The organism is Pseudoalteromonas phenolica (assembly GCF_005876835.1).
In the GTDB taxonomy this organism is placed as follows: domain Bacteria; phylum Pseudomonadota; class Gammaproteobacteria; order Enterobacterales; family Alteromonadaceae; genus Pseudoalteromonas; species Pseudoalteromonas phenolica_B.
On the sequence record NZ_PPSW01000021.1, the window covers coordinates 1 to 57,671 of the forward strand.

Consider the following 57,671-nt stretch of genomic DNA (forward strand, 5'->3'; position numbering starts at 1 on the left):
GCCGCTGACATAGGTCGCATTCTTTGTGGTACTGCCCACGGTAATGGCAATGCTTGGTGTGCCACTGGTGGTATTGACCGTCACATTTTCACTGGTATTAACGGTGAATTCTAGATTTTCTCCGGCAACATATGTGTCATTACTTGGCACTCCTACGCTAGAGACGGTTGGTGCAGTCGTATCAACGCCAGTACCATTAAGGTTTATTGTGTAAGTGCCTTCGTCACTATCTGTATTGTTAATTGTAGCAGTGCCTGATTTACTTCCAGTGCTCACTGGGGAAAAAGCAACTACAAATGTACAACTGCTCGTATTGTTTTTGTTTAAGGTTTGACTAGGTGATGAACATCCTCTTGAAGATAGAGTGAAACCATCACTAGATGTCACTGCAATAGAATTAATCGTTAAATCTGCCCCGCCCGTCTCTTCTATGGTGAAAGTTTTAGTTGAAGAAGCGCCAACTTCAATATTACCAAAGTTAATAGTCCCGCTATTACTAACATCGCTACCGCCCTCTTTTATATTAATCTCAGGATTGCTTTGACTAGGACATGTTGCCGCATTGTAATACTGACCGTTGAACGTCGAAGTACACTCAGTACGAGATATAGATGTAGTACACTGATTATTATCTCCACGGCGACATGATCCGAGAGCAAACCGCTTATTGGTGCCCTTGGCTAGAATCGTCTCAGTTTTTTGAACCGACTTATTGGTTAGCAACCCCTGTTGTTGTAAAAACTTTAGCGTGTCTTGTTTTGTTTTTTGTCTGACGAGGTGGTTAAAGTCAACGTCAACCTTTTGATCTGGTTTTTTAGGTATTTTTACTGTCACCAGTGAAGCTGCAATACTATTTGTTTTTTCTGCGGCTGTAGGTTTTTTTATACTCTCAGAGGAGCTTTGTTGAATCGCACTTTCAACATTTGCATACGTAGGTGCGCCCACAATAACCGCAGGGATAACCGTTGCGAGTAGCGTTTTATTAACGGGTATATCAAAGAGCATGAGCTAATTCCTCAGAGAAATAAAATAAATGGCTAGCGATGGCTTGAGCGCTTTCAACTAAATACGGTGAGCCATAGGGGATCACCGCAATGTCATAAATTTGTGTCACTTCACCATCAAAATGTAGGTGGGCTATCTGTTCACCAGTGGCCTTGTTTAAAATCCAGATCCCACAAATAGAATTTTCAGCGCCAATACTTTTATCGATGGGCAACTGATAGTCTGTTGCAGGTAACTGACGTTTTACCTCAGATTTTCTGATTGCACTGGTTCCAACTATGAGTAAATCATCTAGCACTTTTATGGCTCGTGTAAAACCAGGTAGCGTGGCTATCACTTCATTATTTCTTGTTTGCAAATTAAAACGATTAATACTGCCGTGACCCGAATCGCAGAAGTAAACATAACCGTCGTCATATTTTGGCGAATGGGGTAACGTGAGCTGGTCGAGTAGAATTTCATTACTCTTAGTATCTATCAAAGTACCAGTTGCACCATCACGCCATGACTCTTTCGAATCATCTTTACCAAAGGTTGTGACAAACCGAGGGACACCATCTTTCATTGCCATACCATTTAAATGGCAACGATTTTCTGGGGCTATTTTACTTATGAACTCAGGTTTCCAACGAGCGACAAAGCCAAAGGTCGCATCAATCGTTGATAAGCAAGAAAAAGAAGAGTTAACAGCCCAAAGGCCCTGATTACCCCAAGCAATATCATGAACATTTATGACCCCAGTTACCAAACTGAACCGCTCACAATATAAGGCGTCGCTTCGTTTAATTCCCTGTACTTGAGCAATGACATCTTGCTGTAATGCATCATCTATTTGCATTTTTTTAGGCAAGCGCTTTGTTGAGTCTAAATAACCGTTGTCAATGCTATTTTTTGCAGGCTCATTGAGAATAAAATCATGTACACCATTGTAGCTAGAAAGTGTGATCCTTTGAGCATCGGCATAGAGCCCCATAGGTTTATTAACTGACTTCACTTCGCAGTGTAATTGCCCATTACTACCGGAGAGAAGAAAGACTGCATTACTCTGATAGCTACTCACTAAAAGAGAAATATTGAGTGCAGACAAAATGCCCGCAAAATTGTCTGATGCTTTACTAGAGTAGTCTAGATACAAATCATTTTCAGATAATTTATTCTCATTTACTGCCATTGAAAATACATCCTTATTTTGAGCGCTCTATTTAGTTTATGTGATTATTAATAAGTTGCTGTCGTAACTCTGACTTTTGTAAACCGCATTGCAGGCTTTTTGCTAAAAAGCCTGTAAAAAATGCTGCCGAGGCTGAAGTGCTAGATGCTGTAATGTATCCAGTTTCATGAATCGACATATGACTAGAAGGAACAAATAAATCTACACAGGGGCCGTAGTTACTGAAAGTACTTAGTTTTTTTTCGCTATTAATGGACCCTATTGTCAGTACTTCAGGTATAAGACTTAGCTTATTAGCTAAACACGCATCTTTAGACCCGTTACCAGCAGCTGTTACAATAAAGACAGTGTTTTCTTGAGCGTGCCAATCTTTTATAAAAGATACGAGTAAGTCACTTTTAAACTCCATTAACCAACTACAATTTACAATGTCTGCATGCATCATTCTGGCGACTGAAAAGCCTAAAATCACAGAAGAAAGTTTACTGCTTGCTTGTTCTATGGCGATAATTTCACTTGCAGGCGCGATACCTTCTTCGCCAGTTGAAAAATTTTTAGCAAGGATCACTCCGGCCATTGCCGTACCATGCCCTATGCGTTTATTTGGAATATCACGAATTTCAATCAAGTTATCAGCATCATAATGCAGTAAAACATGTGTATCTCTAAAAGCTACATGTCTAAAGTCAAAACCATTATCTATCAGAGCGACTCTTACGGAATGAAGTGGCTCTTGGCACTGATTTGGAGAAGGTAAATCGAGCATTGGTAAAGCATTATTTTGTGTGCTTGATGCTGGCTTGTTAACTTGGCCGAATTCCTTTTTTATGTAATGGTCAGGCTGGACTTGGTCGACGCCTTCAATCGCTTCAAGTTGATTGATCATTTCCTGTAAATTATTAGAAGATGTCTTGATTAAAACTATCTCATTATTGCTCATTGTGGCAATTGTATTGAATGAGTCAACACCTATAACTTGGCTCAGCTGTGTCTTAGCAAAAGGCTTAACAAGAGCAAGCAAGTCACCTGTTACAATAAACTGAAGACCTAAATTGCTTGAATAGTGATTTGGCTGCCCTTCTAAAGCAGAAAGTTGGACTTTATGATTTGAATTCTTGAAAGTTATCGCCTGTTGCTTTTCATTTTCGACTAGCTGGCAAGCAGACAAAAAAATCACTACAAGGCAGCAAATAAGTAAACGCATGTATTACCCAAACCCAAAAAGGAAAAATAAAATATTCATATCTAACTATGTTATATCAAGACGATTAGTGTAAAAACGACTTAAATCAAATAACTGTAAAAAGCTCCTATCACCATAATAGGAGCTTATTACAGTTAGTTTCGAGATGGATAAATACCAGACAACGCAATGCAAAAGTTAAGTGTCAAGTATGGTTGTGTATTATTATGAGGCATACTTGAACCTGTACTCGAAATAGCATGTTCACTCATTGAAAAATTCGCTGGTGTCGAAGGAGTTGAACTAAATACATTTTGCCTACTTATTGTCCCATCACCATCTGAGTCACTCCTGTAAAGGCCGCCAAGCGTTTGCGCAGACCCATCAGCAGAGTCACCAGGTGCAGAAACGTATACTTGACCATGACTGTGACTAGGTAGTTGGTCAACTGTTAATGACACTTCACTCGAGCCTTCTCTCTCTCCAATGTAGTGATAACTTAACCCTGGGCCACTCTCTTGACCTCCCCCTACATGAAGTGGTGCTCTGCCTGATAGGTTTGGAACCGCAAAAGTACTTCTTCCGTCTCCACCATGATAATTTGAAAGAATACTGTAGAGCGCTTGATATTGGTAAATCTGTAATAGTGCTCCAGTACAACGCGCCCATTCTCTCGGTGCAAAATAAAACCCAAAGCCTTGAATTTGTCCTATAAAAGGATTCGCCATAGTCTTTTCCTTAATAAGGGTTGAATATTAATTAATTGATTAATTTCTAGATGGATAAATACCAGTCAAGCAAATTTGAAAGTTCACAGCTGAATAAGGCATCATATTTGGGTGAGATTCATTTTTTCCAGTTGACCCCACCTGACCACTGGCCATGGCAAAAACATTATTAAATGGCTGTGTCTCATAAAAGGTACCGTTCTCGTTAGATACATTCGCAAGTATAGAGTTAACTGGAGAGATACTATTAGCTTGACCACTTGAAGCCTGAAGACGATGAGTATGTACGGGCATATCGACTTCTCTCAACGGGACAGACTCTGAGCCTATTTGCATTCCTATTTGTCGACTTGATAGACCGGGTCCTTGACCTCTTCCCATAGGAATACGTCCCCTCATCTCTGGCAACGCAAAAGTATTGATACCATTCCCTCCATAAGTAGTACCAAGGAGAGAAAAGAGAGCTTGCTGGTCCGCAATTCCTATAATTTGCCCGTTACATAACGCCCAATTATGAATTGAGAAAGTCCCACCAAACATAATAATTTCACCAGTAAAGTTTTCAGACATAGTTATTCTCCTTAATTTCTAGCTGGATACTCGCCAATTAATGCTATGGCAAAATTAATAACCATACTTGGCTGAATATTAGTATGAGCTTGATTACCACCTGATGATGTTGGTAACCCATTTTCGTTAAGCATTCTCAATTCATTAGTCGATAGATTAGATCTATATAGTGGTGAAGCAGCTTCTGATAAATTTCTAGATTTAATCTGAGCGAAAGTATTGTTATCTCCACGAGGTTTGTCTGCGTCCAAATTGTCACAACCTAACGTATGACTATGAGACGGCATTTGCTGAATAGTAAGAACAACACTTTCGTGGCCTCCAAACTGACCCATTTGGAAATTTGTTTGACCATAAGGGTAGAGAAGTTCGCCTTGTGAAACTGGCACTCTACCCCTAAGATCAGGTACATTAAACTGTTCGTTACCGTCACCGCCAAATTGAACGCCTAACAATGAAAATAATGCATTGTTGCTATTAATTGGAAGAACCTGTCCATCACATAATGCATAGTTAACGGGTGCCCAGCCAAAGCCAAATTGAACTATTTGACCTAAAAATGGGTTTGCCATATGTATTTTCCTTATAAAAATTGCATCTTAAATTAAGAAGTTTTCAATGCTTTCTCTTCAGCTCTTAACTTTTTATCAAAGTTAAAGCAAAATTCGAGCTCTGTTTCACTATTAGGACTGCTAAATAGATCATAAATACCCAGCTCGTTTAAATTAACTCTGTAATAACCTTGAGTTAAAACAACATCTTGTTTGGGACAAACATCTAAGTAAATTACAAATGACTCCCAACGCTTGCCCTCTGTTTTACCAATAACAACCTCATCAATTTGTGCTTTAAATGACTGATTGTTTGTCAACGACGTGATTTCAATCGTATTCCCTTCCATTGGCTTAAGTGACTCTAAACTTAACTTAATTAAGCTTTGTGCGAAGTTGATATCACCAATTTCTTGCTGTTCGTTTTCAGGCATGATTTGTCCTTAATTTAATTTTAAATTTTTAAGCGCTTTAACAACCATTCGAAAGCGTTTCGATATTATGATTTAAGCTTGCACACCAATTTAACAATTACAAATATATAATTGCAGATTAGTTAGAAAACTTGAATATTTAATACATTACACCGCATTACACGACATTCCATACAATCACCATTTTCAGAGTCTGCATTTAACAAAAACACAAATGAGGGAGTGAAGAAGAAAATAAAACTAAATCACTGATTTTAATTAACTAAACAAAAATAAAACTAGTAAAAACCCGTTGTTTTTTAGACTCTATTTATAAGCTTAAAAAGTAATTTAAGGGCCTTTTTTTAGCAAAATCCTATGTATTGCTATTACCTGAAAAGCAGACTAGCATATAAAAACTTCAATAATTAACCGGTCTTAAAGTGAATAGTTAAGGAAAATATTTATGCTCAATAACGCCATGCAAGGTGGGTTAGTTATCCGCCCATCTAATGATAGAGACAAGCCTTTTCTAATGAATTTGTATAATAGTACCCGTGACGACCTTAAACATGTGGACGCGAGTCACGATTTCATTGAAGAATTAATTGAGATGCAATTTAAAGCGCAATTCGAAGGCTACGGGGAGCAATTTCCTAATGCATTTTACTTTGTCATTGAGAAGCAACAAGAAAAGATTGGCAGAATAGCGGTTGATTTCGGCAACAATGAAGTTCGGATCATAGATATCTCATTTATCAAAGTAGCCCAAAATAAAGGCTACGGCAGCATCGTCATTAATGCGTTAAAATCAGCTGCAGAACAAAACAAAGTACCGCTCACTTTAACCGTGCTTCATTCGAATATTTCTGCAATAAACCTATACCAGAAACTGGGTTTTAAGATTGTTGATAATAAATTACCACACGCGTTGATGATGTGGTTGCCTGAGTCAAAAACTGCCAGAGTTACGGTAAATTCATCACATTTCGAATTATCAAACTGATGTAAAAATACTAAAAGGAATATATTCATGACAGTATCAAGTAGACGACAATTCCTAAAAGCAGCTGCAGCAGCAAGCGCTTTAACAACACTTTCTCATGCAAGCGCAAATACTATTATTTCGCCAACGACCCGTTTTGTAAGCCAAGAAAACGATTACCATACTCCTCCGAAAGGCAAGCGCATCATCCCTGTCATTATTTTTGCTCGTTTCACTCCTGAAACTACAAACCCAACCTTTGGACATGCACGTAAAAGCGAAATCACCTGGCAATTTTCTACTGAAAATGATTTTAGCGAAGTTGTTTCTGAAGGCACTATGATTCATTTAGGTGAAAAATCATTCTCACTAGATGTTAGTTTAGAGGAGGTCCCTTCTGGAACAACAATTTATGCAAGATTTTTATATAAAGGATGCTTTTTAGAGTCTCAAACTGAACTACAAAGTACCGATTATAGCTACTCTTTAAAACCAAATAAAATCATCAAGACCTCACTGATAAACCTCAGAAAGAAAAAGACTGACGTCATCTTAGAAACTAATTTAAAAGCACAATCAATGGCTTAAACCTATCGTGAGCTTTAAAAAGAAAGCCCTAATTTATAGGTGCTTTCTTTGAGTTTAAAGATTTTCACCTCGATATTCTTACTTATAAGTTTATTAATTAAAGGTTTGCTATGCCTGCTATTTCGTATGCCTTCTTAGGAATAAAGTTTAATCCTACAAAATTAAAACAAGACCTTACTAAGCTGTTAGATGAACAGTTTTGGGTCGAACATGTCAATTTAAACGCTCATAAAGGCGGCTGGCAAGTCAGGCCATTAAGGTGCAAATCTGAATTAATTAACACATCACCAGTACTTCAAGCCTTTAGTATTGAGGGCTCTGAGGCATATCAAAACTTGCCAGTTTTGGATTCAGCAGTTGAGTTCAAAAGAGCATTATCTAAACTCAAATGCAAAATTAAGTCTGTCAGGCTTATGCGTTTAGACCCTGGCTGCCACATAACACCACATAGGGATAAAGGCTTGAGCTTAGAGCAAGGCGAGGCTCGTATTCATATTCCAATTCATACTTCTGAAAATCTAAAGTTCCTTGTTGACGGACAAATTGTTCCAATGTCTGCTGGTGAGTATTGGTATATTAATGCTGATCAGATCCACGAAGTACAAAATTTAGGGTCCGAGAGTCGAATTAACCTTGTTGTTGACTGCGAGGTATCTGACTGGTTAAGAGATAAAGTATATAAACACAGCTTCGAAAATATCAACGAAAAATTAGATTTTAAAACCCAAACAGAACTGCTCATTCAAAAAGTACTTAAAGTTGAGAGAAACGGACTGTATCAATATGCTTCTGAAATTCAGTCTTGGGTTAAGCAAATAAGCGCTTTAACTGGATTGGGAGAGCCTGTTGAATCTGGTTGTGCTCAAGGTACTCTCACTAAATACGGTAAAGCTTGTTCAACCATTACTGCTATGCGATGTGCGCAAGAGTTTATGCGCACAATGCAATTTTGGCGCGGAACATATGAAGCTATTAGCTATCAACTTCAAAACCATAAGACAATAAACATACTATATGCAGGTACAGGCCCATTTGGCACGATTTTATTGCCGATTTTACATTTATTTCCTGACAGTAGGGTAAGGGTGCACTTACTGGATATTCATCTAGAATCTATTTCATATCTCAAAAAAGTAATTGAATACCTTAATCTCGGCAAATTCATTGAGGCTATAGAATGCGTAGATGCAACGAAATGGTCATCAACATTAAAGTTTGATGTATTAATATCCGAGACAATGAAAGCAATGCTAGAACAAGAGCCACAGGTAGAAATATTTACTCACCTGGAGCCATTATTAAATCATGAAGGTAGTTTAATCCCTCAAGAAATCGTACTTAGTGCCTCATTGACCCAAAGTAAAAATTTTAGTGAAAATTATTATTTAGGTGAAATCGCCACCTTGAGTAGAGAGTCAGTAAAAAGAATCCAGTCAGAAGGTATGGATGCTTTATCTCGCAGAATAAAAATGCCCGAGACAAGTGAACGCTTTAAAGCTCTTGAGCTGAATACCGTCGTGAAGATATTCGGGAAACATAGCTTGGATAAAAATGAATGCAGCCTAAATTTACCTAAACTTCATTATCTAAAAGCCAGAGCAAACTCGTTCATGACTTTTAAATATCATAAAATAGCCTATCCAAAATTCGATTTTGAATATGTAGCAGTGCAATGTGATTCTGAACTACCTCTTATTAGTAGAGAAGATTCTAGGGTAATGGATACACCAGGTTTGGCAAGATATTGGCACAAGAATTTTAAGGCTTGTTCAGGAAAGACGCTCAAAGAACTTGAAACTGAATTTGATGCAGATAGACAATTATTCGAACAGCTAGGTATAAATATTTTCTCTGCGCTCGCTTTTATCCAGGGTAACAAAGCGAGTTTAGAAGAGTTTGAAAACTGGTTAGATGAACAAATTGCTGTGAATAATTAAAACCACCTAGCTATCAAACTCGGTTGTTTTATCTATTCTTTAGGCACCAAATCAAAATGCAGATAAGCCGCATTTGACGCAATACGCCCTCTTGGTGTGCGCTGAATAAAACCTTGTTGAATCAAGAAAGGTTCGATGACATCTTCAATGGTTTCGCGCTCTTCACCAATGGCCGCAGCGATATTATCTAGTCCGACTGGGCCACCAGCAAATTTTTCAATGAGTGCAAGTAGATACTTTCTGTCCATATAGTCGAAGCCACATTTATCAACATCGACCATATCAAGGGCTTGTTTGGCAATATCTTGGCTGACTTTACCGTCGCCCTTTACTTGAGCAAAGTCTCTTACACGACGAAGTAAGCGGTTGGCGATACGCGGTGTGCCGCGTGAACGACGAGCTACTTCATCAGCTCCTTCTGGGCTGATGGCTAAGTCTAAATAATAGGCCGAGCGCGAAATAATGGTCGCCAAGTCTGCGGCTGAGTAAAACTCTAAGCGCTGTACAATACCAAAGCGGTCACGCAGTGGCGAGGTTAACGACCCTGCTCGGGTGGTGGCACCGATAAGTGTGAATGGTGGCAGATCTAGTTTAATCGAACGTGCAGCTGGGCCTTCGCCTATCATGATATCAAGCTGATAGTCTTCCATTGCTGGGTAAAGAATTTCTTCTACCTGTGGACTCAAACGGTGAATTTCGTCAATAAACAGCACATCGCCTTCTTCTAGATTGGTAAGCAATGCGGCCAAGTCACCGGCTTTTTCAAGTACAGGGCCCGAAGTCGTTTTAATATTCACTTCAAGCTCGTTTGCGACAATATTGGCAAGGGTTGTTTTACCAAGCCCTGGTGGGCCGAAAATCAGTAGATGATCGAGTGCTTCTTGACGAGATCGAGCAGCCTCAATAAAAATTTCCATCTGTTTTTTTACATGGGGCTGGCCTGTGTAGTCGTCTAATAATTTTGGACGAATGGCTCTGTCTATTACTTCTTCGTTGCCTTGAACACTTGGCTCAATCAGTCTATCAGCTTCAATCATAAGGGTTATTACATCATAGATTTAAGCGCTTCTTTTATCAGCGCTTCGGTATTCATATCTGGCTGGCTTACTGCCTTCACCGCTTTTTGTGCTTGCGCTAGTTTATAGCCTAATGCGAGTAATGCAGCAACTGCATCATCGGCTGGATTATTGGCAACCGTCGGATCTTCTTGTGGCGCAATAACTGCGTTATCGCTAAATGGCGTAAGTAAATCATTGCCAAAGTCTTTTAAACGATCTTTCATTTCTAGCACTAAACGTTCAGCGGTTTTCTTACCCACACCCGGAATTTTCACCAAAGTGGTGGCATCTTCGTTATTCACACAGTGGATGAATTGCTCAGCTGACATACCCGATAGAATCGCTAAACCGAGTTTTGGACCTACACCATTGGCTTTTATGAGCTCTCGAAATAAAGCGCGTTCTTTTTTATGATTAAAACCAAATAACAACTGGGCGTCTTCTCGTACCACAAAATGCGTGTAAATCGCTGCTTGCTCGCCAACATTAGGTAACTCATAGAAACAGGTCATTGGCATTTGAACTTCGTAACCTACCCCATTTACATCAAGTAAAATCTCCGGTGGTTGTTTTTCTAATAGTGTGCCGCTTAGTCTTCCAATCATGTTTATTGCCTTAATCTTCGACGAACCGTTTTACTGGCGTTACCAGCTAAACGAATTAAATTTTGCTCAGAATGTGCATGACAAATGGCAATGGCTAATGCATCTGCGGCATCGGCTTGCGGTGTGCCTGGTAACTTCAAGATACGTTTCACCATTTCTTGAACTTGCTCTTTTTTAGCGCCACCTGTGCCTACAACAGCTTGTTTGACTTGCCTAGCTGAATATTCATAAACAGGAACATCTTGCATAGTTGCAGCAACAATTGCTGCGCCTCGGGCTTGTCCTAGTTTTAATGCGGAGTCTGGATTATGTGCCATAAACACTTGCTCTATACCAAAGCTTTGCGGGTTGAATTGCTCCACCAGCTGGGTGACACCTTGGAAGATCATTTTTAATCGGGTCGGAAAATCATGCTCACCCACTTTAATACAACCACTGCCTAGGTAGGTAAACTTACTTCCTTGATGATCAATCACGCCGTACCCAGTAAACCTTGAACCGGGATCTATGCCTAAAATTACTGCCAAAGCACATTCTCATTTATTTTTTTGGCATAATGCCAAAATACTGTATGAATTACCAGTTATTCATTATCTCTTTGCAACGCTGGCAAAGTTACTGTTGCGATTGCACCTTGATCAAGGTGATTCTCTAATTGTAATTGTCCGTCATGGTTAAGCATTATCTGCCTGCTTAATGCTAAGCCCAAGCCTGTGCCTTGCTGTTTAGTGGTATAAAAAGGCACAAATAAATTATCAAAATTGGCGATCCCTTGTCCAAAGTCTCGGATGCTAATTTTCAACATGTCATCACTTGCTTCAAGGTTTAACTCAATACCTTGCTGGTTATTTGCTGCATTAGTTTCAATGGCATTTTTTATCAGGTTGATGAGCACTTGCTGAAGTTGTTTTTTATCAACATTCAGCACTAACTGTGAGGCAGCTTTTGGCCAATTTTCGCTATAAGTAAATTCACAATCAAATAAAGGTAAAATAGGATCAAATAAACTTTGTACGGTGACAGCTGATTTACTCGGCTTTGGTAATTGAGCCAATTCTCGGTAACTGGTAATAAAAGCCTGCAAAGAACTTGCCCGCTCGGAAATTATCTCTAGCCCTTGCTGAAACTGTGGTTGCTTCTCAAATTCACATTGTTGAATTTTCTTATTGAGACTACGACTGATTGTCGCAATTGGCGTGAGGGAATTATTAAGTTCGTGACTTAACACTCGCAATAAGTCTTGCCATGCTTGCTGCTTTCTCTCATCGAGTATTTGTTCGGCTTTTATTAGTAGTAGCAGCGTATGTGGGGTGCCTGCGCTTAGATACTTATCTTTAAATACAAAATACTCGCCTTGTAACTGCGTAGTGTTTAACGTTACAACTGCTGAATTTTTCTCAGTGAGTGATTTCATCCAACTGAAATCTTGAAGTGAACAAACTTCTAACTCTTGACCTAAAAATAACTGGGTATGTGCGGCATGATTTGCCATCACGATATTTTGCTCATTGTCGTAAGCAAAACACATGGCTTGAACCTGATCTAAAATTTTATCGATCAGTATCTGCTTTTCAGATACTTGGCGACTCTTTGCTTGTAAGTTATCTGCGAGCGTATTGATTAGTTTCAACAGTGGCGCGATGGCGGCATCTTGCTGTAAGTTTCCACGCATTGTGTAATCTTCTTCAATCAAAGCCGCCAATAAGTTACTAATAAGCTGTTGTTGTTTGTCTATGTTATTTCGTGTGGCGTAGGCCACATAAAATAACCCTAGCAAGGCGATGATGCTGAAGAATGCCAACAAATAGGTGTTGAGCCCTACATAAAGTAAACTAAAAAACGCCACTAAAATGGCAGGCAGCGACAAACCCAATAATAACCGAGTCTGTTGCTGTTTATGATCAACCGCTTTCATTTTGGAGCGCTTAAAAAATTGCATGCTATTGCGCTTCGTATTTTGCTAAACGACGGTAATAACCACTGCGACTGAGACCCAAAGATTTGGCTGTTTCGGTGACATTCCCTGCAAAGTGTTTAAGTCTTTGCTCCATTGCCTGAAATTCTATTTCATCTAAGGTTAAATTGGCTTGGGTGGTAATACTGTCTTCTGGCATCGATGTCAGTGCATTTTGCTGAGTGAGATTACTGGTTACGTTGAGATTCAGGCTCTCAGCTGTGATATTTGTGTCACTTAAAACAGTGCACGCTCTATACAATGACTTAACTCTCTTAAATTGCCCGGCCAGTGATATGCGAGCAATGCAGATTTAGCACACTCAGACAAACAAACATCGTTTTTGCCGTAATGCTTACTGTGCTTCGCAACAAAGTAATTTGCCAATGGCACAATGTCGTCTTTACGCGCTTTCAACGCAGGCATGTGCAAGGTAACCGTATTTAAACGATAAAATAAATCTTGTCGAAATGACCCTGCTTGAATGGCACATTCAAGATCGGTATTGGTCGCAGACACTAATCTTACATCAGCATGTTGGGTTTTGCTTGAACCCACAGGCTCAAATTGTTTTTCTTCGAGTACACGTAGCAATTTTGCCTGCTGAGCAAGCGGAATATTACCTATTTCGTCTAAAAATAATGTGCCCTGCTGCGCCATTTGAAAGCGCCCTGCGCGGTTTTGTTTGGCATCTGTAAACGCGCCCTTTACGTGACCAAATAACTCACTTTCAAATAAACTTTCTACAATCGCGCCCATATTTGCACTACAAAAGGGCCCTGAAGCTCGCTTTGAAAACTGATGAATTTTACTTGCAAGTAAACTTTTACCTGTGCCGTTTTCACCTGTGATCAAAATGTTCATATCACTTTTTGCTAAACTTTGTGCCTGTTTGAGCAGTTGCTGCATCACTGCTGATTCTGCAATGAGATCGTCATGTTGAAGATATAGGTCTTGTTTCAGTTGACTATTTTCGTCTTGCGCAAGTTCGAGCTGTTGCTCTCGCTCGGCCAGTTTAATTTGGGTTTGAATGGTATTAATGAGTGCGTCGTCTTGCCACGGTTTTTGCACAAAGTCTTTCGCACCGGCCTTCAATGCTGCAACCGCGATATCTATAGTCGCCCAGCCTGTCATGGCAATAATCGGCGGCAATTTATCGGCCAACAATTCATTTATTTGCTGAATAAATTCAATACCTTCACTGCCTGATGTGGTATCACGATGGAAATTCATATCCAGCATGACGAGATCAAAGTTATGTTGCGTTAATTGGGTTTTAGCTGCTTCCAGAGACGTTACCCCTTGCACATCAAAACCATGATCATCTAGTAAAAACTGTAGGCTGGCGATGATATTAATATCATCGTCAGCCACTAAAATGTTTGCCATTATTATTGTTATTCCTTACTCATAGCGAAGTACCTGGCTTGGCTCCAATACTACCGCATTTCTGGTTGGAAAATAAATGGCAAGTAACACCGCGCTGGCAACTAGCACTGTTACGACACACGCAAGTATCGGATAAATGTAAGCCGGTACTAGCTGCTCTGTAAAATTATGAAACAAATAAGCAATCAAGACAAAAAGTAGTAAGGCTAAGCCACTCCCCAGTACCAACAATTTACTACCTTGTTTTACTAATAAACTGACTATCGCTCTATCTGTGGCACCGACAGCGCGGCGGACGCCAATTTCGTTATAGCGTTGGAAAACTGTACCCGCACTCAAGCCATAAATACCTGTTAATGCTAAGAACAACGCGAAGAAAGCACATCCAAAAGTAATAAAGAACGCTGTTTTGGCCATTTTGTGCAGCATGCCAAAGTCATCTTCTTTCGATCTGAAATAGCCAGGATCAGACGCTGGATCTAATCGATAAAATACATGATAAAAATCGGTCTGAGCTTGTTGGCTATCTCCAAAGTGCTTTAATGTCACTCTTAAAGGCACGACTTCACCTTGTAACGCCGATGTATAAATTTCGTCTTCTTTATCAAGTGAAGCAAATAGAGACGATGCATTCATTCTATTTGTCACAACTCCCACAATTGTGTGTGTCTCTTTTCCTGATTTAAGTTCAACGTCTATTTGCTCCCCAAGCGGGCTGGCATTCGGCCAGTATCGTTTTGCCATTGAATCTGAGATCACAGTTGTTCGCATGGCATTGCGATGATCTTGTTCGTCAAGGTGACGACCTTCTAGCAAATATGGTCCGTAGCTTTGTGTGTTTCCAATCAACTCAATCACATCTACTTGTGGTTTGTCCTGATCTCTTTCAATGATTTGTCCCGCTGGGTAGACAGGCTTTTTACCCAAATAGACACTGAGAGAAACATCGCTGATACTATCTTGCTGTTCAAGTTCAGCTTTTAGTAACTGATAGTAAGTAAGTTTTTGTTCTGCAGAGGTATATCGCTTTTCATCTAACGTTAAATTCACATCTAAACTATTCTTGAAGTCGACGCCCATATCCATATTAATAATAGTTTGAGATAAAAACGCTGATAACCCGCCAATGAGCATTAGAGTAGAAATTAAAAAGATTTGTGCAGTCAATAATACCTTAGAAAGTCGGCCCGCTTTTTTACCTTGAGCCCCACGCGTACCATCTCGTAAAGTGGCATTCACATCTTGTGTTGCTGCTTTATACGCAGGTAAGAAACAAGCAAAGAAAAGGGTCACTAATGCAAACACCAAGGCTGCGAATAAGGTGTCAGTATCCATTCCCCAATGCCACCAGAATGCAAGGTTATCAGCCATATGACTTTGTAAAACGATTTCTGTATAACTCAGTGCAGCTCCTGCTAATAAAACCGCTAACACAGAACCAAGAATGGTTAAAATGCTCCCCTCCCACATTAACTGAGAAATTAAACGTTTTGTGGGGGCACCTAACGCAGCACGGATCGCTGTCTCTTTATTTTTCTCTAACGCTCTAGCAAGCAATAAGTTACCAACATTGATACAAGCGAGTAATAATATGCACAGTGCAACACCATTGATAAAGGTAAAAACAATACCACCCGCACCATTTACTTGCGCACTCGGAAACGATGTAATCGCAACTGTTCTTGGCTCATAGTCACGGCCCAGTGCTTGCTGCTTCTGAGCATAAAACCCTTTTAACAAGCTAGAAAATTCAGTTTCGGCTTGCTCGACAGACGTGCCTTTATTTAAACGACCGTAGGCACTAAGCCACTCATCGTTGCTCATTTGTGGCTGCCTATACTGCAAAGATAAAGGCTGCCAAGCTCTACCTGCGACTGGAAACGCAAAACCTTCAGGCATAACGCCTATAACCGTCGTTAATTGATTGTTGAGATTAATAATTTGACCAACTATGTCTTGCTGACCATTAAAAGTGCTCTGCCAAATAACATAACTTAACACCACCACAGGCTCTGCACCGACCTGGTAGTCTTCAGCTTGTAGTGTACGTCCCATTAATGGTTGAACTTTTGCAAACTCAAAGAAGTTACTATCCACTTTTTCTAAACTAAGTCGTTTCGATGTTTGTTCAAATAATATATGCCCAAATGTTGATACATAACGACCTATCTGCGCGAAACTGGTTTGTGATTCGATTAGATTCGCGGTTTCCCAAGCCGGCATAGGATCTAAGTCTGCATCTTCTTGTGATTGAGAAGAAATATGTAAAATGGTATCACCTTCGGGTAAAGGTAAATCTTTGTATAGCACTGAATTCAAAAATGAAAAACTATACAAGCTGACAAATAGCCCGCCAATAAGCACCAGCAGCGTCAAGGCTGAGAATTTAGGCGCCTGAAGTAATTGTCTGAGTGCATACTTAATATCAAGCCACATACTGTGCTCCTTACGCTGGTACTTTTTCGACGGAATGAAGCATGACATCATTGACTAATGTGCCATCAAGAATACTAACTTGTCGCTGCGCCATCTGAGCACTGCGAGGGTCGTGCGTCACCATGCAAATCGTGCTGCCATCTCGATGTAACTGGTCAAATAACGTCATCACTTTTTCTGCATTTTGACTGTCTAAGTTACCTGTTGGCTCATCGGCAAAGATAATTTTAGGATCGTTCACCAAAGCTCTTGCAACGGCCACTCTTTGCTGTTGACCACCAGACAGCTGAGAAGGAAAGTGATTCGCACGATGTTGCATACCAACACGTTCCAATACTTCATCCACCTTACTTTGCATCAAGCTCTTAGAGACATCATTTTGGTAAGTCAGCGGCAACATGATGTTTTCACTGATTGTGAGACTAGAAATTAAGTTAAAAGACTGAAAAACAAAGCCGATGTCATAACAACGGATCTTAGCCCGTTTATCTCGACTAAAACCCGTGACATCCTGACCATTAAATAAATATTGTCCGCTAGTTGCGGTGTCGAGTAAACCTAAAATAGACAACAAGGTAGATTTACCACAGCCAGAAGGGCCAGACAGGGAAACATACTCACCTTGTGCTATTTCAAGATTAATATTACTTAACGCATGGGTTTCGATGTCTTCAGTTAAAAATGATTTATTGATGTTACTTAAACTTAATAATGACATGAGAGATCCTTTTTAAACCTATTGATATTATTGTATTTTGACACTGCTATGAGATGCCCATGCGCTGGTGTCAGAGATAATAATTTGATCGCCTGGCTTAAGACCAGAGAGAATTTGAATATATTTGGCAGTACTGGTGCCAAGTTTGACTTCATGTTTTTGTGCAAACGCACCGTCACTGGTCGTTTTGAACAGATCTACCGTACGATTTTTTGGTGCAAATGCAGGGCGTTTTACATAAAGCGTGTTTTTGATGTTTGTCACTTCAATGTAACCATCAATATTGAGATCTGAGCGCGCTTCCTTAGGCAGTTCAGAGATAATTCCCACCTCCACTGCCACTAGACCATTTTCAGATAGCGGTGAAATACGCTGCACTTCACCAGAGAGTTTATTAAAGCGGGTATCAATGGTAACGGGTTGACCCATCACAACGTCTTTTACTTGTATTTCTTGAATGTTTATCTCAGCAAATAGTGAACCTGGATCTATTACTAAGGCTGCATTTTCACCGCTATTAAGTTGCTGACCAAGTTCAATCGGGAGCTTTTGAACTATGCCAGAGATACCCGCTGTGATCGTTAAGCCACTTACCTGCTGCTGTGCTTTTCTGAGGTTATTTTCAACCTGCTCAAGACGTGCTTGTCTTGCTAATTCGCTAGCTTGATAGTTTTTTTGCATTTTATCAGCACGTTTTATTTGTGCCTGCCAGCGAGCGTACTGTTGCTTAACAGCAAGTTGAGTGCGTTTAAAATCTAATGCAGACAATGAGCCTTTGCCCTGATCTAGTAACGATTGCTCTGCATCAAGTTTTAGTTTTGAGCTTTTGTAATTAAACTCAGCTTCCATAACAGCATTTTCAAGATCAAGTTGCTGAGCTTGTTGTGCTACAGCGGCCGCGTTATTTTCAGCCTTAATGGCTTTAAGTTCCCATTGAATTTTCTCTAGTTCACTCAGCAGTTCGACATTTTCTAACTCCGCAATTTTTTGACCTTGCACTACACTGTCTCCAGGCTTTGCAAGTAACTGTTGAACTCTGCCTCTAGATTGCGCTGCACTCCATTGCAGTGATTTTGGCTTTAAAACCCCAGAGCCCCTTACTTCAATTTTGAAGTCTCCGTGCTGTACGTTAGCCATTTGTAATTTATCTCGTGTGACAAAATAAGAAGCATCGCCTAAAAACTGCTTTGATAGGTAAATCGCTAGGGCGATCAAAGATATAACTGGTAAGTACCAATATCGCTTAATTGCAGGTTTTGGTTGTGAGGTTCTCTTCGTATCCATAGCTGACTCCAATAGTTGAACTGGGTAACTTAAATCAACTATCGAGCCAAGATTTAATCTATTGTTATTTAATGATTTTTATATTTTTCAGGTTGGAGATGATACAATATTGTGTCGAAACTGAAACAGCTTACAAAATAAAAGTGTCTCAATTTTGAGACACTTTTATATCATTCAAGTTGTTTTTAAGCTGTGACTTCTTGATGATCATGAATAATTTCGAAGATTTCTTTAAATGAATGCGCTGTTTGAAGAATATTAACTGGAATATGTAACGCCCTAGCAATGTCACTGGCTGAGATCATGCCTCTTAAGTTACCTTTTTCATCAACCAATAAAATGTGTTGATGACCTAACCCTCTTAGCGTTTCGAGTACATCGCCTATTTTAGAGTTTTCTACCATTGAATAAGGCATCGCACGCAGATCTGATTTTTTTGTCATTAAATCTTCAACAGTCAGATCATTGCGAGACTGGTTGCGTTTTTGCGCCACAGTCAGCACTTTTCTACCCGTCAAATCACGAGAATTAATAACGCCTAAAAAAGTATCGTCATGGTCTATTACTAACTTAGACCTAACATGACCATTTACCATCATGAATAAAGCATGATCAACATCTACGTCTTTTAAAATAACTTGCGGCGTTCGTCGGGTAAAATCTGTCACTATCTTAAGGGCACTACTCTTAAGATCTAGTTTTTCAGAGTCGAAATGATCGCAGAATTGATACACTCCTTTTAACTCAACTGTGTCTATTTTTTTAAATTCACCCATCTTATTACCTCTCAGAACCACTTTTAACTTCATTGCAATAATAAAAATATGGTTCAGTAAGCTCGAATGTGCAAGCTGGTGTAAGTGACTGTAATCGCATATTACAAAAAAAAGGCTTAGACTTGATTTGGGTTAATACAATTTGAACTTTTCAAAATTCATTATTCGTTCAATGTGTGCATTAACAAGTTAAATCATATTGTGCTGAACAACTGGAAAGTTTAGTATCAGCCGATTGTTTCAACGGAAAATTTTTGGTTTTAATTAAGAAAAGGAAGCATGTATGGCTTATCTCATTGATGAACAAAAGCTTGAAAAGGTCTATCTAAAAAGCTACCACACCATTGGGCGGTTTAAATATAACGTTGATACGCTTATCAATTCGCCTGAAATCTCTCGTCATCACGCAATTATCGAACATACCCAAGGTAACTGGTTAATTCGAGATGTGAGCACCAATGGTATTTGGATCAATGATAAGAAAATAAGCAAAAACCTCCCTTATCAATTATGTTTAAACGATAAAATTGATTTTGCGGCACCTGGTCGCAGCTCTTTTGTTGTCGGCGATCTAAGCACTGATTGCCAATTCTTGGTGTCTCAGTCTGACAGCAATAAAGTGATTGAAATAAAAGATCAGTTATTATTGCCAAACGAGCAAGAAGCTACGCATATCGCATACTTTGATAGCATGCTTAATTACTGGTTTTTAGAAGACTTATTCACAAATGACAGGCAAGTTTTGATTGATGGAGGACTGATCAGTATTTTTAATGATCAGTGGCAATTTTACTGCTCAAGCCCGTCGACCATTACCAAGCAACTTAAAAACGAAATAGCACAAAATATTGAATATGCTTTATCTTTTAACGTGAGTTTAGATGAAGAAAACACGCAGCTTACATTAAATATTGCGAGCAAAACATTCGATTTAGGGACGCGTTCACATCATTATCTGTTATTACTACTAGCACGCACCCGTATTCTTGATAAACAAGCAGGTTTAGAGCCTGAATTACAAGGTTGGATGTATAGAGAAGAGCTTGCTAAAGCGCTAGGCATCCAAATGAATCATATGAATATCATGGTTCACCGAGCCAAAAAGCAGTTAGCAGATGCTTGTATGGAAGTCTGTCCTGAATTTGCTTATATGCTTGAGTCAGAAAATGGTAAGGTCAGACTTAACTGTAATGACATTACCATTGTTAAAGGCAGTAAACTTGAGACCCGCATCTCTATCTAGAGCAAGTCTCTAAGTTTCATCAAATTGCTAATTTCTATAGGGGCCTGCATGTTCAATTATGCGGGCTTCTAAGCTTTTAAGTAGGCCAAGTTTAAATAGTAACTCAACAACGACGAATAATGGCCCTACTAGTAAGCCAATTAAATCATCAACAAATGCTGGTTTTTTGCCTTCATAATAGTGCCCGATGAATTGAATTATCCAACCTACAACAAACAGCCCCGCAAATAAACCATAGAAACTCGCAGTTTGCGTGCTCATGCTTTCAAAAATACTGTCTACCCCCCAAAGCCCTAATAAATATAGGCCACTCATGAGTAGGCCTAATTTAATATCTAGGGCTAAGTAAAACAGTATGGCGAGTATCGCAATAAGCAATGCAGGGGTGAACAGAAGGCTGTTGACTGACATTAAAGGAAAATACAATAAACCCATTACCGCAAATACAATCAGCGGCACGCCCACAAAGTGGGTTAAAATATTGCGCTCATCACGATGGTAAAGCGCATATTTGATTAAGTGTTGGTCTAATTTTTTCATTTTAGTTCTACTTATAAATAGAGTTATAACACTAAATTAAAACCACAATTTTCACCCCATTGTCAATTTATACCAATCCTTTTAATTAAGCGAACTATTTTGAGGCAAGGAAAACTTGTCGGTAACTAGGCGAAAATTTTGCTATTTAGTTGTTCTAAATAAGAAATTTCTAACAAAGTTAGCGTCAGTTTTAGTCCCTAAAAATGATTGAGTATTATTGAGGATTGGTATTAAAGGGCTAACTTGTCTGCAATCTTTGCCTTAAACCTGAACAACGTTGCAACTGTCTAGACATTGAAAGAGTTAATACCGACATCTGTGCCACCAGCTCAAATTTTTGTTTTGCTCGCGTGATCCCAGTATAAACCAACTGTCGGTTGATCCCTGAATGCGCTCTTTGCATTGGTGGCAACAACATGGCGGTATGCGCAAACTCAGAGCCCTGAGATTTGTGTATGGTCATGGCATACACTTTCTCGTGCCTAGGTAGTCTATTCGGATAGAAATCTCGAACATGGCCTTGCTCATCAACAAACACGGCTTTTAAACTCGCCGAAGCTGAATTATTCGACTGATAGTTCACTAAAACCCCAATATCACCATTGAATAAATTAAGCTGATAGTCGTTTTGGGTGATCATAATTGGCAAGCCCGCATATTGGCGCTGAGTTAAATCAATTAAACCACTTTGATGCAGTCTTTGTTCAATACGTTGATTCAGTGCGTTTACCCCGTAAGGGCCTTCTTTCACCGCAGCAAGTAACTGGTACTGACTAAAAGCATGATGCACTGCTTGCACGTCCTCGGCATTCAAAATGGGTTTACTTTGAATAAGGCGTAAGTAGTTTTGGTAATGCCCTGCTGCTCTGTCGATTAACGCATGATAGGCATCGTTACTAAAGTCATACAATTCTAAATCTTCAAAGCCACGCTGAATAGTCTGCTGTAAATGCTTCTGATCGTTATTGTTTACAGCTTGTGCCAACTGACCAATACCGCTTTGAGTATTAAATCTATGGCTTCGCTGTAAAAAAGCGATGTTATCAGAGAGTAAAAAGTGACTCGGCTTCTCGTGTAATTTTGTCGCATTACTAAAACAAATTTGATTGAGTGCGTTTACGCAGTTTTGTGAGTAATGGGGCTGCTCACCCAAATTTAAATGCTCACATAAGTCCCCTAGCACATTACCGGTATCGACTGAGGCCAATTGGTCTTTGTCACCAAGTAAGACTAGGCGAGCATGAGATGGCAACGCTTTAACTAATTTGCTTAACAAGGGTAAATCTATCATCGACGCTTCATCGACAATAAGTAGGTCTAAGTGCAACGGGTTCTGCTCGTTATGCCTAAAGTGATGAGTATGCGGCACAACCCCCAATAAGCGGTGTATGGTTTGCGCTTGCTCAGGCAACAAATCAAACAACTCGCCATCTATCATGCCGCTTTCGATCAACTTTTTCTTTGCACCTATCATCGACTCTGTTAAACGCGCTGCGGCTTTACCGGTTGGCGCAACCAGCTTAATACTCAGTGGTGCACTGCGATACAGCGACTGTAAAATTGCCAACAACTTAGTAACTGTGGTGGTTTTACCTGTGCCAGGGCCACCGGTGATCACACAAAAACGATTTAATGCAGCCATCGCACACGCCACTTTTTGCCAATCAATATCATCTTGATCATCAAAAAAGTGATTAAGTAACTCAGTGAGTGTGTCTAAGTTCAAGGTCACTTTGTTATCATTCAATGCTTGAAAAGCTTCAGCAAGGCTCGCCTCGTAATCAAAGTAACGGGCTAAATATAAATTATTGTTCAGTAACCTCATTGGTTTATCGTCACCCACTGCTGCGTGTGACGCTAACACTTTTATCGCGGCTTGTTTGTCTTCAGACCAAGGTGCGGTTAACACATTTTCGCCTTGTAATTTTACTGGTAGCGAAAATGGGTTTTGCCAGTCTATCTGCTCTAACTCCAAGCAGCTATGTTGTTGCCTTTGCGCTCTAAGTAGCAGCAAGATTAAATAAAATGCATCATCAATTTTGGAATCATTGAGTAATTCCGCCAGCGCAATATCGCTGTGCAGCAGTTTTTCTTGCTCGATTAAAAGCCCGATAAAGCTTTTATGATCAAAAGAAGCTGTGAATGCCGGTTGAGCAAATAAATCGGTTTGTTCCATTATGCTGCTCCTTGTAAAAATAAGGCATCTAACTGTTCAAGTTCACTGAGTGATAGCTGTTTAAAGAACACTCCTTCTCCGTCGCCCATGGCGCGTAAGAAAACATAATAGACGCCACCTAAATGGTGCTCTGGCTGATAGTTAGGTAAGCGTGCTTTAAGTAAGCGATGTAATGCCACGGTATAAATCATATATTGCAGATGATATTGGTGTGCGTTCATGGCTTGCACTAGGTTATCGCTGGCATAGTCGCTCGGTGCATCGCCTAAATAGTTCGATTTGTAATCAAGAATGTAATACTTGCCTTGGTGCTCGAAGATTAAATCTATAAAGCCTTTTAGTAGCCCTTTGACATTATCAAATTTAAGATTACTCGGATGCTGAGTGACGTTTGAGACAATATTATTCAGCGTCACTTGATCTAATGGCGCAAGAGGTAAATTAAACTCCATCTCCACTAAACGCTGCGCAGGCGTTATGTCTTTAAGCGCTAAGTTACTATCAAGTTTGCATGCCAGACACGCTGACACCCAATGCTTGACTGGCACTTGCCATTTCTCTTCAAAACCGAATTTATCCAGCGTTTGTTTTACTGCTTCTTCTAATGTCAGGTTCGGTGCTTGCGGTGTTTCTGGCTCGCTAAAATCAATTAATTCAAAAATTTCGTGTAAACAGCTACCCGCTTTGGCTCCTTTTGGAAAGGTGTAAGCATCTAGGGTTTCTTGGCTTTCTGCCAATGGTAGGTCAAGCAAGTGGTTTTCATCAATTGCCCCTAACGGTCTGTCATCATGATCTTGATGATAGGTTAACTGGCTAAAGCTAGTTGCTCGCCAATCTCGTTCTATATTCGCTGACACCGCTTTTACAGCGCAATCAATCATCTCCGCTTGTTGAGCTGGTGTGTAACTTTCGCTTGGCAAACCATTAATATCAAAATAAGCGACCTGTAAATTCGCATCACTTGTACAAAGTGCGTCAAGTCGCGCGTGCCATTGTTCTGCAGAGGTCATTAAATCTGGAGCAAAAAGCACGTAGCCTAGGGCTGTGCGAGTGATACCCGGCTTTTTACTGCGCCCTTCGGCTAAGTTATACATGCCCACATCGCAGTGGTGTACAGCGCGTGTAAGGGCCACATACAACAGACGAATATCTTCAGCTAAACGCTCTTTTTCAGCCAGTTGCATAGCGTCATCGGATTTAGATAAGTCATACACCAGAGTGTCGTCTTTATGATAAATCGCTTCGCTCGCTTCACGATAGCCGCTGGCAAACGGTAGATACACTATTGGGTATTCCAATCCTTTTGAGGCGTGCATGGTGATGATTTTAACTAGGTTCTCATCACTTTCTAAGCGCACTTGTGCGGTATCGCTTAACGACTCGGTATATTGCTTTTCATACCAACGTAAAACCCGCTGCGTGCCTTCGAGTTCAATTTGCTTATGTTGTAAGAGCTCTGCAAGGTGGCGGTAGTCCGTTAACCAACGCTCTACGTGATGGCCTTTTTGCTGCCAAAGTAAAGGTAGGTCGTTCTCAACCAACAACTGCTCAAGCATGGCCATTACGCCCTTTTTGTACCACAAGGCTTTTAGCTTAGAAAACTGTAACAAGTACTCCTGCCACGTTTTATGCGTTACATTATTTTGAGCTGCTTGAAGGCTGTCTGTCTCGTTTTGCAATGCAAAAATTTGCTGGTAATTCAGACCAAATAAATCACTGGCTAATACACCTCTTAGCAAGGCTTCATCATACGGGCCATGTAAAACCATCAAAAATTGCATCAAGGCTTGGCTGACTGGCTGCTGGAAGACACTTTCTCTAGCAAGATAAACACTGTCGATGCCTTTATTGGTTAGAGCACGTTTTATCAAAGCCGCTTCATTTCTGTCTCGTACTAAGAAGCAAATATCTCCTGCCGCCACAGGTGTGCCTGCGATTGTAGCAGCCCCCTGCTGCGCTTGATTCAAAAGCGTTGCAGTTTTACTCGCATAAAGCTCTGCCAACGCTGGATGCGCCACGCCCTTACTGGTGACCTCAGAGGCATCTTTTAAAACGCTAAAACACAATGGTGCTGCTGGCTCATTGCTTAGCTCAAAGCCTTCGCCGGGCTTTTTGCCATTTGCAGCCACGGCTTCAAACGGAATGTCTTTGTTATAGATAAAGCTATTTTCATTTTGTTTGAAAATACTGTTAACCGCATCGACCACGCCTTTTGCTGAGCGAAAGTTTGTTGCGAGCGTGTATTGATGTGTTTCTTGCACCTGCTTTTTGGCATGAATATAGGTGAAAATATCTGCCCCCCTAAACCCATAAATCGCTTGCTTTGGATCGCCTATCATAGTCAACGTGGTCGCTTCGCGCGTGCCGTAAATCGATTGAAAAATACCATATTGAATGGGATCGGTATCTTGGAATTCATCGATCATCGCCATTGGGAAAAGCGTGGCAATTTTCTCAGCTAAAAGCTCACCTTGTTCAGCAGTCAGTGCAGCATGCAACTGAGTAAGCAAATCATCAGGCGTTAAAACACCCTGCTTTCGTTTTTGTTTTTCTAATAAGGATGCAACTTGCTTCGCCGCTTGTTGCACTATGGCCAGCGGTAACCCTTCTTGTAACTTTTGGTGTAGTGCAAACATCTCAGAAAACGATTTAAGCAAAGGATGCGACATCGGCGCTTGCCCTTTCTTGTAATACTGGCTGTCTGACAGCGTTTCTTCACTCCACAAGTTGAATGAGTGCTTCGCAGAGCCAAATTCAAAATACCAATTATCAGATTGGCAATAGTCAATTAAAGCCGCAATATTTGCTACTCGCCCTGGCGCTTTGTTTTTCGCAAGGCCCGAATTATCTAATGCAGTAAAGAAGTCGCTAGCTAACAGCGCACTTTTAAATGTTTGTGCTTGTTGCTGGTATTGCGCTTTAGTGGCCAGTACATCATCTAAGTCATAACTTGGTGTTATAGTGATATTACCCTTACTCAGCAGTTTACTCACTTTACTATTGAGAGATTGCGGGTTTGGCACATGCTCTAATATAGTCTGTGTTGTATCAGTATCGAGCGGGTAAATAAAACTGCGCCAGTAGTCTTTCACTGCTTGGTCGATTAAGTCTGCACTGTCGAGCACAAATGTTTGGTTAAAACCCATGTTCGACTCAAACGCATGCTGCTTCAGCATTTTCTGGCAGAAACCGTGAATGGTGTAAATCGCGGCTTCATCCATCGACTTGGCTGCAGCATCGAGTAACGTAAAAGCCTGTTTTTTGTCTTTGACGTCTTTTAACACTCGAAGAATGAGGTCGTCTTTTGATTCTTTGCCGAGTAACACATCGCGCGCTTCGACAATTCGTTTTCTTACTCGGTCTCTGATCTCAGCCGTTGCCGCATCAGTAAATGTTACTACTAAGATTTGCTCAACGTTTAAAGGCGTACTCTCTTGCTCAGGTAAAGTCAAACCCAGTAAGCAACGTAAATACAAGCCCGTAATGGTATAAGTTTTACCCGTCCCTGCACTGGCTTCAATTAGGTTTTGCCCAACCAAAGGCATGACTGTTGGATCAAGCATTTGCATATTTTTCTTCCTTCGCAAGGTCAATCAGTTTGCCAAATAACGATTTACTTAAGCTGACAAATTCAGCATCAAAATCAAATAGATTTTTAAAATCGAGCGCCACGTAAGGGTTTTCGCTGTCGCCCATGCCGATATATTGGCCACCGTTAAATTTATTGGCCGCTTTATTGATGTCTTCCGTGAGCGCATATTCATAACTAGATGCAACAAAGAAAGGTTGCGGACTGCTCATAAGCGAAATGTAAAAATTGACCCATTTCTGTAGCTCGGTTTTTGCCTCTTCTGCCTCTAACGGCGCAAAGCTAACTTGCTCGTCTAAACCATAAACAGAAGTCGTGACCGATTGCTCCATACAATTCGCTGCACAGTGGTAAATAAACGCTCTAACTTTGTCTTTGGCCTTAATACTGGCTGGGCGATAAAAGATTTGTTGCGACGTAAAGAGTTTATCGAGCCACCCTTGTAGTTTTATTACACCGCAGTCGATATCAATTTCAACTGGCTCTGAAGGTGATATGAGTGTTGTTTTTAAACGCTCAGCTAGGGGTGTGATCCTTTGCTGTAATTGACCAAGTTGCACTTTACCCACTTCGGCTTGTGGCAAGTCGCCTCGTTGTAAAAGTTGCTCAGGCGCTTTTTCTGAATCATTCAGAGAGTCTGTTAGTAATTCATCTAGATATTGATAGCGAGACAAAGCATCGAGAGCAAATGGTTCATCGTCGTCAATCACTTCTTCCGCATTGTATAAACGCACACCCACACGTTGCTGATAAAACGCTGCTTGAGGGTTTAAAACGGCTCGGATTAACTGATTAATATCTACTTCATGATCTGTTGTATCAAACAGACTTGGCAGGCCTTCGTTAAAACTTGTGTTGTTTCCATTGCTCGAAGGCTCTTTAGTAGCCTTTGTAATCAACCAAGTGGGATTAAAGCTTTGTTGATCGCTCTCAATATAATTTAAAGTAGAGAATGGCTGCAGTGTGGCTTGGTTTAATAAGTGCGTAGAAGGTTTACAAGCTTTGCCTTCGATATAAAAACAACGGTCAATGTAGTCAATAAGTTCGCTGACCAAAATTGACGGTACTTGCGGCTCGTTGTTGTAGCATGAGCGCCCCACGTAACTGAGTAAGAGTTGTTTTCGCGCACTCAATAATGCTTCTAAAAATAGATACCTGTCATCGAGTTTACGCGAACGGTCACCTTTTTTACGCTGACTTTGCGATACAAGGTCAAAGCCTATCGGCTGAACACTTCGCGGATAGTCACCGTCGTTCAAGCCAAGTAGACAAACGACTTTGAACGGCACAGCACGCATTGGCATTAGTGTACAGAAGTTAACAGCGCCCACAAGAAAACGTTGCCCGACTCCTTTCTGTGCGACCCCTTGTTTGACCCAATAACTGATGATTTCGGGGCTTACCGCTTCAAGCATATCTTTATTGTCAAAGTGGGTCTGTAAAGTTTCAATCACTTTATTGAGCACTTGCAGATCCCAGCTTTGATCTGAATCTGGATGATAAAACGTTTTTATCAGTGATTTGAGCTGTTCAGCTTTAACATCAAGGGAGCTTTGTTCACTCAAAATATTCTTGTGACTGATCAAATCATCAATAAAGTGGATCAGTTTACTGAGCGACTCTGTGGCCATGCCCTCAACTTGATCGCTTGGGAAAATGCCTTCAAATGCCAGAGACTCATCGCTCATAGCAATGCCAAGCAATAAACGATTTAAGCCCTGCAGCCAGGTATTTAGCTGCATTTTAGGTAGTTCATGCTCAGCTTTATGATCTGCGTTGATGCCCCAGCGTACCCCAACTTCTTCAAGCCAAAATCTGAACTGCTCAAATTCATCTTCACTACACTGATATTGTTTCGCAATTGGCTCAACAGCAAATAAATCCAAGATATCTGATACGCCAAAGCGGCTAAAAGGTAAATCAACTAAAGACAAGAAAGAATTGATTACGGGCTTTTCTTGATCAATGGCTAAATCTGCCAATGAGTAAGGTATATAACGCTCTGCGGTTGCGCCGCCAAATACTGCCTCAATGTAAGGGCTGTATTTAGCCACGTCCGGCATCATAACTATAAAGTCTTTCGGCGTAAGGTTTGGGTCTTCATGCATCAGTGCCAAGATATGGTCATGTAAACGCTCAATTTCACGAAGTGGCGTATGACAGTCTTGAAACACAATGGAGTTATCATCTTCTTTGATGGACAATTGACCCTCTTGGTTTATAAACCATTGCGTGTCTTTAACTAGGGTTTTGCCTTTAAAAGATAAATCGAAAATTTCTTTTTGTACTTTGCCCAGTAAGTTATCGCTAAAATCTTCGACAAACCCGTCTATCCATGATGCGTCCAATTGCAGCAGCTGTTCAAAGTAATCTCGACCTAACTTACCCCATGCCGATAAAAGGGGATTACCAATTTGAAAATATTCTCCTGATTGCGCTTCGAGTTCTGGATATTTCACAAATTTAGCAGCAATTTTAGCCTGCGTTTTTTCGTCAACCACATCGCCCCAGTAATGTTCACTCGGATTGAACAAGAACAGCAACACATTGGTTTTCTGAGCTAGCGCTTGGAAAATCTCAAGCTGACTACTTGGAATGGCTGACAGACCAAATAAACTTATTCTCTCAGGTAACTGCTCTACAGAGGCTTCAGCTAAGGCTTCGAGTAACATGCCATGCATGTTGGCACGGTGATAAGGGCTCTGTCCTAAATCTTCAGTTAAAGAAACAAGCTTTCGCCATAAATCGGGCTGCCAAGGGGCAATAGAAACATCCACATCCGGCAATTCATCCATGCCTGACTCCCATGTGTCTAACCACTCAGGACGATACATTAAATATTGGTCGAATACATCCGCAACTTTTTCACATAAAGCAAAGCGCTTTTTACCAGCTTCATCATCTTCTAAATAGCGCTTTAAGGGCTCATATACAGGTAATGCGAGTTGCTCTGGCAACAACGTCATCAGCTTCCAAGTTAAGTTCGCTTTATTAAAAGGCGACTCTTTTGGTACTTGTGGTAGAAAGGTTTGATACAGCTGCCAAATAAAGCTGGAAGGCAATGGAAAATCAAGTTGCGCTGCCAAACCTGAATGCTGGCTCACACCCAATTTTAACCATTGCGACATACCCGGTGACTGAACAAGAATAATTTCTTTACTAAAAATACTGTCTAAAGGCGCTGTGTCTAATACTTTATGGAGCTGCGATTGCAACGCCTCCATGCGATTTGACTGAATAATATGTAACATGATGACAAGCCTCTGCGTTCCAGTGCATGTTGAATACAAGGTAAATATAACACAGGGCTGAGTGTAATTTATTTATGAAAAACAATATAGTGACAGGGATCTAGTAAACAATATTTATCTAGATAAAATTAAACCCCATAACAAGTTATGGGGTTTAATCATTAAAAAACTGATACGAATTTAGTCTTTAAAATAAGTCTATATCGTTACTTTCATCACTATTTTTTTCATCAATCAGTTGATCGTCTATTAGTTGCTCAAAGAAACACAACTTATCTCGGCCATTTTCTTTTGCGTAATAAAGCGCTTTATCAGCTTGTTCTAAAACCGTTATAGGAAAGTCATAAGGGCTGATCCTGGACATACCTATACTCACCGTCATGGTTTTAACAAATGGGAAATGAGTTTGTCTGATTAGCTCCATAAACTGATCAATTTTAGCTTTCATTGCATCAAAGTCACATGGCTCAAAGACTAAAACAAACTCTTCACCACCGAAACGGAATATCAAATCACTGGAGCGAAAGTATTGACGCATTTTTTGCGCTAGCAATAATAAAACTTCATCACCACATACATGGCCATAGTTGTCATTAACTTTTTTGAAATGATCAATATCTACCATGGCAAGCCATGAAGTCGCACCTAAAGTTCTTTTTCGATTTTCATTTGGAAAGCTTGACTTGTGATGGTCTATTAATTGTTTTTCTAACAGCTGCTTTAGCTTCTTTTCAAACGTTTGTCGGTTGAGAAGGCCAGTTAACTTATCTCGTTCATTTTCGTGCAAGATACTTAAATAATTTTCAAAAATACGGCAAAAAGCATTCAATAAGACCTGATCTGAGCTGCTTAACCCCTTACTCACAATTGCAAGTGCGCCAATTGGTTTCTCTTGCAACGTAATAGGCAACCAGCGTCGCTCTGTACCATCCGCAGATTGAACAGTGATGATACATGCAGATTGTAAACAAGAAACCAGCTCTGATGGCGGCTCTTGAACTACGTCTCTGTCTTCCCAAAGAAAGTCATCATGTGGTAGTACTTTTAAACATAAACTGCGTTCAATTACCAACTTCCCCTGAACTTGCAGATCTTTATAAATACCAACTTCTTCACATCCAATAAACTCTTGAATAGTAGAAATCAAACTATATTCAAGAGAATCTACATCTCTAGTTTTGGTTATTTTTATGACTGAGTTAAGTAGCTCTTCTTGCATAATACTTCCAATCGATCATCGACTAGTACGAAACAACCTAAATATGTCAATTAGTTAGCAAGTATTCGCTCAACGACATTTAAGTTAATTTAAAATATGGAAGTTATTCTAATCGAAAGCCATTAAGATAGGAATAAAGAATTTAAAACTTGTACCAAAGTAAGGAAATAAAACAGAATTTAAATAGAAAGGAAATGGCGGAGAGGGAGGGATTCGAACCCTCGATAGGGGTTAGCCTATACACGAGTTCCAGTCGTGCGCCTTCAGCCACTCAGCCACCTCTCCACTGCGCCTAAGCGCGAAGCTATACTAAGTAAAGCACCACACTTAAGCAAGCTTTTTTGCCAATATGCTGAGCTAACTGCTTAACATATCGGCAAATTTGATTACTTCTTCAAGTTCGAAGAGAAATCTAACATACGATTTAGAGAGCGTAGCGCCCCTTCACGTAAGTCCATATCAACAAACACTTCTTTACCTTCAGGGCTCACAAGAGCTTCTTCGATTGCTTTAAGGCCGTTCATCGCCATCCAAGGACAGTGAGCACAGCTTTTACACGTTGCACCTTCACCGGCTGTTGGCGCCTCAAAGAATTCTTTCTCAGGGCATAGCTGTTGCATTTTGTAAAAAATACCGCGATCAGTTGCAACGATGAACTTTTGATTATCCATCTCTTGTGCTGCTTTAATTAGCTGGCTTGTTGAACCTACTGCATCAGCAAGATCAACGATTTCTGCTGGTGATTCAGGGTGAACTAACACAGCTGCATCTGGATGAAGCGCTTTCATATCTTTTAGCGCTTTCGTTTTAAACTCATCGTGAACGATACATGCGCCGTTCCACATAATCATATCAGCGCCTGTTTTCTTCTGAATGTATGAACCTAGATGCTTATCAGGACCCCAAATGATTTTTTCACCTTCAGAGTCTAGGTGTTCAACAATTTCTAAAGCACAAGAAGACGTTACGATCCAATCTGCACGAGCTTTTACAGCGGTAGATGTATTCGCGTAAACCACAACTTTTCGATCAGGGTGTTGATCACAAAACTTTGAGAACTCATCAATTGGACAACCCACATCGAGTGAGCAGGTTGCGGCAAGTGTTGGCATAACAACGGTTTTGTTCGGCGTTAAGATCTTAGCCGTTTCACCCATGAAGCGAACACCCGCTACGATGATAATGTCTTTATCTTCTTGATTTGCACCAAAACGTGCCATCTCTAAAGAATCAGCAACACAGCCGCCCGTTTCTTCAGCTAATGCTTGAATTTCAGGATCAGTATAATAATGCGCAACTAATACGGCATTTTTATCTACTAAAAGTTGTTTAATTCGTGCTTTATATTCAGCTTTTTCGGCGTCGTTAAGTGGCGCCGGCTTTGGAGGAAAGATGTAATCCTCTGGCATGATTTGTTCTGCTAAACTCATTTCTCGACCATCAGTGCACATTGCAAAATTGATGCGAATTATACGTAATTGCTGAGCAGAATCCTAGTCTGTGACGACAATAGTAAGGGATTATTAAGGTTTAATGAATTAAAGATATTAGGTGCATGGTGGGTCATGATGGACTTGAACCATCGACCAATGGATTAAAAGTCCACTGCTCTACCAACTGAGCTAATGACCCATACAGATAGGGATGAAGAATTTTGAGATGGTGGGTCATGATGGACTTGAACCATCGACCAATGGATTAAAAGTCCACTGCTCTACCAACTGAGCTAATGACCCGCTCAAAGGATATCGATATTTAAAGTAAGTGGTGGGTCATGATGGACTTGAACCATCGACCAATGGATTAAAAGTCCACTGCTCTACCAACTGAGCTAATGACCCGCTCTAGGGTTCTCGACACTTTAAATAAGTGGTGGGTCATGATGGACTTGAACCATCGACCAATGGATTAAAAGTCCACTGCTCTACCAACTGAGCTAATGACCCGCTCGAGGATATCAGATACTTTAAATAGTGGTGGGTCATGATGGACTTGAACCATCGACCAATGGATTAAAAGTCCACTGCTCTACCAACTGAGCTAATGACCCGCTCTGGATATCAATCTTACTAAGTAGTGGTGGGTCATGATGGACTTGAACCATCGACCAATGGATTAAAAGTCCACTGCTCTACCAACTGAGCTAATGACCCGCTCATGCGATATCAGTCTAATTAAGAAGTGGTGGGTCATGATGGACTTGAACCATCGACCAATGGATTAAAAGTCCACTGCTCTACCAACTGAGCTAATGACCCGCTCGGGGATATCTTACACTTATTTAAAAGTGGTGGGTCATGATGGACTTGAACCATCGACCAATGGATTAAAAGTCCACTGCTCTACCAACTGAGCTAATGACCCGCTCGGATATCTATTCTTAATTAAGTATTGGTGGGTCATGATGGACTTGAACCATCGACCAATGGATTAAAAGTCCACTGCTCTACCAACTGAGCTAATGACCCGCAAGGATATCAAAACTTAATAAGTGGTGGGTCATGATGGACTTGAACCATCGACCAATGGATTAAAAGTCCACTGCTCTACCAACTGAGCTAATGACCCACTTAGTGCAACAAGTGATTTGAATCAATCGCCTGCTGCGGGCGCTTATAATACTTATTTAAAAAATGAGTGCAACTGAAATGCGTAGTTTTTTTCAGTTTTTACGTCTAAGCGCCTAATTTTAAACCATACTGACAAAATATTATGCCATTACATCTTACCAAGACGTTCTGTGGCCAATTTTGCAGCAGTCGTACTTGGGTATTCTTTAATTAGAGTATTTAACAACTCTTTGGCTTTTTCAAAGTTGTTTTCTTTTTGGAAGATAATACCAAGCTTTAATAAAGCATCAGGACGTTTATTTGAATTCGGATAATTACTCACAACATCTTGGAAGTGAATTCGCGCTTGTGCGTCGTTATTCTTTATTGAAAATAACTGTCCTAACCAATAGTGTGCATTTGGCATATATACAGAATTAGGGAAAGCGGTTAAAAAATTTTGTAATTCTGGAATAGCGGCATCATAACGCTTATCCTTCATGATCAAAGCAACCGCTCGGTCATAGGCTTCGTTTTCTGATAAATCGCTGCTGATCGCTTGTGAGCTATCAACCACGATATCGGAAGATGTCGTCGCACTTGATTGCTCATAAACTTTAGACACACGATTTTCAATTTCTTGATATAGCTCTCGTTGTCTTTGTAACACTTTTTCAAGTTTGTAACTTTGCTCTTCTGTCACACCTCTTACTTGAGAGACTTCATCTTGCAACAAATTAAGTTGTTGCTGGAGTTCGACTTGTAGCAAGTTACGCGTTTTCATCATGCTTTCTAGCTGAGCTAAACGCTGTTCAATTGTTTGGGTTGAATTTGCAGCCTCAGATACAGGAGCGGGAGCAGCCCATACATGGGTGCTCCCGCTCATCATTATGGCTGCCAAAATATATTTCGGCTTCATAATCACTCTTTCAAATTAGTAAACTAAAACCGCACGACGGTTTTTAGCAAAAGCTTCTTCAGTGCGAGACTTAACCATTGGTTTCTCTTCACCGTAGCTCACTACAGAGATTTGGCTGTCAGAAACACCTAGGCTTTGTAGATATTTAGCAACTGACTTACCACGGCTTTCACCTAGTGCAATGTTGTATTCTGGCGTGCCACGTTCATCAGCATGGCCTTCGATTAGTACTTTAACGCTTGGGTTTTTTACTAAGAAATCAGCGTGTGCTTGAAGTAACTCAGCATACTGACCACGGATACTTGATTTATCGAAGTCGAAGTATACGATTTGCTCTTGACGAAGCGCTTCATATTTCTGTTGTAGTTTCTCAGCTGCAGCTTGCTCTGGTGTTAAAGTGTTAACTTCTACATTGCTACCAGATTGTGATGCGTTAGCACCATTATTTTGATTTGCAGCACTTTCGTCAACGCTTGAAGATGAGCTACATGCTGCAAGTGTCATTACTGGTAAAGCGACCAATAAAGCTTTTAAGGTTTTGTTAAGTTGCATCGAGTATATTCCTATATCAAAAATTTATACCAGTAAAACTACTGTAAAAAAGGTGACCATGCTGGTGCCTTAACCTGTCCATCAGTAACAGGTAGACGCGCTTTGAATCTGCCGTCCATCGAAACCAGAGCTAATACCTGCTTGTTATTGTACAAGGTACTATACATAATCATAGAGCCATTCGGCGCAATACTTGGTGACTCGTCTAAACGAGTACGCGTTAGCACCTGGAATAACCCTGAATTTAATTCTTTTTTCGCAATATGGTACTTTCCTAATGTTCTATTCACCATAACAAGTTGCTTGCCATCTGGTGTAATTGAACCCGCTAAGTTCATATCGCCATCAAAGGTAGCACGCTTAGATCTACCAGTTTGTAAATTTAACTTATATATCTGAGCATTACCACCCCTTTCCGATGTATAGACAATTTCTTTGCCATTCGGGTGCCAAGATGGTTCAGTATCTATACTTCTGTGCTTTGTTAAGCGCGTTTCTTTTCGCGTTTTTAAGTCTAATAGGTAAACCTCAGTTGCACCACCTGCGTCTTTAGAAAGTACAATAAGTAACTTTGTACCATCAGGAGAAAACTGTGGCGCACCATTTATACCCGGATAGCTAGTTATGATATCTCGCTTACCCGTATATAGGTCTTGCATAACGATTTGAGATTGACGGTTTTCAAAAGTGACATAAGCCAGTTTGGTACCATCTGGTGACCAAGCAGGTGACATTAATGGCTCATTTGAACGAAGCAATACTTGCTCGTTATAGCCGTCATAATCCGCCACAACTAGTTGGTATGGCTTATCTGTGTTTTCTCGCACAATGACATAAGCAATTTTAGTTCTAAACGCCCCTTTTTCACCTGTTAGTGATTCATAAACTACATCACTGATTTGGTGCGAATAGCTTCTGAAACCCGCTTCATTAATGATCGACTGACGAGATTCTTGGATATGGTCCTGACTTTTCATTAACTGACCATTGGTCATCATACGCGTTTCACCACCTGTGATTTGCGCTCTGATCACATCAATTAACTCATACTTAACCAAGTAACGATCACCAGGTTGTTGAGTGATAGAACCAACTAAGACTGCTTCAACGCCTTTAGATACCCATGCATCATAGTCAATGTCTTCATCTGTAGAAGGCATTTGAGGCAAATCAGCAAATGAAAGCGGTTTAAATTTACCACTACGTGTTAAGTCAGCAGCAATAACATCGCTTAATTGCATAGGTAACTCACCTATACCTTCGAATTTAAACGGAACGATGGCAATAGGTCTCGCACTGTCTACCCCTTCGGTAATGACAATTTCAAGAGCCGCAAAAGCATAATTTTGAATAGATAAAACTAAGCAAACTAATAATACTTTGAATCGCTTGAGCATAGTTTTCCTTATAGTTCTGGTTTAATTGTTAAGTTGATGTTCTTGAGTTGTTCAAACACATCTTTATCTTTGGAAACAGGTAAGGTATCCGCTAAACGAATAGCCCTTAGTGCGGCATCACAAACAAGTTTGTCTCCCCCTAAAGGTTTTACACTTGTTACTAAGCCATTAAAAGCAAGTCGAATATTTACGCGACACTCTTTACCTCTCATCGCTTCATCGGTCAATAAGTTTGACTGAATACGTTGTGAAATGAGTGCCTGAAATTTTTCAACTTCGCCCATTACTTGCTGCTTTCTTAATTTATTTCGAGCAGCTTGCTCTTGTGCTAATTGCTCTTGAAGTAGCTGTTCTTCAAGTGCTTTCAAGCGAGCCTTTTCAGCTTCTTCTGCTCTGCGTTTTTCATCTTCTTCACGTTTTTTACGTGCAATTTCAGCCTTGCGTAACGCATCTTCTTCGGCTTTTCGCTTATCAGAAGCAGCCTTAGCGGCTTTTTCTGCTGCGAGCTTTTCAGCGCGCGCTTTTTCAGCATCCGCTCTTTGCTTCTCTTCAATCTTCTTGGCTTTTTTTGCTTGAGCTTCAGCTTTGCGCTTTTCTTCTAGCTTAGCTAACCTTTGCTGCTCCAATTTTCTGATTCGACGCGCTTCAGCTTCTCGTTCTTTTCTGGCTTGTTGTGCACGTTTTTCGAGTTCTCTGATACGCTTTTCTTCAGCACGTTTTTTATTGTCTTCTTGCTGCTTGAGTTCAGCAATTTTTTGCTCAACTAGTTTCTGGTCAACCGATACAGCAGAGACAACTTGCTCTTCTTGTTTCTCAACAACTGGATCTAGCTGAACCTGCATGACTGTAGGTGTCGGCATTTCAAAATTTGCCGTTGCAAACAAAAAACCACCTAGAGCAATGTGAAGTAGAAACGATTTAACAAATCCACTGGTTAATGATTCCATGACTACTCCTCAAAAGACTTGGTCATTAACCCTACTGACGGCACGCCTGCATTTTTCAAGAAATCCATTAGTAGAAGCACTTCTTGATAAGACACACGACCCGAGCCTTTTATTAAAACGGGGGTTTCAGGATTTTGCTGAAGTTTAAGTTTAATCACAGCAGCAACCTCAACTGCATCCATCGGCGCCTCAGGATCAGTGCCTACACTCACGTAATAGCGACCTTCAGCATCAATACTGGCTATAATAGGTGGTGCTTCTTTTGTTTCTACCAGATCAGATTCTGACATCTTAGGCAAATCTACTTTTACACCATGAGTAATCAGTGGCGCTGTCGCCATAAAAATAATGAGAAGTACCAACATAACATCGATGTACGGTACCACGTTTATTTCTGCAACCGGACGTCGTTTTTTACGTAAGTACATATTACTTTGCCTCTACCGAATTTGCAGCTTGACGATGAAGGATATTCGCAAACTCTTCCATAAAGTTAATGTAATGACTTTCTAGCTTTTCAACATTCTTTGCAAAACGGTTATACGCCATAACAGCAGGAATAGCAGCGAATAAACCAATCGCTGTCGCGATAAGTGCTTCGGCAATACCTGGGGCAACCATTTGTAATGTTGCTTGCTGGACCTCACCTAATGCAATAAATGCATTCATAATACCCCATACAGTGCCAAATAAGCCGATGTAAGGACTGATTGAACCTACTGTCGCCAAAAATGAAAGGCTTGATTCTAGTTTTTCGACTTCTCTTGATAGTGCCACGCGCATTGAACGATGCGTCCCCTCAATAACAAGGCCTGTGCTTTGATTCGAGCTTTTCTTTTGTCTTGCAAATTCTTTAAAGCCAGACACAAACAATGCTTCTAAACCTGCTGGGCTACCTGTGCGTGCACTAATTTCGTTGTACAACTTACTGAGTTCCATACCTGACCAAAATTTTTGTTCGAATTTTTTAGTATCATGCATGGCTTTTGAAATAATTGACTTGCGCTGAAAAATAATTGCCCAAGAAGCTATCGACATACCCACTAACGTCAACATAACCAATTGAACTAATAAACTTGCTTTTAATATAAGATCAACGAAATTTAGACCCGATTCCACCTTGTTATACTCCTAAAATAGTTGTGTTTGGGCATTCAGCGCCATTAGCTTATTCATCGACAATGTCACAAGCCAATAGTTCATTTAGTTTACCCAGACATTACAGCCCTGACAATCTGATTACTACGAATTGAAGTGAATTAACGACAAACTGTTTAAATAGCATTCTTATCTTACTAACTTACTGGATTCCTTTCTCAAATTTGATGCTTGCTGTTCAAAAACCACTTTAAAATTTACCTTTATGTTGTCGTCAAAGTTTTAATTATGCGTAAATAAAAGTTATTCAGCCGAAATAAAAGCTCCATAATAAAATAGCAAAATGAATAGGCGCTTATTTATGAGAAGATAATGCATAAATCGGAGCACTTATTCAAAATAAATGAATAAACCCTCAAAACCCTATTGGTAATACCAATTTCCAACAATAAAACTAATTACAAAAAACTTGTTCAAAATATATCTTTTACTTTTAAATCATGCAAATAACAAATTTCATGTAGGCTTTTATTAGAGTGAAGAACAAATAAAAACCCCGTCGCATTAGATTTTCTTATCTGAAACATATAAATTTTCTAGTTTGATAACAAATCATAGAACTCGTATTATATCTCTCGTTCCAGTAAGACAACTTACCGAAACAGTTTTTAGTAATATGATTTCTGATTGTCGTATTGCTTTTTAGATACAACTTTATGTATTTAATGTTCCCTTATTACTTCCTTCAACTTGTTGTTTTGCCCGCTTTTTTAGCGGGCTTTTTTTTGCCCATTTTTTATTGAAGCAAAATTCAGACAAAAAAAAGCCCGAACATCAGTTCGAGCTCATGGTATTTAATGAAAGTAGATTAAGCTTCTTCGCTTTCATCTCTGTATTTGTCAGCAGTTTCTTTAATCAACGGCTGTAATTCACCCTTTTGGAACATTTCTAAAATAATGTCACAACCACCGATTAACTCACCTTCAACCCAAAGCTGAGGGAAAGTCGGCCAGTTCGCATAGTGAGGTAACTCAGCACGAATATCTGGGTTTAGAAGAATATCAACATAAGCAAACTGTTCACCACAAGCCATTAGTGCCTGAGACGCTTGTGAAGAAAAACCACAGTTAGGCAGTTTAGGTGAGCCTTTCATGTATAAAATGATTGGGTTTTCAGAAATTTGTTGCTTAATTTTATCAATGGTTTCCATTTATTAACCTCTATGTGACGATGCGTAGCCATGAAAAATCGAATTCGTTGCGTGGTAAAACACGCATTTTTGGCAAATAAAACAAATAGTCTCTAACTACGCCATTGCTGTTTGCCTAAACTTGAGTAAAATACTCAGGAATTATAGTATCACTATAAAGTTAATTCGTATAGAAATCTGGACCTCAGTAGTCTATGTTTCAGTCGTAATTAGCAAAATACATAACAAATGGAGATAACCATGGCTTTTGAACTACCGTCATTACCTTATGCAATCGATGCGCTAGAACCACATATTTCTAAAGAAACTTTAGAATTTCACCACGGTAAGCACCACAACACTTATGTAGTGAAATTAAATGGTTTAGTTGAAGGTACTGACTTTGCAGATAAAACTCTTGAAGAAGTAGTACGCAGCTCTGAAGGCGGCGTTTTCAATAACGCAGCACAAATCTGGAACCACACTTTCTACTGGCACAGCCTTTCACCAAATGCAGGTGGCGAGCCAACAGGTAAAGTTGCTGAATTAATTAATGCGAAATGGGGCTCATTCGCAGCATTCCAAGAAGCTTTTAACGATAAAGCAGTAAACAACTTCGGTTCAAGCTGGACTTGGTTAGTACAACTAGCTGACGGTTCACTAGATATCGTAAATACTTCAAATGCAGCAACACCACTAACAGAAGAAGGTGTAACGCCTATCCTAACTGTTGACCTTTGGGAACACGCTTATTATATCGATTACCGCAATGTTCGTCCTGAATACCTAAAAGGTTTCTGGGCACTAGTTAACTGGGAATTTGCTAACAGCAACCTGGCTTAATATCTCTTTAATTGCAGATAATTGAATAAAGGCGTCTATGTACGCCTTTTTTTATACTTCCCTCTTTGCCATTCATCAATTAAATATCTGGATTTTTTAGGCAATTTCCTAATTTCATGTCTAAGCTTTAAATATACCTTTTACTATTAAATAGTTTCTCATTCTAAGCTCACACAGGTTATTTGGAGGTCGTTATGACAATATTCGAACATTATCAAGCCAGATATGAAGCTTCCCAAGAAGAAGAATATTCAATCGCTGAATTTCTAGAAATCTGTAAGAACGATAAATCGGCGTATGCAAGTGCAGCAGAACGGTTACTCATGGCTATTGGTGAGCCTGAGATGGTTGATACTTCGACAGATGCAAGGTTGAGCAGATTATTTTCAAATCGCGTCATTGCGCGCTACCCTGCTTTTAACGAATTTTATGGAATGGAAGAAGCCATTGAACAAATCGTTTCATATCTGAAACATGCTGCGCAAGGTTTGGAAGAATGTAAACAAGTACTATATCTTCTCGGTCCGGTTGGTGGTGGTAAATCGTCGATTGCAGAAAAACTCAAATATCTAATGCAGCAAGTTCCTATTTATGCCATTAAAGGGTCTCCAGTTAACGACCACCCCCTCTCTTTGTTTAATCCTGTAGAAGATGCAAACTTACTAGAGAAAGAATATGGTATTAAGCCTCGTTATTTAAAAACAATCATGTCTCCTTGGGCGACTAAGCGCTTACATGAGTTTGGTGGAGACATCACTCAATTCAAAGTCGTTAAACGCTATCCGTCTATTTTAGATCAGGTTGCGATTGCGAAAACTGAACCTGGTGATGAAAACAACCAAGATATCTCTGCGTTAGTGGGGAAAGTAGATATTCGAAAACTTGAACATTACGCACAAAACGATCCAGATGCTTATGCATATTCTGGCTCATTGTGTTTAGCAAACCAAGGCCTTATGGAGTTTGTTGAAATGTTCAAAGCACCAATTAAAGTGCTTCACCCTCTATTAACTGCAACCCAAGAAGGCAACTACAACGGTACAGAAGGGATTTCCGCGCTTCCATACAACGGCATGATATTAGCGCACTCGAATGAGTCTGAATGGCAAAGTTTTAAAAACAATAAAAATAATGAGGCATTTTTAGATCGTGTATACATCGTAAAAGTGCCATATTGCTTGAGAGTATCTGAAGAAGTCAAAATTTATCAAAAGCTATTAGATAATAGCGAACTCTCTTCAGCGCCATGTGCACCAGGCACTTTAGAAACCCTTGCAAAATTCGTGTCGCTGTCAAGATTGCAGGAGCCTGAAAACTCAAGCATTTATTCTAAAATGCGAGTGTATGATGGTGAGAGCTTAAAAGACACAGATCCAAAAGCTAAGTCCTACCAAGAATACCGTGACTATGCGGGCGTTGATGAAGGTATGACGGGGTTATCTACTCGCTTTGCATTCAAAATTCTATCTCGCGTGTTTAATTTCGATCATGCTGAGGTTGCGGCCAACCCAGTTCATTTATTCTATGTACTAGAACAACAAATTGAGCGTGAGCAATTTAATGCAGAAGTACAAGAGCGTTACTTAAGCCACCTAAAAGGCTACTTAATTCCTCAGTATGTTGAGTTTATTGGCAAAGAGTTGCAAACCGCTTATTTAGAATCGTACTCGGAGTACGGTCAAAATATATTCGACCGCTATGTGACTTATGCTGACTTCTGGATCCAAGACCAAGAATATCGTGACCCAGATACAGGACAACTATTCGATAGAGCCGCTTTAAATGCTGAGCTTGAGAAAATAGAGAAACCTGCCGGCATTTCTAACCCGAAAGATTTTAGAAATGAAATTGTTAACTTTGTCTTGAGAGCAAGAGCGCACCATAATGGTGAAAACCCTGTTTGGACAAGTTATGAGAAATTACGCACTGTCATAGAGAAGAAAATGTTCTCGAACACTGAAGATCTGCTGCCTGTAATTTCATTCAACGCCAAAACGTCTGCTGAAGATCAGAAGAAGCACGAAGACTTCGTAAATCGTATGGTTGAAAAAGGTTACACAGAGAAACAAGTTCGCTTGTTATCTGAATGGTATTTAAGAGTTAGAAAGTCTCAGTAAAGCGTGAGTTCTTGGAGGGTGATTTATGGCACATTTTATAGACCGTCGCCTGAATGGGAAGAATAAAAGTACGCTGAATCGTCAGCGCTTCATTAGACGGTATAAGAAGCAAATAAAAGAAGCAGTATCAGATGCAATCAATAAGAGAAGCGTCACAGATATAAGCAGTGGTGAAAGTATTTCAATACCACAGCGTGATATCAGTGAACCTGTTTTTCATCAAGGAAAAGGGGGGGATCGTGACATGATCCACCCTGGTAATGATCAATTCAGTACTGGCGATAAAATACAACGCCCCCCTTCTGGTCAAGGAGGAGGTGGCGGCGAAGGTGAAGCCAGTGATCAAGGTGAAGGTCAAGATGACTTTGTTTTTTCAATCTCGAAAGATGAGTATCTTGACCTGTTGTTTGAAGACTTAGAACTGCCTAACCTTCAACAAAGTCAACTTGATAAATTAGTGCAAATGAAAACCCACAGAGCAGGCTTTTGTAACGATGGCATGCCAAGCAATCTAGATATTGTTCGTTCCCTGCAAGGTTCATTATCTAGAAGAGTTGCTATGTCTGCTGGGAAAAAACGTCGATTAAAAGAGGCTGAAGAAGAGCTTGAGGCATTATTAAATGAAAGCGTGCCTCCAGAACATCAAATTAATAATCTTAAGTTAGAAATAGACGAGCTTAAACGTAAGATTGCAACTGTACCTTTTATAGATAATTACGATTTGCGTTTTCGTAATTACGAAAAGCGCCCTCACCCAACAAGCAAAGCTGTTATGTTTTGTTTAATGGATGTCTCAGGTTCAATGGATCAGGCTACTAAAGATATGGCAAAGCGCTTTTATATTTTACTTTACCAGTTTCTAACTCGTACCTATAAAGATATTGAAGTCGTTTATATTAGGCATCATACCCAAGCAAAAGAAGTCGATGAACAAGAGTTTTTTTATTCTCAAGAAACGGGTGGCACCATTGTCTCTAGCGCACTTAAACTCATGGATGAAATAGTTAAAGAGCGTTATTCGCAAGGTGATTGGAATATCTATGCAGCGCAGGCTTCTGACGGAGACAACTGGGCTGATGATTCACCACATTGTACAGATATTCTTACCAATAAACTGCTTAAAACGGTTCGTTATTACGCTTATATAGAAATAACAACTCGCGCTCACCAAAGCCTTTGGCGTGAATATCAGGGCATTGCGCAAACGCATAGCAACTTTGCCATGCAGCATATTCGAAGTGTTGAAGATATTTATCCAATCTTCAGAGAGTTATTTAAAAAGAACCAAAAACAACACCAAGGCGCTGCTTAGTCTTAAGGAGGGGTTATGACATATAATCCGATCAACGATGGTCCTGACTGGACATTTGAACTACTTGAAGAGTACCAAGCTGAAATTGCTCGTGTAGCAGAGTTTTACCGTTTAGACACCTATCCTAATCAAATTGAAGTGATCACTGCTGAGCAGATGATGGACGCATACTCAAGTGTTGGTATGCCCATCGGTTATAGTCATTGGTCTTACGGTAAAAAGTTTATTCAAACTGAGCAAAATTATCGTCGAGGTCAAATGGGCCTAGCGTATGAGATTGTTATTAACTCTAACCCTTGTATCGCTTATTTGATGGAAGAAAACACCCTGCCCATGCAGGCACTTGTGATGGCTCATGCCTGTTACGGACACAACTCTTTTTTCAAGGGCAACTATTTATTTAAGACCTGGACAGATGCATCTTCTATCATAGATTATCTACTATTCGCCAAAAATTACATTTCTGAGTGCGAACAAAAATATGGTATTGATGAAGTAGAAAACCTAATTGATTCTTGCCATGCGTTGATGAACTACGGTGTTGATAGATATAAACGACCCCAGCAGATTTCAATGTATGAAGAACAAAAGCGTCAAAAGGAGCGAGAAGACTACTTACAATCTCAGGTAAATGAGCTTTGGCGTACCATTCCTAAAAACCAACAAGAAGAAACGATAGATCAGCCAAGATTCCCTTCTGAGCCACAAGAGAATATTCTATATTTTATTGAGAAAAATGCACCATTACTGGAGTCATGGCAACGGGAAGTTATCAGAATAGTTCGAAAAATATCTCAATATTTTTATCCGCAAAAACAAACTCAGGTGATGAATGAGGGATGGGCGACATTCTGGCATTACACCATCCTAAATCACTTATATGATGAAGGAAAATTATCTGACGCTTTTATGCTAGAGTTTTTGCAAAGTCACACTAATGTTGTTTTTCAACCGCCTTACAACAGCAAATTCTACTCCGGTATAAACCCCTATGCGCTTGGTTTTAATATGATGACAGATATTAGGCGTATTTGCGAAAACCCAACTGAAGAAGATAAACGTTGGTTTCCGGAGTTTGCCGGTGCAGATTGGCTTGATACACTGCATTTTGCTATGCAGAACTTTAAAGATGAAAGTTTTATTAGTCAGTTTTTATCCCCGAAACTAATTAGAGACTTCAAACTCTTTACCATTATCGACAAACAAAAAGCGCCACATTTAGAGGTCGGTGCTATTCATAATGAAGAAGGTTATCAAAAGGTTCGCTCTGCTCTTTCCGCACAGTACAATTTGAGTAACCATGAGCCCAATATACAAGTCTATAACGTTGATGTGAGAGGTGATAGATCTCTCACACTTCGCTACGTGCCACAAAATGGTATTCCACTTCATGACTCAAAAGCAGAAGTGATTAAACACCTTTATAGACTTTGGGGTTTTACTGTTCGACTTGAACAAGTGAATGAATCGGATATGGTTGAAACAATTGCACAATGCCCTAAAGAAGAAGATGTGAAAAAAGTAAGCTGAACTTAATCAGCTTACTCTTTCATTTCTTTACTAAAACAAGCAACGCGGTTACGCCCTGTTTCTTTAGCGTGGTATAAAGCAATATCAGCCGCTTCAATCCATTCCTCATGTTTTTGGAAATCGCTTGAAAAAGTAGCGACTCCAATACTGACAGTGACTTTAATAACTTTATCATCATAAAAAATGGATGATTTTTCGATTAAAGAACGCAGTCTATCAGCGAAAACCACTGCCCCCTCTTGAGGGGTATCGACTAAAGTAACTGCAAACTCTTCGCCACCATAACGACCAGCAGTATCCGCTTCTCTTAACGTTTTCTTGAGCAGGTCAGAAATATGTCTAATTGCTTCATCACCGCCACCATGACCATACTCATCATTGATTTTCTTAAAGAAATCAATGTCAAACATTAACAAGCTACTAGCGCCTTGGCTTCTTTGTAATCTTAGAAACTCTTTTTTAAGTTGATCTTCCCAGAAACCTCTGTTTGAGAGATTAGTTAAGCTATCTGTACGGCTCATTTTCTCAAGCTGACGATTAGCAAGCTCAAGGTCTTGCTTGTTCACCGCCTCATCCGTCACATCGTATATTATTAGGCAAATATGGCTTACTTCACCTGTAAGTGTAGTCAGTGGTATTATGGTTGAGTTCTGATACATGTGATCAGCTTTACCTGTGATCGGGCGGTAATTTTTAAACCTAAAAATATAAGGTTGCTGTTCCCAAATAGTAAAGGAGCGATTTTTTAAAACAAAAACTGGTTCTGTTTTACTTCTGAACCACTTCTCATCAAGGCTTGGAAATAAATCAAAAATATCTTTGTCTTTTACCGCACTCGGTAATAGCCCTGAATGGTTTTCCATGAAGCCATTCCAAACACAGACCTGATAGTTTCTGTCTAACACAACTAGACCGACGTCTACTGTGTTGAACATATCCATCAGCCAGTGAACTTCATTCATGTCAAAATCTGCAGCAGGCATACGATTATTCTTCTAGTAAATAAGCAACTTTGTATTTGAGGGTTTTAATTGAATCCTCAGTAAATAACAGCATCAGGTCACATTTAATATCGTGATCTTCAATACCGTAGCTAATCTCAATCGCTAATGTTCTTTGCCAGCGACCTTTATTAGCTTTAACCAGATCTGACACTTCACAATGTTGACCCAAAACAACCGGGTGTCCTTGACTAAATGGCATATCTAGCTGACGAGACAGTCCTGACAAAATAGCACCAATCAGTATGTTGCTAATATCCATCAAAAGCTCTAACTCAACCTTATTATTTAATTCCCCTGAATAATTCATTAGAGAGGCGATTTCTTTAAAGCTCGAGTCATTTAATAATAGCAAGGCTTCACCAGACACGCCGCCACCGATAAACCCTTGACATACGCCTGATGTCGATGCATTTGCATCAATGGCTTGAAGCGCCATGTGAAGCTCGCTCACTTCCAAGACGTTAACATTTGGTATTGGTAATTCAACAAACACATTTAGTAATCGTGCTAGTAAATCACCAGCTTGCCCCATTGCTACGTTGGTTAATTCTTGATAAATATCTCGTAATTCAGAGTCAACTTGTTCACCTAATTTATGAACTAAGCTTTCACGGATTGCTCTATCCCGAATACCATGTTGCTCGATAATTTCGATCAGCTTTTCTTTATCACTAGGCTTACGAATAAAATCAATCGCTCCTAACGACATTACACGTTCATGAGCATTTGGCTGGATATCACCAGATACTACCACAGTTAGCACATTTAATTGCTGTTCATTGATGGCCTGAAGTACTTCATAACCATCCATATGTGGCATGTTAAGATCTAAAAAAAGAATTTCAGGAGAGAACTGTTTGATTTTTTCAAGACAGTCTAAACCGTGCTCTGCGAATTCAACTTTGATATCCCAGTCTTCTGGTAACGAACGGGCCAATTGCCGACGCGCAAGTTTGGAATCATCACAAATTAATACCAATGTTGACATAAAAGCTCTCTTCACTGTTGAACTACAAGTTACCGTAATTCACTTTTGATTATAATTATTTGAAGTGCAGAACGATTGCAAATGTTAATAAATTTAGCTTAGATTTACAACGCAATTATTCTTAGTAACATATCGTTTGATTATAAGTATAATACAGTTGAAACAATTAAGTTAACCCAATAAGGAATACTTTATGCTGAAAAAAATCATACTGGCATTGAGTTTAGCTTCATCAGCAACTCTTGCACTAGAAATTGAAGAGAATCAAATCGATAAAGGCAAAGTATTTGCGCAAGGTAAAGAGGTTACTTTATTGGGTAAAGGTGTAACTATCGGGCAAAAAGCACCAAATTTCAAAGTGGTTGATGCTCAGTTTAAAGCGGTTACATTAAATGATTTTTCAGGCAAAGCGGTATTAATAAGTATAGTGCCTAGCCTTGATACAGGTGTATGTAGTTTACAAACTAAATTCTTTAATCAAGAAGTCGCAGACAAATACAACAACATAGAAATGCTCACCATTAGTGCTGACCTTCCATTCGCGCAAAAACGCTTCTGTACAGTTGAAAGCATAGATAAAATCCAAACGCTATCCGACTCAGTTTGGCGGGATTTCGGTAAGCAATATGGGCTTTATATTAAGGACATGGGCCTTTTGAGCAGGGCTATTCTGGTTTTAGACAAAGAGCACAAAGTGACATATAAACAACTCGTGTCAAACCTTGCCACAGAGCCAAATTACGAAGAGGTTATCACACACCTCAATCAGCTATCTGGCAAAACGACAGAGCTCAAAACTGACACAGAATAAAACTTAAAAAGCCGCGAATGCGGCTTTTTTAATTACTGGCTAATAACCTAGGAAATTAACCTAGTAATTCACCTAGCTGAGCGCTTACCGCTTCTACAGCCTGAGTACCATCTAAACGGTGGTACTGAGTATTGCCCTGCTCCGCTTCTGCTTGGTAGTAATCTACTAGTGGTTTTGTTTGGTCGTGGTAGATACCTAGACGCTTACGCACTGTTTCTTCAACGTCATCATCACGAATGATAAGGTCTTCACCCGTTACGTCATCTTTACCTTCCACTTTAGGTGGATTGTAAACTACATGGTAAACACGACCTGAACCAGGGTGAACTCGACGACCGCCCATACGCTCAACGATGATCTCATCTGCAACGTCAAATTCAATAACGTGGTCAATAGCAATGCCATTGTCTTTCATTGCATCCGCTTGAGGGATAGTGCGTGGGAACCCATCTAGTAAGAAACCATTTTCGCAATCAGCTTTAGCAATACGTTCTTTCACTAGACCAATGATGATTTCATCAGAAACTAGCTGACCTGCGTCCATTACTTTCTTAGCTTCAAGACCCAGAGGCGTGCCCTCTTTGATTGCAGCACGTAGCATATCACCTGTTGAGATCTGTGGAATGCCGTATTTGTCCATTAAAAATTGAGCTTGAGTGCCTTTACCTGCACCCGGCGCGCCTAGAAGGATGATGCGCATAGTGTGTTCCTCTTATTCGGGAGTTTATTTGAAGTTGTTGGGATTTTTTCACAAGCTGCATGTTATCTCAAGCAACTTATACTAATTGCTGATTAACTGCACAAAAAAAGGGGCCAAAGTGATACTTTGGCCCCTTTAATATTCAATTAAGCGGCTACTTGCTTAAATCAAGCATTAGCTTGTTAAGTTTCGCTACGAATGCAGCAGGATCTTTTAAGCTACCGCGCTCTGCTAACAAGGCTTGGTCTAGTAATACATCAGACCATTGTGCAAATTTATCTTCATCTTGCTCAACGTTTAAGTGTTTCACAAGTTGATGTTCAGGGTTTAGTTCAAAGATTGGCTTTGCTTCTGGTACTGCTTGACCCACTGATTCCATCAGTTTTTGCATTTGCGAACTCATGTCGTTGTCATCGACAACCACACAGGCCGGAGAATCAGTCAAACGGTGTGTGAAGCGCACTTCTTTTACTTTGTCGCCTAATGCTGTTTTAATGCGCTCAACTAAGCCTTCAATTTCTTTTTCACTTTCTTCTTGCGCTTTCTTTGTTTCTTCGTCGTCTAAATCACCTAGGTCTAAGTCACCGCGAGTAATTGATGCAAACTGCTTTTCGTTGAATTCCGTTAAGTGACTCATCATCCACTCGTCAACGCGATCAGCCATCAATAGTACTTCGATGCCTTTTTTGCGGAAGATTTCTAGATGAGGAGAGCTCTTTGCTGCTTCGAAGCTATCTGCAACAACATAGTAAATCTTATCTTGGCCTTCTTTCATACGCTCAATATATTGCTCTAAAGACACATTTTCAGTGCTTTCGTCAGTATGTGTTGAGCTGAAACGAAGTAGTTTCGCAATGGCTTCTTTATTTGAGATATCTTCAGCAGGACCTTCTTTTAATACCTTACCGAATTCATTCCAGAATGTTTGATACTCTTCTGGTTTATTCTTGCCCATACGGTCAAGCATCTTAAGTACTCGAGATGTACAACCTTTGCGGATCGCTTGAGTGATCTTGTTATCTTGAAGAATTTCACGCGATACGTTTAGTGGTAAATCGTTTGAATCTAGTAGACCTTTCACAAAACGAAGATAGCTTGGCATAAACTGCTCAGCATCATCCATAATGAATACGCGTTGCACGTAAAGTTTCAAACCACTTTGATGGTCACGGTTCCATAAATCGAATGGTGCTTTTTTAGGAATATAAAGCAAGCTCGTATACTCAGTCTTGCCTTCTACTTTGTTGTGAGCCCACGTTAGAGGCTCTTCCCAGTCATGACCTACGTGCTTATAGAACTCTTTGTATTCTTCGTCAGACACTTCTGATTTGTCACGCGTCCAAAGCGCTGTCGCACGGTTGATTGCTTCCCACTCGCCTGGTTGCGCGGGGATTTTCTCACCGTCTGGGCCTTCAGACTCTTCAACTGGTTGCTTATACATTTCAACAGGAATTGAAATATGATCTGAATACTTAGTTACAATGCTACGTAAACGGTACTCTTCTAAAAATTCTGTTTCGTCTTCACGTAAGTGAAGGATAATCTCTGTACCGCGCGATGCTTTCTCAACTTCAACCAGTGTGAATTCACCTTCGCCTTTTGAGTGCCACTCTACAGCTTTTTCTTCACCTGCTTTACGTGTTACAACCGTTACTGCATCAGCAACAATAAATGCTGAATAGAAACCAACACCAAACTGACCAATTAATTGTGAATCTTTTGCTTGGTCACCAGATAAGTTTTGGAAAAATTCTGCAGTACCAGATTTTGCTATCGTACCCAGTGAGTTAATCACTTCTTCGCGAGTCATGCCGATGCCGTTATCTGAGATAGTGACAGTTTTTGCATCTTTATCTGCACTAATACGAACGCGTAAGTTTGCATCACCTTCGTAAAGGTCACCGTTTTGCAGCGCTAAAAAGCGAAGCTTGTCAGCAGCATCCGATGCGTTTGAAACCAATTCACGTAAAAAGATCTCTTTGTTTGAATATAAAGAGTGGATCATTAGGTTTAGTAATTGTTTGACTTCTGTTTGAAAGCCTAATGTTTCTTTTTGAGCTGTGGTCATCTTTATCTCCGATTAAACCAGTATTTGCACAGTGTTATGAGGTATATGGGGCGAGGAAAAATAACTTCAAGAGGAAATTTGAAATTTTTTGCGCTGCAAAGACTACAGCGCAAAAAAAAGCATGTTTAGTTTTGAACTTGGGGCTTCCAACTATCTGACCAAGCATTGAACAATGCTTTCACAAGCGATGCCATTGGGATTGCAAAAAATACCCCCCAAAAGCCCCACAAACCGCCAAAGAATAGCACTGCAACAATAATAAATACTGGGTTCAGGTCTACCGCTTCAGAGAATAAAAGTGGAACTAACACATTGCCATCTAAGGCTTGAATGATCCCATACACAATCAAGATGGTCCAAAATTGCGTATCTAATCCGAATTGGAACATGGCCACCGCCGCAACCGGAATAGTCACTAACGCTGCTCCTACAAATGGAATAAGCACAGAGAAACCAACTAATGCTCCTAGTAGCGCCGCATAGCGTAAATCTAAAATCCAGAACGCGACAAACGTGGCTGTACCAATAATGAGGATTTCTAGCACCTTACCACGAATGTAGTTCATGATCTGATGATCCATTTCATGCCAGACTTGCTGGATCAAACGTCTGTCTTTAGGCACCAATACAGACATACTTTTAGTGAGTACATCTTTATCTTTCAACATAAAGAAAACCAGTAATGGCACTAAGATTAAATAAATCATCCAAGCGACAATATCTTTAATAGAGGTTAATGAGAACGATAAGATAACTTGTCCGGCTTCAAGGATTTTATTCTCGGTGCTGGCCACTAATGTTTTTACTTGTTCACCTGAAATAAGCGTGGGGTATTGCTCTGGAAGATGTAAAAGTAAGTCTTTGCCCTCTTCTAACATCACGGGCGCTTCTTGTAATAAATTACTCAGTTGTTGCCATAATACCGGGATAAGTCCCAATGCCATGGTCAACAACACACCAGAAAAGAGCAAAATAATAAAACTTGTCGCTAACACTCTACTTTTTATAATGTTTTCAATTTTAGCAACTGGCCACTCTAATAAATATGCGATAACTAAAGCCACCAGCACAGGAAGAATAAATGGTCCAAATAAATAAAGTGAAATAGCCAGCCCCAACACAATAAACAAAAGCGTAACAGAATTAGGGTCAGAGAATTTATTCTTGTACCACTTTGAAACAAGTTCAAACATATTAAAGATTCACCTCTATATAAGGATAAGGTTTAGCATCGTGATGCTGAGTGTAGCTAAATTTTTTTGCTTCTAAAAAAGCTAGAATGTCATTTATCAGCTGCTTTTGATCATAAATAAAACATACAGCTTGTTGCTTTTCTTGTGCTTGCTTTAACTGAAACTTAAATTGCACAAATAATTGTGGGCACTGATAAGTACTTAAATCAATTGTTAAACACATAACCGCTTTACCAAAATTCACCCACGACAGTGTAACATTAAAAAATTACACATAACCATCTAGAAAGTAGATAGCTCAGACACAATCGTTTATTCTATAAATAGTTTTATTTTTTATACGCGTACTTATGGCAAGAGTTAACAACAAAGCAAAATTACCAGATAACCCAACACTAAAAGACATCAACTGGTATAAAAAACAGCTAAATTGGGGCGAGTTGCCTCCTTTTTATCATTTAGTTGCATCTTCCGTCAGCGAAAGTGACGGACTTTTTCAACATGGATTTGATAATGCCGTGACACGTCTAGTTGACAAGCGTAACTGGAATTTAGCACTACTAGACGGTTATGAAGACGATAACGGCACCATATTTTGTGACAATAAGCCTAAGATAGCCATAGACCAAGTGTTTACTGACCGTGGGTTTGAGTTATGGGCACTTCCATACGCAAAAGATAAACCTTTAGAAACAGATATGTTAATTAAAGATAATAAGTTTCTAGAGTTTAATACTTGGGACCCTCACTCGATGAAGACGCTTCTGCGCTTCAATCAACTACATAAATTTATTGCATTCTATTTCGATCGTGGCGATGTTGCAGACAAAGCCCTCATCCTTCATTCTCATAAAGTAGTACATAAAATTATTACGTATCTACAAAAAGAAATGAACGTTGTTACAGTTAAAGGGGTCTCAATAAAAGAATTCTATCAACTGTGCGAAAAAGACAGCCGCATGTGTAGTGATGAAATTGACTTAGCTCAGATCATGCTCGGACTTAGCGGCAATAAGGAATAACATGCTCAAAAGCTTATTGCTGAGTGGTTTGCTCAGCACTATGCTACTGTTTTCAAGTAGTTCAAACGGCCAAACAGACTTTAAATTGCCCGACTTAGGGTCATCTGCTTTAGAAGTGCTCCCCATAGATAAAGAAAAAGCCTTGGGTAAAGTCATGATGATGCAGATAAGAGGCGGGTCACCACTTGTTCAAGACCCTGTTTTGGATGAATACATATCTTCTCTTGGCAATAAGCTAGTTGCAAATGCCAACAATGTGCGTTTTCCTTTCACATTCTTTATGATCAACAATCAAGCCATTAATGCATTTGCTTTTTATGGTGGTCATGTCGGTATTCATACCGGCTTAATTGCGCAATCAGATAACGAAAGTCAACTTGCCTCGGTGCTAGGTCACGAAATTGCTCATGTTACTCAAAGACACCTAGCAAGACGTTTACAACATCAAAAAGATAATTCAGCTTTAACCGTCGCGGGCATTGTGACAGGTATCCTTGCTACGATAATTGCACCGGATGCAGGTATGGCCATCCTGTCAGCAAGCACTACTCAAGCTGGGCTTAGTCAACTCTCCCATAGTAGAAAGGCAGAGCAAGAAGCTGACCGCTTTGGTATGCAAACTCTTTATAATGCCGGCTTTGACCCAACTCAAGCTGGTGCATTTTTAACCAAACTGTCAAACCAAGTACGTTTTCAAACCAAGCCGCCTGCATTTTTACTGACCCACCCACTACCTGATTCTCGGGTATCTGATGTGAGATTAAGAGCGCAACAATATCAACCTAGGCAGCTTCAACCAAGCCAAGACTTTAATTTAGCTAAAAGTCGTGTCATTGCGAGGTATCAATTAGATAGCAAAGATGCTCAAGCTTATTTTGAGAATGAAATTCGGAAATCAACTTCACTAGATAAAAAGCATCTAGAATACGGTCTTGCCATCAGCTTACTAGACCAAAAACAAGCTAAAGAAGCTGAAAAAATATTGCTGCCCCTACTTGATGACGAACCTAACAACCTATTTTATTTAGATGTTTATACCGATATTTTAATTAGCCTTGGGCAATCGAAACAGGCGGTAGAAGTATTAACCAAACATAATAATTTACGACCAAATAATCAGGTATTGGCTTTAAATTACGCAAACTCAGCAATTAAAGCTAAGCAGTATGATATTGCTGAGCAAACCCTCAAATTATTTTTACTCGATGAGCCAGAACACATACTTGCAAAAGAGTTGCTCACTGAGCTCTATAAGAATAATGGCGATCAGGCTGCCTATTACGAAGCCAAAGCAAGTGTGCTCGCTTCTTATGGTGCATTTCTCAAAGCTGCTGATGAGGTACAACGTGCACTTAATCATGTTGATACTTTAGAAACCGTCAAGAAAACCAGACTTAAAGCGCTTTTGAAACAATATAGACAGATGCAGAAAGAGCTTGCCAAACTTTAAGTCTTTGCCTCGTTCACTTAAAATACGCAAAATTTAATTTAGGAAATGAATATGTCTGTAACCATTTATCATAACCCGCGTTGTTCAAAATCACGAGAAACGCTCGCTTTACTAGAAACGAATGGTGTGACACCAGAAATCGTTGAATATTTAAAAACGCCCGTTGATTTAACCACTTTAAATACTTTACTTGATCAGTTAGGTTTTGAATCAGCGCATCAACTTATCCGCAGTAAAGAAACTCTTTACAAAGAATTGGGTCTGAATAAAGACACAGATGAAGCTGCCCTTAAACAAGCAATGTTAGAGCACCCTAAACTGATTGAGCGCCCTATCGTAGTGAAAGGCGATAAAGCAGCAATTGGTCGTCCACCTGAGTCTGTGCTGGCTATTCTTTAATGTCCACATTATTGGTTTTGTTTCATTCTAGCCACGGCTCTGTAAGAGCCATGGCCAATGAAATTGCAGAAGCTGCAGAGGCACAAGGCGCAACCGTGTTGCTTCGCACTTTCGAACAACGAGAAGCTCATGACATCGTCGTCTCAAAAGACGACCTGTTGCGTTGTGATGCACTTGCATTTGGAACACCAACTCGGTTTGGCATGATGGCAGCACAGGCTAAACTATTCTGGGAAACAACCAGTGATATATGGTTAAAAGGTCAGCTAATTGACAAGCCGGCTTGCGTATTTACTTCTTCAAGTAGCATGCATGGTGGTAATGAAGCAACATTACTTAACTTGTCGCTACCATTGCTACATCATGGCATGATGTTATTAGGTGTACCCTATGATGTGCCTGAATTATCTCAAACTACCACTGGTGGCACACCTTACGGTGCCAGTCATGTTGCAGGCACTGCAAATACATCAATGCTCAGTGAGACAGAAACGAAAATCTGTCGCTCTGTTGGAAAACGTCTCATTACAATTGCTGAAAAATTAAAATGACATCTGTAGAAAAAAAGCCGCTAACTAAGCGCTTTCAAAATATGGCTTTAACAGGCTACGTAGGCTTGCTGATTTTAATGCCACTGTGGTTATTTGTACTTTCTCCTAGAGAAGCTCACAGTCTTGGGTTTATGTTTACGGTATATATTCTTCCGCTACTGTTACCCTTAAGAGGATTTATAAAAGATAACCCTTACACATACGCATGGGCAAACTTCATCGTATTGATTTACTTCTTGCATGGATTCACCTTATTGTGGATTGCAACTGATGAACTACTTTGGGTGCTGTTAGAACTACTCTTTGCAAGTTTGATGTTTATTGGCTGTACTTATTACGCGAAACATAGAGGCCAAGAGCTGGGGTTAAGAATTCGTAAGCTTAAACAAGATCTCGCTGATGAAAAAGCAGCACACGAGCATACTGAAGATCGTGATTGATACCAATCCTTAATATTCAGTTTAAATATAGAAAAAGAGCACCAACTGGTGCTCTTTTTATTTGTAGTCTGCATTTTAAAACATAGATAAATTAACTTGTTAAGACGGTAAATAGTACAAGCAGTGATAACATGATTTGTAAGCTCGTACTCAAATAGGCTTTTCCGTAAAGAAGCTTTAAAGACCACGGGTGACGTTTAACCGGATACAAGGCCCCTTTTTTAATTTTCCGAGATAGCGTAATAAGCGCAATGCTCAAGATAGAAAAAAGCCAAACACTTTCACTTTTATAATCAAAAGTATCACTAAAGAATAACGACAGCTGAAGTGGAAATGCAAAACATACTATTGCCACGAATATGTGCACTAATCTGATTTTATTATATTGCTCCCCTTCTGACAGCTCTTTGATACCATGCTGTTCAAGCGTCTTCTTCGCGATAAATGCACCATGCTTCAATGCTAAACGGTAAGGTGTTTGCCCTAAGTCATTAACGACTTTTGCCTTACAACCATGCTTAAATAGCAAAGCTATCATGGCTGAAGAATTAGATAGAACCGCGAAGTGCATTAATCCATTTCCCTGTTCGTCTTTTTGGCTAAGATCTTGTGAATCAATAAGTTGTTCGACAATACTCACAAAGCCCTGCTCGATAGCATACATAAATGCGTTTTTGCCACGCTCGTCAACTAATGTGCCCCTTGCACCTTGCTTAATATATTCAATCAGTTCTGCTTGTTTTACATGCTCTGAAGTGATCAAATTGAGCAGAGCTTGTTCTATGAGACTCTTGACTTCACCTTCATCAATTAAATGGCTCAGTAAATCAAAAACAGGCGCTTCTGTATTAGTTTGAGCAAGTAAATATTGGGTCGTTTCATCAAGGTTCAGCAAACAGTCAGGAAGGAGTGCTATCAGAGGCTCTTTTAAAACATCTTGTAGCCAACAGGTGAGTAGTTGTTTTGGTGACAAATTTACACCATTTTGAATCGTCCAAAGTATGACATCAGCCATAGCTTTATCAGACAACAACTCGAAAAAGTCAGGGTATGAAACACAGTTGATCTGGGCGTTAATTTGACTGTATTGCGCTAGACGCTGAATAAGCATTAAAACGATTGCTTGATGATCGAGCCCTGCCTGATTGAAATGAGAAACCAGCATTTCAGTGTACGTGCGGTGTTCTTCTTCATATTCATCGATATGTTGAAAATGACACGCT

The 57,671-nt window shown here is 39.9% G+C and carries 51 protein-coding genes and 11 tRNA genes (1 of these 62 running past the window's edge); 14 read left to right on the top strand and 48 right to left on the bottom strand.

Going from position 1 to position 57,671, the window contains the following annotated elements; all coding sequences use genetic code 11:
- The 7 genes from C1E24_RS12680 to C1E24_RS12710 form a co-directional block, all read right to left on the bottom strand.
- Positions 1–1,005, bottom strand: a 1,005-nt coding sequence (locus tag C1E24_RS12680) for a choice-of-anchor D domain-containing protein (protein WP_138481997.1), incomplete at its 3' end; no start/stop codon positions are given.
- Positions 995–2,176, bottom strand: a complete 1,182-nt coding sequence (locus C1E24_RS12685) for a TIGR03032 family protein (protein WP_138481999.1) — start codon at positions 2,174–2,176, stop codon at positions 995–997. The genes C1E24_RS12685 and C1E24_RS12680, both read right to left, overlap by 11 nt.
- A 31-nt stretch (positions 2,177–2,207) precedes the next feature.
- A complete protein-coding gene (locus C1E24_RS12690; RefSeq protein ID WP_138482001.1) occupies positions 2,208–3,380 on the bottom strand; it encodes a S8 family peptidase in 1,173 nt (390 codons plus the stop codon).
- A gap of 134 nt (positions 3,381–3,514) precedes the next feature.
- Positions 3,515–4,087, bottom strand: coding sequence for a phage tail protein (locus C1E24_RS12695; protein WP_138482003.1), 573 nt, complete (start codon positions 4,085–4,087; stop codon positions 3,515–3,517).
- Between the two features lie 39 nt (positions 4,088–4,126).
- The gene (locus tag C1E24_RS12700; protein WP_138482005.1) at positions 4,127–4,657 is read right to left on the bottom strand and encodes a phage tail protein; all 531 of its coding nucleotides are present in this window, start codon (positions 4,655–4,657) and stop codon (positions 4,127–4,129) included.
- 11 nt (positions 4,658–4,668) lie between these two features.
- Positions 4,669–5,229, bottom strand: a complete 561-nt coding sequence (locus C1E24_RS12705; RefSeq protein WP_138482007.1) for a phage tail protein — start codon at positions 5,227–5,229, stop codon at positions 4,669–4,671.
- A 32-nt stretch (positions 5,230–5,261) separates the two neighbouring features.
- Positions 5,262–5,642, bottom strand: coding sequence for a DUF6916 family protein (locus C1E24_RS12710; RefSeq protein ID WP_138482009.1), 381 nt, complete (start codon positions 5,640–5,642; stop codon positions 5,262–5,264).
- Between the two features lie 445 nt (positions 5,643–6,087).
- On the opposite strand from C1E24_RS12710, the gene C1E24_RS12715 reads away from it, so the two are divergent.
- From C1E24_RS12715 to C1E24_RS12725, 3 genes are all read left to right on the top strand, one after another.
- Entirely contained in the window at positions 6,088–6,627 is a 540-nt protein-coding gene (locus C1E24_RS12715) for a GNAT family N-acetyltransferase (RefSeq protein ID WP_138482011.1), read from the top strand.
- A gap of 27 nt (positions 6,628–6,654) precedes the next feature.
- Entirely contained in the window at positions 6,655–7,194 is a 540-nt protein-coding gene (locus tag C1E24_RS12720; protein WP_138482201.1) for a PhoD-like phosphatase N-terminal domain-containing protein, read from the top strand.
- Positions 7,195–7,304: 110 nt separating this feature from the next.
- Positions 7,305–9,131, top strand: a complete 1,827-nt coding sequence (locus C1E24_RS12725; RefSeq protein WP_138482012.1) for an aspartyl/asparaginyl beta-hydroxylase domain-containing protein — start codon at positions 7,305–7,307, stop codon at positions 9,129–9,131.
- A 32-nt stretch (positions 9,132–9,163) separates the two neighbouring features.
- Here C1E24_RS12725 and ruvB read toward each other — a convergent pair whose 3' ends face one another.
- The 10 genes from ruvB to C1E24_RS12775 all read right to left on the bottom strand — a co-directional run bounded on the left by ruvB (position 9,164) and on the right by C1E24_RS12775 (position 19,351).
- A complete protein-coding gene (gene ruvB, locus C1E24_RS12730) occupies positions 9,164–10,168 on the bottom strand; it encodes a Holliday junction branch migration DNA helicase RuvB (protein ID WP_058030062.1) in 1,005 nt (334 codons plus the stop codon).
- Between the two features lie 8 nt (positions 10,169–10,176).
- Positions 10,177–10,794 carry a Holliday junction branch migration protein RuvA gene (gene ruvA / locus C1E24_RS12735; protein WP_058030063.1) on the bottom strand — a complete coding sequence of 206 codons (618 nt, stop codon included), beginning with the start codon at positions 10,792–10,794 and terminating at the stop codon, positions 10,177–10,179.
- A 2-nt stretch (positions 10,795–10,796) separates the two neighbouring features.
- Positions 10,797–11,321 carry a crossover junction endodeoxyribonuclease RuvC gene (ruvC, locus tag C1E24_RS12740; RefSeq protein WP_138482014.1) on the bottom strand — a complete coding sequence of 175 codons (525 nt, stop codon included), beginning with the start codon at positions 11,319–11,321 and terminating at the stop codon, positions 10,797–10,799.
- 56 nt (positions 11,322–11,377) lie between these two features.
- A complete protein-coding gene (locus C1E24_RS12745) occupies positions 11,378–12,709 on the bottom strand; it encodes a sensor histidine kinase (RefSeq protein WP_171040891.1) in 1,332 nt (443 codons plus the stop codon).
- Positions 12,710–12,734: 25 nt separating this feature from the next.
- Entirely contained in the window at positions 12,735–13,010 is a 276-nt protein-coding gene (locus C1E24_RS21220) for a helix-turn-helix domain-containing protein (protein ID WP_346765675.1), read from the bottom strand.
- A complete protein-coding gene (locus C1E24_RS12755) occupies positions 12,986–14,137 on the bottom strand; it encodes a sigma-54-dependent transcriptional regulator (RefSeq protein WP_138482019.1) in 1,152 nt (383 codons plus the stop codon). Before C1E24_RS12755 ends, C1E24_RS21220 begins: the two co-directional genes overlap by 25 nt.
- 15 nt (positions 14,138–14,152) lie before the next feature.
- Positions 14,153–16,573 carry an ABC transporter permease gene (locus C1E24_RS12760; protein WP_171040892.1) on the bottom strand — a complete coding sequence of 807 codons (2,421 nt, stop codon included), beginning with the start codon at positions 16,571–16,573 and terminating at the stop codon, positions 14,153–14,155.
- Positions 16,574–16,583: 10 nt separating this feature from the next.
- Positions 16,584–17,291, bottom strand: coding sequence for an ABC transporter ATP-binding protein (locus tag C1E24_RS12765; RefSeq protein WP_138482023.1), 708 nt, complete (start codon positions 17,289–17,291; stop codon positions 16,584–16,586).
- Between the two features lie 27 nt (positions 17,292–17,318).
- Positions 17,319–18,575, bottom strand: coding sequence for an efflux RND transporter periplasmic adaptor subunit (locus tag C1E24_RS12770; protein ID WP_138482025.1), 1,257 nt, complete (start codon positions 18,573–18,575; stop codon positions 17,319–17,321).
- A gap of 185 nt (positions 18,576–18,760) precedes the next feature.
- Positions 18,761–19,351 (bottom strand): CBS domain-containing protein, encoded by a 591-nt coding sequence (locus C1E24_RS12775; RefSeq protein ID WP_138482027.1) that lies wholly within the window; start codon positions 19,349–19,351, stop codon positions 18,761–18,763.
- A gap of 283 nt (positions 19,352–19,634) precedes the next feature.
- Between C1E24_RS12775 and C1E24_RS12780 the strand changes: the two genes are divergently transcribed.
- Positions 19,635–20,594 (top strand): FHA domain-containing protein, encoded by a 960-nt coding sequence (locus tag C1E24_RS12780; RefSeq protein ID WP_138482029.1) that lies wholly within the window; start codon positions 19,635–19,637, stop codon positions 20,592–20,594.
- Positions 20,595–20,621: 27 nt separating this feature from the next.
- On the opposite strand, the gene C1E24_RS12785 is transcribed toward C1E24_RS12780, so the two are convergent.
- The 24 genes from C1E24_RS12785 to C1E24_RS12900 all read right to left on the bottom strand — a co-directional run bounded on the left by C1E24_RS12785 (position 20,622) and on the right by C1E24_RS12900 (position 40,041).
- Positions 20,622–21,134 carry a DUF962 domain-containing protein gene (locus tag C1E24_RS12785; protein WP_138482030.1) on the bottom strand — a complete coding sequence of 171 codons (513 nt, stop codon included), beginning with the start codon at positions 21,132–21,134 and terminating at the stop codon, positions 20,622–20,624.
- Positions 21,135–21,372: 238 nt separating this feature from the next.
- The gene (gene recD / locus C1E24_RS12790) at positions 21,373–23,310 is read right to left on the bottom strand and encodes an exodeoxyribonuclease V subunit alpha (RefSeq protein ID WP_138482032.1); all 1,938 of its coding nucleotides are present in this window, start codon (positions 23,308–23,310) and stop codon (positions 21,373–21,375) included.
- Positions 23,310–26,879, bottom strand: coding sequence for an exodeoxyribonuclease V subunit beta (recB, locus tag C1E24_RS12795; RefSeq protein WP_138482034.1), 3,570 nt, complete (start codon positions 26,877–26,879; stop codon positions 23,310–23,312). Before recB ends, recD begins: the two co-directional genes overlap by 1 nt.
- A complete protein-coding gene (recC, locus tag C1E24_RS12800; RefSeq protein WP_138482036.1) occupies positions 26,866–30,150 on the bottom strand; it encodes an exodeoxyribonuclease V subunit gamma in 3,285 nt (1,094 codons plus the stop codon). Before recC ends, recB begins: the two co-directional genes overlap by 14 nt.
- Positions 30,151–30,337: 187 nt before the next feature.
- On the bottom strand, positions 30,338–31,369 hold the full coding sequence (locus C1E24_RS12805; RefSeq protein WP_138482038.1) for a GGDEF domain-containing protein: 1,032 nt from the start codon (positions 31,367–31,369) through the stop codon (positions 30,338–30,340).
- A 195-nt stretch (positions 31,370–31,564) separates the two neighbouring features.
- A tRNA-Ser gene (locus C1E24_RS12810) sits at positions 31,565–31,654 on the bottom strand.
- 101 nt (positions 31,655–31,755) lie between these two features.
- Positions 31,756–32,799 carry a quinolinate synthase NadA gene (gene nadA, locus C1E24_RS12815; protein WP_138482040.1) on the bottom strand — a complete coding sequence of 348 codons (1,044 nt, stop codon included), beginning with the start codon at positions 32,797–32,799 and terminating at the stop codon, positions 31,756–31,758.
- Between the two features lie 126 nt (positions 32,800–32,925).
- Positions 32,926–33,001 (bottom strand) — tRNA-Lys (locus C1E24_RS12820).
- A gap of 28 nt (positions 33,002–33,029) precedes the next feature.
- Positions 33,030–33,105: transfer RNA gene (locus tag C1E24_RS12825), tRNA-Lys, on the bottom strand.
- 29 nt (positions 33,106–33,134) lie between these two features.
- Positions 33,135–33,210, bottom strand: a tRNA-Lys gene (locus C1E24_RS12830).
- 29 nt (positions 33,211–33,239) lie between these two features.
- Positions 33,240–33,315: transfer RNA gene (locus C1E24_RS12835), tRNA-Lys, on the bottom strand.
- Between the two features lie 28 nt (positions 33,316–33,343).
- A tRNA-Lys gene (locus C1E24_RS12840) sits at positions 33,344–33,419 on the bottom strand.
- Positions 33,420–33,446: 27 nt separating this feature from the next.
- Positions 33,447–33,522, bottom strand: a tRNA-Lys gene (locus C1E24_RS12845).
- A gap of 29 nt (positions 33,523–33,551) precedes the next feature.
- Positions 33,552–33,627, bottom strand: a tRNA-Lys gene (locus tag C1E24_RS12850).
- A gap of 30 nt (positions 33,628–33,657) precedes the next feature.
- Positions 33,658–33,733, bottom strand: a tRNA-Lys gene (locus C1E24_RS12855).
- Between the two features lie 28 nt (positions 33,734–33,761).
- A tRNA-Lys gene (locus tag C1E24_RS12860) sits at positions 33,762–33,837 on the bottom strand.
- A gap of 24 nt (positions 33,838–33,861) precedes the next feature.
- Positions 33,862–33,937 (bottom strand) — tRNA-Lys (locus tag C1E24_RS12865).
- 150 nt (positions 33,938–34,087) lie between these two features.
- Positions 34,088–34,837 (bottom strand): tol-pal system protein YbgF, encoded by a 750-nt coding sequence (gene ybgF, locus C1E24_RS12870; RefSeq protein ID WP_138482042.1) that lies wholly within the window; start codon positions 34,835–34,837, stop codon positions 34,088–34,090.
- A gap of 15 nt (positions 34,838–34,852) precedes the next feature.
- On the bottom strand, positions 34,853–35,389 hold the full coding sequence (gene pal / locus C1E24_RS12875) for a peptidoglycan-associated lipoprotein Pal (protein WP_138482044.1): 537 nt from the start codon (positions 35,387–35,389) through the stop codon (positions 34,853–34,855).
- Positions 35,390–35,427: 38 nt separating this feature from the next.
- Positions 35,428–36,786 (bottom strand): Tol-Pal system beta propeller repeat protein TolB, encoded by a 1,359-nt coding sequence (tolB, locus tag C1E24_RS12880; RefSeq protein WP_138482045.1) that lies wholly within the window; start codon positions 36,784–36,786, stop codon positions 35,428–35,430.
- Positions 36,787–36,794: 8 nt separating this feature from the next.
- A complete protein-coding gene (gene tolA / locus C1E24_RS12885; RefSeq protein WP_138482047.1) occupies positions 36,795–37,733 on the bottom strand; it encodes a cell envelope integrity protein TolA in 939 nt (312 codons plus the stop codon).
- A gap of 2 nt (positions 37,734–37,735) precedes the next feature.
- A complete protein-coding gene (gene tolR, locus C1E24_RS12890) occupies positions 37,736–38,161 on the bottom strand; it encodes a protein TolR (RefSeq protein ID WP_058030082.1) in 426 nt (141 codons plus the stop codon).
- Position 38,162: 1 nt separating this feature from the next.
- The gene (tolQ, locus tag C1E24_RS12895) at positions 38,163–38,852 is read right to left on the bottom strand and encodes a protein TolQ (RefSeq protein ID WP_138482049.1); all 690 of its coding nucleotides are present in this window, start codon (positions 38,850–38,852) and stop codon (positions 38,163–38,165) included.
- Positions 38,853–39,699: 847 nt separating this feature from the next.
- Entirely contained in the window at positions 39,700–40,041 is a 342-nt protein-coding gene (locus tag C1E24_RS12900; RefSeq protein ID WP_058030084.1) for a Grx4 family monothiol glutaredoxin, read from the bottom strand.
- A gap of 240 nt (positions 40,042–40,281) precedes the next feature.
- Between C1E24_RS12900 and C1E24_RS12905 the strand changes: the two genes are divergently transcribed.
- The 4 genes from C1E24_RS12905 (at position 40,282) to C1E24_RS12920 (ending at position 45,822) form a co-directional block, all read left to right on the top strand.
- A complete protein-coding gene (locus tag C1E24_RS12905) occupies positions 40,282–40,863 on the top strand; it encodes a Fe-Mn family superoxide dismutase (RefSeq protein ID WP_138482051.1) in 582 nt (193 codons plus the stop codon).
- Positions 40,864–41,057: 194 nt separating this feature from the next.
- Complete coding sequence (locus C1E24_RS12910) at positions 41,058–42,980, top strand: PrkA family serine protein kinase (protein ID WP_138482053.1); 1,923 nt, start codon at positions 41,058–41,060, stop codon at positions 42,978–42,980.
- A gap of 25 nt (positions 42,981–43,005) precedes the next feature.
- Entirely contained in the window at positions 43,006–44,292 is a 1,287-nt protein-coding gene (locus tag C1E24_RS12915) for a YeaH/YhbH family protein (RefSeq protein WP_138482055.1), read from the top strand.
- Between the two features lie 15 nt (positions 44,293–44,307).
- Positions 44,308–45,822, top strand: coding sequence for a SpoVR family protein (locus C1E24_RS12920; RefSeq protein WP_138482057.1), 1,515 nt, complete (start codon positions 44,308–44,310; stop codon positions 45,820–45,822).
- A gap of 11 nt (positions 45,823–45,833) precedes the next feature.
- Here the strand turns inward: C1E24_RS12920 and C1E24_RS12925 are convergent, their stop codons facing one another.
- Together C1E24_RS12925 and C1E24_RS12930 are read right to left on the bottom strand one after the other, a co-directional pair.
- Positions 45,834–46,805: a diguanylate cyclase gene (locus C1E24_RS12925; RefSeq protein WP_138482059.1), complete on the bottom strand. Its 972-nt coding sequence runs from the start codon at positions 46,803–46,805 to the stop codon at positions 45,834–45,836.
- A 4-nt stretch (positions 46,806–46,809) separates the two neighbouring features.
- Positions 46,810–47,814 carry a response regulator gene (locus C1E24_RS12930; RefSeq protein WP_138482061.1) on the bottom strand — a complete coding sequence of 335 codons (1,005 nt, stop codon included), beginning with the start codon at positions 47,812–47,814 and terminating at the stop codon, positions 46,810–46,812.
- 193 nt (positions 47,815–48,007) lie between these two features.
- On the opposite strand from C1E24_RS12930, the gene tpx reads away from it, so the two are divergent.
- Positions 48,008–48,625, top strand: a complete 618-nt coding sequence (gene tpx, locus C1E24_RS12935; protein WP_138482063.1) for a thiol peroxidase — start codon at positions 48,008–48,010, stop codon at positions 48,623–48,625.
- 55 nt (positions 48,626–48,680) lie between these two features.
- On the opposite strand, the gene adk is transcribed toward tpx, so the two are convergent.
- From adk to C1E24_RS12955, 4 genes are all read right to left on the bottom strand, one after another.
- The gene (adk, locus tag C1E24_RS12940; protein WP_138482065.1) at positions 48,681–49,325 is read right to left on the bottom strand and encodes an adenylate kinase; all 645 of its coding nucleotides are present in this window, start codon (positions 49,323–49,325) and stop codon (positions 48,681–48,683) included.
- A gap of 154 nt (positions 49,326–49,479) precedes the next feature.
- A complete protein-coding gene (htpG, locus tag C1E24_RS12945) occupies positions 49,480–51,393 on the bottom strand; it encodes a molecular chaperone HtpG (RefSeq protein WP_138482067.1) in 1,914 nt (637 codons plus the stop codon).
- 125 nt (positions 51,394–51,518) lie between these two features.
- Positions 51,519–52,586, bottom strand: a complete 1,068-nt coding sequence (locus tag C1E24_RS12950; RefSeq protein ID WP_138482069.1) for an AI-2E family transporter — start codon at positions 52,584–52,586, stop codon at positions 51,519–51,521.
- A gap of 1 nt (position 52,587) precedes the next feature.
- Complete coding sequence (locus C1E24_RS12955; RefSeq protein WP_138482071.1) at positions 52,588–52,809, bottom strand: hypothetical protein; 222 nt, start codon at positions 52,807–52,809, stop codon at positions 52,588–52,590.
- A 127-nt stretch (positions 52,810–52,936) separates the two neighbouring features.
- Between C1E24_RS12955 and C1E24_RS12960 the strand changes: the two genes are divergently transcribed.
- From C1E24_RS12960 to C1E24_RS12980, 5 genes are read left to right on the top strand one after another with little or no spacing between them, the layout of a single operon-like run.
- Complete coding sequence (locus tag C1E24_RS12960; protein ID WP_138482073.1) at positions 52,937–53,608, top strand: hypothetical protein; 672 nt, start codon at positions 52,937–52,939, stop codon at positions 53,606–53,608.
- A gap of 1 nt (position 53,609) precedes the next feature.
- A complete protein-coding gene (locus C1E24_RS12965; protein ID WP_138482075.1) occupies positions 53,610–55,058 on the top strand; it encodes a beta-barrel assembly-enhancing protease in 1,449 nt (482 codons plus the stop codon).
- A gap of 51 nt (positions 55,059–55,109) precedes the next feature.
- Complete coding sequence (gene arsC, locus C1E24_RS12970; RefSeq protein WP_138482077.1) at positions 55,110–55,457, top strand: arsenate reductase (glutaredoxin); 348 nt, start codon at positions 55,110–55,112, stop codon at positions 55,455–55,457.
- Positions 55,457–56,008 (top strand): NAD(P)H:quinone oxidoreductase, encoded by a 552-nt coding sequence (gene wrbA, locus C1E24_RS12975; RefSeq protein WP_138482079.1) that lies wholly within the window; start codon positions 55,457–55,459, stop codon positions 56,006–56,008. The genes arsC and wrbA overlap by 1 nt, the downstream gene beginning before the upstream one ends.
- The gene (locus tag C1E24_RS12980) at positions 56,005–56,448 is read left to right on the top strand and encodes a DUF2069 domain-containing protein (RefSeq protein WP_138482081.1); all 444 of its coding nucleotides are present in this window, start codon (positions 56,005–56,007) and stop codon (positions 56,446–56,448) included. The genes wrbA and C1E24_RS12980 overlap by 4 nt, the downstream gene beginning before the upstream one ends.
- A 91-nt stretch (positions 56,449–56,539) precedes the next feature.
- Here the strand turns inward: C1E24_RS12980 and C1E24_RS12985 are convergent, their stop codons facing one another.
- On the bottom strand, positions 56,540–57,671 hold the 3' portion of the coding sequence (locus C1E24_RS12985) for an ankyrin repeat domain-containing protein (RefSeq protein WP_138482083.1). It continues 197 nt past the right edge of the window; the window shows 1,132 of its 1,329 coding nt (coding positions 198–1,329); its start codon lies beyond the right edge, outside the window; the stop codon is at positions 56,540–56,542.

Bases quoted from the DNA above. Each gene is read 5' to 3' on its own strand.
- C1E24_RS12955 (WP_138482071.1), bottom strand. From the start codon at position 52,809: ATGTGTTTAACAATTGATTTAAGTACTTATCAGTGCCCACAATTATTT.
- C1E24_RS12760 (WP_171040892.1), bottom strand. From the start codon at position 16,573: ATGTGGCTTGATATTAAGTATGCACTCAGACAATTACTTCAGGCGCCT.
- ruvA (WP_058030063.1), bottom strand. From the start codon at position 10,794: ATGATTGGAAGACTAAGCGGCACACTATTAGAAAAACAACCACCGGAG.
- pal (WP_138482044.1), bottom strand. From the start codon at position 35,389: ATGCAACTTAACAAAACCTTAAAAGCTTTATTGGTCGCTTTACCAGTA.
- C1E24_RS12765 (WP_138482023.1), bottom strand. From the start codon at position 17,291: ATGTCATTATTAAGTTTAAGTAACATCAATAAATCATTTTTAACTGAA.
- C1E24_RS12710 (WP_138482009.1), bottom strand. From the start codon at position 5,642: ATGCCTGAAAACGAACAGCAAGAAATTGGTGATATCAACTTCGCACAA.
- C1E24_RS12950 (WP_138482069.1), bottom strand. From the start codon at position 52,586: ATGTTTGAACTTGTTTCAAAGTGGTACAAGAATAAATTCTCTGACCCT.
- C1E24_RS12930 (WP_138482061.1), bottom strand. From the start codon at position 47,814: ATGTCAACATTGGTATTAATTTGTGATGATTCCAAACTTGCGCGTCGG.
- C1E24_RS12725 (WP_138482012.1), top strand. From the start codon at position 7,305: ATGCCTGCTATTTCGTATGCCTTCTTAGGAATAAAGTTTAATCCTACA.
- C1E24_RS12715 (WP_138482011.1), top strand. From the start codon at position 6,088: ATGCTCAATAACGCCATGCAAGGTGGGTTAGTTATCCGCCCATCTAAT.
- C1E24_RS12745 (WP_171040891.1), bottom strand. From the start codon at position 12,709: ATGAAAGCGGTTGATCATAAACAGCAACAGACTCGGTTATTATTGGGT.
- C1E24_RS12700 (WP_138482005.1), bottom strand. From the start codon at position 4,657: ATGTCTGAAAACTTTACTGGTGAAATTATTATGTTTGGTGGGACTTTC.
- C1E24_RS12910 (WP_138482053.1), top strand. From the start codon at position 41,058: ATGACAATATTCGAACATTATCAAGCCAGATATGAAGCTTCCCAAGAA.
- C1E24_RS12690 (WP_138482001.1), bottom strand. From the start codon at position 3,380: ATGCGTTTACTTATTTGCTGCCTTGTAGTGATTTTTTTGTCTGCTTGC.
- tpx (WP_138482063.1), top strand. From the start codon at position 48,008: ATGCTGAAAAAAATCATACTGGCATTGAGTTTAGCTTCATCAGCAACT.
- C1E24_RS12900 (WP_058030084.1), bottom strand. From the start codon at position 40,041: ATGGAAACCATTGATAAAATTAAGCAACAAATTTCTGAAAACCCAATC.
- C1E24_RS12920 (WP_138482057.1), top strand. From the start codon at position 44,308: ATGACATATAATCCGATCAACGATGGTCCTGACTGGACATTTGAACTA.
- tolB (WP_138482045.1), bottom strand. From the start codon at position 36,786: ATGCTCAAGCGATTCAAAGTATTATTAGTTTGCTTAGTTTTATCTATT.
- C1E24_RS12965 (WP_138482075.1), top strand. From the start codon at position 53,610: ATGCTCAAAAGCTTATTGCTGAGTGGTTTGCTCAGCACTATGCTACTG.
- arsC (WP_138482077.1), top strand. From the start codon at position 55,110: ATGTCTGTAACCATTTATCATAACCCGCGTTGTTCAAAATCACGAGAA.
- C1E24_RS12770 (WP_138482025.1), bottom strand. From the start codon at position 18,575: ATGGATACGAAGAGAACCTCACAACCAAAACCTGCAATTAAGCGATAT.
- C1E24_RS12905 (WP_138482051.1), top strand. From the start codon at position 40,282: ATGGCTTTTGAACTACCGTCATTACCTTATGCAATCGATGCGCTAGAA.
- C1E24_RS12915 (WP_138482055.1), top strand. From the start codon at position 43,006: ATGGCACATTTTATAGACCGTCGCCTGAATGGGAAGAATAAAAGTACG.
- C1E24_RS12705 (WP_138482007.1), bottom strand. From the start codon at position 5,229: ATGGCAAACCCATTTTTAGGTCAAATAGTTCAATTTGGCTTTGGCTGG.
- C1E24_RS12780 (WP_138482029.1), top strand. From the start codon at position 19,635: ATGGCTTATCTCATTGATGAACAAAAGCTTGAAAAGGTCTATCTAAAA.
- C1E24_RS12785 (WP_138482030.1), bottom strand. From the start codon at position 21,134: ATGAAAAAATTAGACCAACACTTAATCAAATATGCGCTTTACCATCGT.
- wrbA (WP_138482079.1), top strand. From the start codon at position 55,457: ATGTCCACATTATTGGTTTTGTTTCATTCTAGCCACGGCTCTGTAAGA.
- recB (WP_138482034.1), bottom strand. From the start codon at position 26,879: ATGCAAATGCTTGATCCAACAGTCATGCCTTTGGTTGGGCAAAACCTA.
- nadA (WP_138482040.1), bottom strand. From the start codon at position 32,799: ATGAGTTTAGCAGAACAAATCATGCCAGAGGATTACATCTTTCCTCCA.
- tolA (WP_138482047.1), bottom strand. From the start codon at position 37,733: ATGGAATCATTAACCAGTGGATTTGTTAAATCGTTTCTACTTCACATT.
- C1E24_RS12685 (WP_138481999.1), bottom strand. From the start codon at position 2,176: ATGGCAGTAAATGAGAATAAATTATCTGAAAATGATTTGTATCTAGAC.
- C1E24_RS12755 (WP_138482019.1), bottom strand. From the start codon at position 14,137: ATGGCAAACATTTTAGTGGCTGACGATGATATTAATATCATCGCCAGC.
- ybgF (WP_138482042.1), bottom strand. From the start codon at position 34,837: ATGAAGCCGAAATATATTTTGGCAGCCATAATGATGAGCGGGAGCACC.
- adk (WP_138482065.1), bottom strand. From the start codon at position 49,325: ATGCGCATCATCCTTCTAGGCGCGCCGGGTGCAGGTAAAGGCACTCAA.
- tolR (WP_058030082.1), bottom strand. From the start codon at position 38,161: ATGTACTTACGTAAAAAACGACGTCCGGTTGCAGAAATAAACGTGGTA.
- C1E24_RS12805 (WP_138482038.1), bottom strand. From the start codon at position 31,369: ATGCAAGAAGAGCTACTTAACTCAGTCATAAAAATAACCAAAACTAGA.
- C1E24_RS12960 (WP_138482073.1), top strand. From the start codon at position 52,937: ATGGCAAGAGTTAACAACAAAGCAAAATTACCAGATAACCCAACACTA.
- htpG (WP_138482067.1), bottom strand. From the start codon at position 51,393: ATGACCACAGCTCAAAAAGAAACATTAGGCTTTCAAACAGAAGTCAAA.
- recC (WP_138482036.1), bottom strand. From the start codon at position 30,150: ATGTTACATATTATTCAGTCAAATCGCATGGAGGCGTTGCAATCGCAG.
- C1E24_RS12720 (WP_138482201.1), top strand. From the start codon at position 6,655: ATGACAGTATCAAGTAGACGACAATTCCTAAAAGCAGCTGCAGCAGCA.
- ruvB (WP_058030062.1), bottom strand. From the start codon at position 10,168: ATGATTGAAGCTGATAGACTGATTGAGCCAAGTGTTCAAGGCAACGAA.
- C1E24_RS12925 (WP_138482059.1), bottom strand. From the start codon at position 46,805: ATGCCTGCTGCAGATTTTGACATGAATGAAGTTCACTGGCTGATGGAT.
- C1E24_RS12775 (WP_138482027.1), bottom strand. From the start codon at position 19,351: ATGGGTGAATTTAAAAAAATAGACACAGTTGAGTTAAAAGGAGTGTAT.
- C1E24_RS12695 (WP_138482003.1), bottom strand. From the start codon at position 4,087: ATGGCGAATCCTTTTATAGGACAAATTCAAGGCTTTGGGTTTTATTTT.
- recD (WP_138482032.1), bottom strand. From the start codon at position 23,310: ATGGAACAAACCGATTTATTTGCTCAACCGGCATTCACAGCTTCTTTT.
- C1E24_RS12980 (WP_138482081.1), top strand. From the start codon at position 56,005: ATGACATCTGTAGAAAAAAAGCCGCTAACTAAGCGCTTTCAAAATATG.